Origin of the sequence: Curtobacterium sp. MMLR14_006 (genome assembly GCF_001864985.1) — a bacterium.
Taxonomy (GTDB): domain Bacteria; phylum Actinomycetota; class Actinomycetes; order Actinomycetales; family Microbacteriaceae; genus Curtobacterium.
The window spans coordinates 1-57,671 of the sequence record NZ_MJGU01000005.1; the positions used below are offsets into that span (position 1 = coordinate 1).

Genomic DNA, 57,671 nt, shown 5'->3' on the forward strand with positions numbered 1-57,671 from the left:
GGGGCGCAGTGGTCGTTGCGGGGCGCTGTGGTCACTGCGGAGCGCGTCGCGCACGGCTCAGCGGAGCTTCGTGTACCGCACCCCGGCGTCGTGGTAGCCGCGCTTCTGGTAGAACCGGTGCGCGCTGTCGGTCGCGGCCGCACTCACGGCGCTCAAGCGACGCGCGCCCTGCTCGAGCGCCCACGTCTCGAAGGTGCCGAGGAGCGCGGAACCGGTGCCGGTCCTCCTGGCCGACTCGTCGACCACCAGCAGGAGCAGCTGCGCCGTCGGCTCGTCGCTCGCGTAGGCCCAGGTGACCTGCGCACCGGCGACGGCGACGGGCCGTCCGTCGCCGTCCCGGACCACCCAGGTGTGGTGCCCGGCCTCGGGCGTGAGCCGCTCGAGGCGAGCCCGCATGGACGACTCGTCGACCTCGTGGCCGAGCAGACGGACGAGGGCGGCGACGTCGGCGACGTCCGTGTCGGACCACGTGGTGATCGACTCGACGGTGAGGGTCATGTCGGCGACCCTACCGGGGCCGACCGTCCTGTTGCGACACCTTCCCGATCAACTGATATTCATATATGCTGTTCGCATATCACCCGCTCGGGGTGGTTCCGACCGACAGGACAGCCATGCACATCACCTCCCGCCACGGCCGCACCGCAGCCTGGATCGCCGTTCCCCTCGCCGTCGTCGCGAGTGGCGCGGTCATCGCCACCGCCTCGTACGCCGCCTTCTCGAGCAGCACCGACAACGCCGGCAACGCCTGGCGGACCGGTGCCGTCTCCCTCACGGACGACGACCAGGGCGTGGCGATGTTCGACGTCGACGACCTGGTGCCCGGCTCGTCCGGCACGAACTGCATCACCGTCACCGCCGCGACCACGAACGCGTCGACCGTCAAGCTGTACGCCGACGAGCAGGCCGACGACGACGCCCTCGCCCAGTACCTCGGCATGCAGGTCGAGCGCGGTGCGCTCGGGACCGCCGGCGACTGCAGCACCTTCACGGCGTCGACGACCGTCCACGACGGCACGCTCGCCGAGCTCATGGCGCACGACGCGTTCGGCACCGGGCTCGACTCGTGGAAGCCCGCCACCGGCACGACGAGCACGACCTACCGGTTCAGCTACGACCTGTCGGAGGACGCCCCGAACACCGTGCAGTCCTCCGAGGCCGGCACGACGTTCGTCTGGGAAGCCCAGACCGACTGACGCTCCCGCGTCCCTCAGCCCGACACCCGACCGACCGACGACCACGAGGAGCAGCCCATGCCGACCACCGTCACCCGACGACCCGTCCGGTGCGTCGGCGACCTGCCCCGGCTGCTCCTCGCGGTCGCCGCACGCACCGTGCTCTGGTCCGTGCTCCTGCTCGCGGTCTGGGCGTCGCTGCCGGCGGCCCTCGGCTGGCACGTCACGACGGTGGTCTCGGACTCGATGGCGCCCGGGATCCGCACCGGGGACGTCGTCGCGGCGATGCCCGCCGACGCGGACGCCGTCGAGCCCGGGAGGGTCCTGCTGGTCGACGACCCCGACCACGACGACCGCCTCCGACTCCACCGCCTCGAGCGGGTCGAGCAGGACGGCGACCTCCGACTCCGCGGCGACGCGAACCCCGCTGCCGACCGCACGCCGGTCGCCCCCGACGCTGTGCTCGGCATCGGGGTGCTGCGGTTCCCGTGGGTCGGACTGCCGGGGGTCTGGCTCCGGACCGGCGCACCCGTGCCGCTGCTGCTCACCACAGCGGTGGCAGCACTCCTCCTCGCCGCCACACGACTCGATCGCGACGTCGCTGACGGCCTGCCGTGTCGACGCTGCGGGGCCCCGCGCCGAGACCTCCGTTCGCCCATCACCGGAGAACCGGGCTCGGCACGTCGGCCAGGCTCCGCGACCGGCGGCGCGCCTCCCGTCGTCGCGACGGTCGCCGCCCTCGCCGCGATCACGGCCGTGTCGACACTCGTCGCGGGCGCGGGTTTCAGCGGCACGACGGCGACGGCCTCGGCGCTCGGCACCGAGACGTTCCCGTGCTTCCACCGCCCGGAGGGCAACGCCGTCCTGGCGTGGGACTTCGCCGAGAAGAACGGTCCGCTTGTGACCGACTCGAGCGGGTCGGGCGCCGACGGGGCGTTCTCCTCGTCAGCCGGTTCCCGGGTGGACGGTGACTGCGTCGCCAACCCGTACGCGTCCTTCCGGACGCAGGACGGCCTGGAGGGATGGGCCGTCACCGACACCGCCGTCGACGCTCCGAACGCGTTCACCATCGAGGTGTGGTTCCGCACGACCGACACGGGCGGTGGCAGGGTGTTCGGGTTCGGGTCCGACCGTTCTGCCGCCTCGACCCACCGCGACCGCCACCTCTACGTCGACGGCGCCGGCCGCCTGCGCTTCGGCGTCGAGGAGTCGGGCTCGCAGTTCAAGTTCACCCTGCTGTCGAGCTCCGTGGTGACCGACGGCGAATGGCACCACGCCGTCGGGGCGTTCCAGCCCCGTTCGATGACCCTCTGGCTGGACGGGGTGCAACAGGGCACGAGAGCGGATGCTGTCACGCTCCGTCAGTACAGCGGGCACTGGCGTGTCGGGCGGCAGACGCTGTCCGGCTGGCCGGCGGGTGCCGGCTTCGCGTACAACGGCGACGTCGACACCGCCAGGGTGCACGACCACGCGTTCACCGCCGACGAAGTCGCCGCGCGGTTCGCCGCCGGGCGCTGAACCCGGCGGCGCCGACCAGCCGCCGCTAGTGCGTCGCCTGCTCCTGGCGGATGCGCGCGAGGACCTCGCCGCGCAGCTGCTCCGGAGCGGTCTCCTTGCAGGCGCGACGGACGGTCTCGATGAGCACCACGCCGACGCGGTGCTCGGTCGTGCAGTCCTCGCAGCCGTCCATGTGCTCACGGATGTCCGCCGCGTCCTCGCGGCAGAGCTCGCCGTGCAGGAACTCCTCGAGCTCGGCCTTCGCCTTCGAGCAGTCGCACCCGCTCATCGTGCTTCCTTCCCTTCGACGCGACCCTGGGCCGCGGCGGTCTTGCGGCCTCGTCCGCGCATCGTCGCCGTCGACGCTGCGTCCGGGACGATGCCGGTCTCACGGGCGTGGTCCGCCAGGAGCCCCCGCAGGAGCCGGCGACCACGGTGGAGGCGGCTCATGACCGTCCCCACGGGGGTCTTCATGATGTCGGCGATCTCCTGGTAGGAGAACCCCTCGACATCGGCGAAGTAGACGGCCATCCGGAAGTCCTCCGGGATGGACTGCAGGGCGTCCTTCACGGCGGACGACGGCAGGTGGTCGATCGCGTCGGCCTCGGCGGACCGTGCGGAGATCGACTGGGTGACGCTCTCGGCGCCACCGAGCTGCCAGTCCTCGAGCTCGTCGATGGTGCCCTGGTACGGGTTCCGCTGGTTCTTGCGGTACGTGTTGATGAACGTGTTCGTCAGGATCCGGTAGAGCCAGGCCTTCAGGTTCGTGCCCTGCTTGAACTGGCGGAACGCGGCGAACGCCTTGACGAAGGTCTCCTGCACCAGGTCGGACGCGTCGGCCGGGTTGCGGGTCATCCGCATCGCCGCACCGTAGAGCTGGTCCATGAAGGGCAGGGCCTGGTCCTCGAACAGGGATCGGAGCTCCGACTCGGACACGGTCTTCGCGTCGACCGGCTCAGCCGCCGCCTGTTCCTCGGCCACGGCGTCGAGCTGCACCTCGGTCTCCTCGACCAGGTGGTGCGGTGCTGCCTGCGGTTCGTCGGTCGTCATCGCGGCCAAGTCTAGGCCGAGCGTCGTCGGCACGGCGGTCAGCACGGTGGCCGTGCCGGTGCGCGCTCGCGCGAGTGTTGCTGTCGCCACTGATCCTCCCGGTGCGTTCAGTACCCTGGTGAACCGATGGCAGACACGACGCATTCCCAGCACGGGGCACGGCCCTGGATCGCCCCGCTCGCCCGCGGGCCCCTGCGCGGCGACGTGTCGCTGCCCGGGTCGAAGTCGCTGACGAACCGGGAGCTCGTGCTCGCCGCCCTCGCCGACGGCCCGTCGGTCATCCGACTCCCCCTGCACTCCCGCGACTCGGCCCTCATGATCGCCGCGCTCCGGCAGCTCGGCGTCGGCATCGACGAGGTCGACCCCGTCGACGGCGCGGCCCCGAACCCCTACGGGCCCGACCTGCGGATCACGCCGGCCCCGATGCACGGCGACGTCCGCCTGGACTGCGGCCTCGCCGGCACCGTGATGCGGTTCGTCCCGCCGCTCGCCGCCCTGGCGGTCGGCCCCGTCACGGTCGACGGCGACCCGTACGCCCGCAAGCGTCCGATGCACGCGATCATCCGGGCGCTCGCCGACCTCGGCGTCGCCGTCACGGACGACGGCGACGGGGCGATGCCGTTCACCCTGACCGGCACCGGCTCGGTCCGCGGCGGGGCGCTCGAGATCGACGCGTCGGCGTCCTCGCAGTTCGTGTCCGGCCTGCTGCTCTCGGCGCCGCGCTTCGACGAGGGCCTGCACCTCACCCACGTCGGCGAACGGCTGCCCAGCCTGCCGCACATCGAGATGACCGTCGCCGCGCTGCGTGCCCGCGGCGTCACCGTCGACGAGCCGTCGGTCGGCGAGTGGGTCGTGCACCCCGGGCCGATCGCCGCCCGCGACGTCACGATCGAACCCGACCTGTCGAACGCCGCGCCGTTCGCGGCCGCCGCGCTCGTCGCGGGCGGCACGGTCCGCATCCGCACCTGGCCCACCGAGACGACGCAGGTCGGTGCCGACCTCGAGACGCTCCTGCCCCTGTGGGGGGCGAGCGTGGGTCGTGACGGTGACGACCTGGTCGTCGACGGCGGCGTCGGGATCCGTGGTGGGGCCTCCTTGCCGGGGCTCGAACTCGACCTGAGCCGCGGCGGCGAACTCGCCCCGGCGCTCGTCGCGCTGGCCGCGCTGGCGGACGGACCGAGCGTGGTCACCGGGATCGGCCACCTGCGTGGGCACGAGACGGACCGTCTCGCCGCGCTCGCGGCGGACGTCAACCGGTCTGGAGGCACGGTGCACGAACTCGACGACGGCCTGCGGATCGAGCCGGCGCCGCTCCACGGCAGCGACTGGGGCGCGTACGACGACCACCGGATGGCGACCGCCGGGGCGATCGTGGGCCTCGTCGTCGACGGCGTCGCCGTCGACGACATCGGGTCGACCGCGAAGACGCTGCCCCAGTTCCCGGAGCTGTGGGCGGCGTTGGTGGCGTCGTCGGCTCCCGCGGCGGACGGGGACCGACCGTGAGCTGGTGGGACGACGTCGACGGCGACGACTCCGACGCGGACGAGCCGTACGGGCAGTACGACGAGTCGAGCGTCCGGGTGCGCCCGAACCCGAAGGGCAACCGGCCCCGCACGAAGACCCGGCCGACGTACGACGACGCCCCCGTCGGGTGGGTGACGAACGTCGACCGCGGGCGGTTCGGCGTCCTGGTCGACGACCGCGTCATCACCGCCACGAAGGCCCGCGAGCTCGGCAAGAAGTCCGTCGTCACCGGCGACCGCGTCTCACTGGTCGGCGACGTCTCCGGCGACCCCGGCTCGCTGGCGCGGATCGTGAAGGTCGCGGAGCGCACGACCCTGCTGCGCCGGAGCGCCGACGACTCGGACGAGGTCGAGCGCGTCATCGTGGCGAACGCCGACCAGATGCTCATCGTGGTGGCCGCCGCCGACCCCGAGCCGCGCACCCGGCTCATCGACCGGTACCTCGTCGCGGCGTTCGACGCCGGACTCGACCCGGTCCTCTGCATCACGAAGACCGACCTCGCCGACCCGACCGCGTTCCTGGCGCACTTCGCGTGCCTCTCCCTGCGCATCGTGACGAGCCGCTCCGACGACGTGCCGTTCGAGGCGCTGCACGAGGTCCTCGACGACAAGGTCACCGTCACCGTCGGGCACTCCGGCGTGGGCAAGTCGACCCTCGTCAACGCGATCACCGGGTCGACGCGGGCGACCGGCGTCGTGAACGCCGTCACCGGTCGCGGCCGGCACACCTCGTCGTCGTCGATCGCCCTGCAGGTGCGCGACGGCGGCTGGATCATCGACACCCCGGGCGTGCGGTCGTTCGGCCTCGGCCACGTCGACCCCGCCAACGTATTCCGCGCGTTCGCGTCGCACGCCGTCCCGGTGCTGCCCGCACGCGACGGCATCCCGTTGGCGCAGGCCCACGACTGGGAGATCGTCGACCGGGTGCAGGACGGCGAGCTCGGCCCGACCGGCGTCGAGCGGCTCGACTCGTTCCGCGCACTGCTGACCGGCATGGGCGCCGCCGACCCCGGGTCGGAGTAGGGCGCCGGGGCGGGGTCGCCGGGGGCGAGGTCGTCGAGGCGCGTGGTCGCGAGGTCGCGAAATGGGCGCCCCTCGGCGCCGGCAGCCGGCACTCCGTGCGACCTCGGGGCTCGACCTGCGGCGGGTCGTGCGACCTCGGGCGCTGGCCGCCAGCCGCGAACGCGGTCGTCGACGATGGACGACGGCGCCGAGATCGCACTTCGACCCGTCACGTGCGTGCGGTACCGGGCGTGAGTGCGATCTCACCGGGCGGGTGCGGGTGCTCCCGCCCCGGGTCCCAACCCCGGTCGACCATCGGCACCGGCACCGGCACCGGCACCGGCACTGAGATCGCACTTCGGCCCGCTGAGCACGAGCGGTACCGGGCGCAAGTGCGATCTCACCGCACGGGGCCGGACCCCGGACCCCGCGGTGTACAGTTGGCCCTCGTGTCTGAAGTTGCAAAGTACAACTTTGCGCCGACCCCCGCTGTCGACGCCCCGTCCTCCACCGGTCCGACGACGACGTCGCACACGCACCACACCCCCACCCACAAGTCCTCGCGCGCCCCGAGGCCGCAGCGCCCGAACGACGTGCTGCGCCCCGCGGGCCTCGGGCGGATGCTGCAAACGTTCGGTTCGCACATCCTCGTGCCGCTGTTCCTGGCGGCCGGCATGGGGCTGGCCTACCTCGGCGCGTTCCACGCCCCGACCCCGCACGAGCTCCCCGTCGGCGTCGTCGGGCAAGGTGCAGCGACGCAGGTGTTCGCGCAGACCGTGACCGACGGGTCCGACGGCGCCCTCGTCGCCCACGTCGTCGGGAGCACCGGCGAGGCGGAGCGGCTCGTGCGGGACCGCGAACTCGCGGCGGTGTACGCCCCGACGACGACCGCGGCCACGCTGTACGTCTCGACCGCCGCGTCGGAGACGACCGCGAGCGCCGCCCAGAGGGTCTTCCTGCCGATCGCGTTCGAGCAGCACGTGCCGTTCCGCGTCGTCGACGTCGTGCCGACCGGAGACCAGGACACCACCGGCCAGGGCCTGTTCTTCCTGCTCGTCGCCCTGAGCGTCGGCGGCTACGCCTCGGCGATCGCGGTGGCTGCCTTCGCCACGCGGCTGCGTCCGCTCTGGACCGTGGTCGTCGGCCTCGCCACCTCGGGCGTCGTCGCGGGCATCGGTGTCGTCGTCGCGGGACCGGTCTACGGGGTGCTCACGACGCACCAGTGGCAGGTGTTCCTGTTCGCCTGGCTCTACGACGCGGTCATCGTCGCGCTCGGGGTGGGCCTGCACCCGCTGCTCGGTCGGTGGACCACGCCGGTGCTGACGATGCTGTTCGTGATGCTCAACTTCACGTCGTCTGCCGGGATCTTCCAGCCGGCATTCCAGCCCGGGTTCTTCGCGGCCCTCAACACCTTCTGGAGCGGCGCCGCGTGGCTCCGCGCGGCGCAGGACCTGCAGTACTTCCCGGGGGCGTCGCTCGGCCGGAGCGGACTCGTGCTCGGGCTGTGGTTCGCCGCGGCCGTCCTGCTCTGCGTCCTCGTGCACGGCCTCGTGGCGCGCCGGGCCCGGATCGCCCGGGAACGCGAGGTCAGCCGGCTCGAGGAGGAAGAGGTCGTCGCCGCCTGAGCGGTCGCGCCCGCTACGCTCGACCCGTGGACCTCCGCGCCGACCTGGACTTCGCCCGTTCCCTCGCCGACACCGCCGACGGCATCGCCCTCGAGCGGTTCCGCGCGGCGGACCTGCACGTGTCGAGGAAGGCCGACAGCACCCACGTCACGGACGCCGACCAGGCGGTCGAGCGGGCGCTCCGCGAGCGCATCGCGGCCGAGCGTCCGGACGACGCGTTCCTCGGCGAGGAGACCACCGCCGACACCGGGGCCGAGGCCACCAGCGAGGGACACCGCCAGTGGGTGGTCGACCCGATCGACGGCACCGCGAACTACCTGCGCGGGGTGCCGGTGTGGGCGACGCTCATCGCGCTCGCGGTCGACGGCCGCCCGGTCCTCGGCGTCGTGAGCGCCCCGGCGCTCGGCAAGCGCTGGTGGGCCGCCGAGGGACTCGGCGCGCACTCGTTCGACGGCGTGCTGCGGGTGTCCGGCGTCGCCGACCTGGCCGACGCCAGCCTGAGCTACAACAGCATCCAGCAGTGGGACGACGACGACCGCCTCGACACCCTGGTCGCGCTGTCCCGTCGGGTGTGGCGCACCCGGGCGTACGGGGACATGTGGTCGTACATGCTCGTCGCCGAGGGCGTGCTCGACATCGCGGGCGAGCCCGACCTCAAGCCGTGGGACATGGCCGCGCTCGTGCCCATCGTCGAGGAGGCCGGCGGCCGCTTCACGTCGCTCGACGGCGACCCCGGGCCGTGGCACGGCAGTGCGCTCGCGACGAACGGCCTGGTGCACGACGCGGTCGTCGAGCTCATCCGCCGCTGACCGACGAGCGGACGACGCACACCCCGCGCCCGACGACCCACAGCGCACGCCCACCGCACACCGTGGGCGGTCCGACCGCCGGACGGCGCAGCGCCGTCAGGCGGCCGCGGTCTCCGAGCGCCGAGCCGCACGCCGCCGGACCACCAGGTCCCCCACCGCGAGCACGAGGGCGAGCCCCATCAGGGACACCGTGAAGGTCGTCCCGCTGCGGAACGCGTCGTGGTACGCGTCGAGCCGTCCGCCGGAGCCGGACGCGGCACCGCGGACGATGCCGTAGAACACGCTCGTCGCGACCGCGGTGCCGACGGCGGTGCCGACGCGCTGCCCGAGCTGTTGCATCGACCCGGCGACCCCGGACTGCTCGACCGGGATCTCGGCGAGGGTCAGGGTCTGGTTCGGTGACACGACGAAGCCGCCGCCGAGGCCGCCGACCAGGAAGGCCCCGGCCATCGCCCAGGGCGTGACCGACGGCGGGGTGAGCGTCGCCGCGAGCATGAGCAGCACGAAGCCGACGACGACCACCGACAACCCGAACACGACGAGCGCCCGGCCGACCCGGTCGACGATGCGGCCGCCGACGTACGAGCCGACGGCGCTCGTCGCGGCGAAGGGGATGCTCACCATGCCGGCGAACAGCGGCGAGAGTCCGAGCCCCTCCTGCAGGAAGAGCGTCACCATGAGGAACGACGCCGGGATCGCCGCGAAGTACACCGCGACGATCGACAGCCCGTTGCGGTACGAGGACAGACGGAACAGCTCGAAGTGGACCACCGGCGACTTCCCCCGCTGCCGGTAGCGACGCTCCCAGAGCAGGAACAGGCCGAGGAACACCGCGAAGCCGACGAGCCAGAACCAGCGCCCGCCCGAGTCGCCCGCGCCGCTGGTGAGCACGAACGGCAGCATGAGCGTGATGATCGCCGCGCCGAGCAGCAGGATGCCGACGATGTCGAGCTCGCGGTCGCGTGCCTGCCCCTGCGCGCCCTTCGGCAGCAGCCGGATCGCGAAGACGAGGGCGGCGATGCCGAGCGGCACGTTCATCCAGAAGAGCAGCCGCCAGCCGGACGCCTCGCCGCCGATGGCGATGAGGCCGCCGCCGATGGTCGGGCCGAGGGCGGTGGAGATGCCGATCATCGCCCCGAACAGCCCGAACGCCCGACCGCGCTCGGGGCCCCGGAAGAGCTGCTGCACCAGGCCGATCACCTGGGGCATCTGGGTGCCCGCCGCGAAGCCCTGCAGGATGCGCGTGACGATGAGCACCTGGATCGTCGGGGCGATCGCGCACAGCAGGCTCGATCCGGTGAACGCGACGAGTCCGACGATGAAGAGCAGGCGCCGGCTCTTCAGGTCACCGAGCCGACCGGCCGGCACGAGGGCGAGCCCGAAGGCGAGCGCGTACCCCGCGACGATGAGCTGCAGCGACGAACTCGACGCCCCGAGGGACTGCTCGATCGACGGCAGGCCGACGTTGACCTTGGACAGGTCGAGGATCGTCAGGGCGGCGACGGCGACGCAGACGGCGAAGGCGCGCCACTTCGTCCGGTCGTCGAGGCGGGCGTCGGTCTGGTCAGCGGTTGACATCACGTCCGTGGTACACCCCGGTGGTCGGGACGGGGACCGGACAGGTCTGTACCCCACATCGCGACACGCCCGGCCGGGCACCCCCGTCGCGCCGCTCCCGGGACCCCCCGGACTGGGGGCACGCCAGGGGGACGGGTGTCCTGGCGGATGACTCGGACGGGCGGGACCTGGGTTATCGTGCATCCTGACGGCGTGTTCGACGAAGCCCGGGGATTCCCTAGATCCGCGGCCGACCCGGACCCGTCGATTCGTCCGGAAGACCCTAACCCGAGGGGTGATACAGACGATGACATCATCGTTCTCACGCGGAACCGAGTGCACCCTCACTCGACGACCGCATCCGATCCACGACAGTTCCCGCCCGCGCACCGTCTCCGCGATCTCCCCGATCGCCGCGTCGCCGGGCAGCCCCCGCGTCGTCTCCGCCTCCGGACCCGGAGGCCGGTGAGTCATGGCACTCACCGGTCGACGTCTCGAGGTCGACCGGATCGCGACCCTCGCCGTACTCCCCCGGGAGTCCGCGATGGTCGTGGTCGGCGATCCTGGTTCCGGGCGCAGCAGCGTCCTCGACGCGGTCGCGAACCGCGTCTCCCTCCCGGTCGTCCGGGTCGGCGTCAACGGGAGTGAGTCCCGCTGGCCGCTGGCCGGGGTGACCTCCCTGTTCACGGCACTCGACGACCCCCGCGCCACCGCACACATCGCCCACCTGCTGCAGGTGGACGGTGTGCCGGCAGCCCCTGCCCCCGGCCTGGCGGCGGCGCACCACTTCCTCGACGCCGTGCACGCCCTCACCCTGCCCCCGACGCTCGTGCTCATCGACGACCTCGACCGCATGGACGCCGAGAGCCAGGAGCTCATCGCGTTCCTGGCCGGCCGGCTCGCGGGCACCGCCCTGCGGGTCGTGGCCACGGTCCGCTCGGTGCCGTCGGACGGTCCGCTCGCGGCCCTGCCGGTGCTCCGTGTCGAACCGCTCCCCGCAGACGAGGCCCTCGCCCTCGCCCGGACGATGGCCCCCACCGACGCGAACGACGGCGTGCTCGCCGTCCTCGCCGACGAGACCGGCGGCAACCCCGGTGCGCTCCGCGAACAGCTCGCGGCGCTCACCCACGACCAGCTCACGGGCGTCGAGCCCGTCGTGCTGCCGCTGCGCCCCACCGCGACGACGCTCGCCGTCGCGGCCCGTGCGCTCGGGGCGGTCGACGGACGTGACCTGGACGTCCTCGCGAAGCTGTCCCTCGTGCCGGTCGCGAAGACCTCGGCGTGGGACCGCGACGAGCTCGACGACCTGGTCGGCGCCGGACTCGTGACGGTCCGTGGCCAGAGCGTCACGGTGCGGAACCCGCTCGTGCGGTCCGCGCTGTACTGGCGCATGCCGGCGCGCGACCGCCGGGCCGCGCACACCGAGCTCGCCGCGGCGAGCACCGACGTGGACCCGCGCGCCGCCGCGTGGCACCGGAGCTTCGTCGACGGCGTCCCCGACGTCGTCGCCCTGCTCCGTGCCGCACGCTCGTACGTGGTCGACGGCAACCTGCACGCCGCCGTCACCCTCACCGAGCGCGCCCTGCACGTCGGCGACGGCGTCGAGGACGAACAGGTGGCACTGCTCGGCGTCGCCGAGGTCCTGCTCGGCAACCGGCTGCTCGGCTCCGCCGCGCGGTACCTCGCGGCGATCCGGCCGTTCCGCACGACGGCGCACGAGACCCGACGGCTCCGTCTGCAGTACTCCGTGCAGTACCTCAGCGGCGACGCCGTGCACGCCGACGAGCTCCTGTTCCCGGTGAGCGGCGGTGACCGCGACGAGGTGGGCGGGGTCGCCGGGCTGCTGGCGATGGTCGCCTCCTTCCGCGCCGAGGCGTGGGAGCTCGACCAGGCGAAGGACCTGCTGGCCCGGGCCGACGCGCTCGCCCCGGCGGCGTCGGCGCACACGCTCGAGGTCGCCACCTCCGTGCGCGAGTTCATCGCCGCGGTGGACGGGGTCCTGCCGCCGGACGTCGAGCTGCACGACGGGCTCGCGACGTCCGAGCTGCTGGCCATGTCCGAACCGGCCCTGCTGCTGCTCGCCCACGCGCTGAGCATCGGCGAGCGGTACCGCAGCGCCCGACGGGTGTTCGCGCTCGTGCTGTCGCGCGGGCAGGAGGTGGCCCCGGTCTGGACCGAGGCCGCGCGGTCCCTGTCGGCCGAGAACGAGGTCCGCTCCGGGAACTTCCGCCAGGCACTCCGCGCGATCGACGTGTGGGAAGCCGGGTCGCCGGTGGTCGAGCGACTGCGCGAGCCGTCGCGGGCGATCGCGATCGCGTGGCGGCACTTCGCCGAGGGCCGGTCGTCCGACGCCCTCGACGTCCTGGCGCGCTGCCTCGGACACCGCACCACGAGCCGGCTGTGGGGTGCGACGGCGAAGCTGCACGCGCTCCGCGGGCGGATCCTGCTGCTCGACGGCCGGCTCGACGAGGCGGTGACCGCCCTCGAGGCGGCCGACGCCATCGGACGTCCGCTGCGGAACCCGGCGCTGCTGCGCCACCTCGGGGACCTCGTCGAGGCCTACGCGCGGCTCGGACGCCTCGACGACGCCCGGGCGGTCACCGCGCGACTCGCGGCGGACCACCACGCCCGCCCGGGCCGGTGGGGCGCCCTGGTGCTCGCACGGAGCCTGGCGCTCGTCGCCGACGACGCCACGCGGGAGACCGCCAGGCGGCGCGCGCTCGAGCTGTTCCAGCCGCACGACTCGCAGTTCGAGCGTGCCCGGACGTTCGCGGCGCTCGCCGCGGTCGGCAGCCCCGCCGAGCGTCCGCGGCTCGGCGCGGCAGCGGCGGCGGCGTACGAGGCCGCCGGGTTGCGTCGTCCGCTCGTGACGCCCTCACCGATGGTGCTCCCCCAGTCCGGTCCGGTGTCGTCGCTGCGGTCCGGCTTCGCGTCCGCGCCGTCGTCCCCGGGCACGCCGCGGAGCGCTCCGGACGCGTCGGCCGTGCTGACGTCGCTCACCGCCGAGGAGCGCGCCGTCGTGCAGAAGGTCACCGAGGGCTACCGCAACCGCGAGATCGCGTCGTCGCTGTTCATGTCGCAGCGGACGGTGGAGCTGCGGCTCACGCAGATCTACCGCAAGGTCGGCGCGCGCTCGCGGTCGCACCTGGTCGCGCTGCTGGGGTGACCACGGGTCGCCCCGGGCGATCGACGGACGGACGGGAGGCCCGGTNNCGGGCCTCCCGTCCGTCACGCCCCGTCTCCACGGCCCCCGCCCGTCCCGCGGCACCGGCCGCGTTGCGGGACCCCGCACGGGCCCGCGGCCCGTCGCACGCCGGGCGCGGTGAACCGCAAGAGCCACGCGCGGCCGTTGCCGCCGTCGCGGCGCGCGGCGATGCTGCTCCTGCACCGACCGCCGTGCCCCTCGTGGGGCCCGACCGCGTACCCGAGTCCGGTACCCGAACCGCTCGACCCGACGACCCCGGCCCGTCCCACGCCTGATCCGTGGACGGGTACCGCCGGACGGGCGGTCCCGGACCCGCGGCAGACCCGACGGCGGTCGGTGCCGTCCCGCTCCTGGTCCACCACCCCACGCTCCCCACCGAAGGGACAGCCGATGTGCGGCATCATCGCGGTCCGCGTCGCCGACGACGCCACCCCGTACCTGCTCGACGGGCTCGCCCGGCTCGGGCACCCCGCCCGCGTCTCCGCCGACACCGCCGTCCGGACCGTCCGTGGCGGCGCGGGGACGACCCGCTCGGTCGCCGGGGTCGGTTCGGCGCACCCGCACGGCGGCTGCTCGGACCGGATCAGCGTGGCGCACGACGGCGTGGTCACGAACGCCGGGCGGCTGCGGCGGACGCTCACCGCCCAGGGGCACCGGTTCCGGACCGCGGACGACGGCGAGGTCGTCGCGCACCTGGTGGGGCGGGCACTCGCGGTGGACCCCGACCTGATGCTCGCCGTGCAGGTCGCGACCGCACAGCTCGAGGGGTCGTGGGCGGTCGCCGTGCTCGACGCGCGGGACGGTCGGATGGTCGTCGCCGCCCACGGTTCCCCGCTCGTGGCGGCGCGGTCGCTGCTCGGCGACTTCGTGGCGAGCGACGTCACGGCGATCGCCCCGTGGTGCGAGACGTTCGTGGCGCTCCGTGACGGCGACGTCGTCGAGCTGGGCGACGCCTGGGACTGGTCGTCCGGCGGGGTCGCCGTCCCGGTACCGTTCCCGACCCCCACACCCTTCGCGGCGACGACGCCCGGCCGTGGCGACCACCCGGACCACATGGCGAAGGAGATCGCGGAGCAGCCCGCCGTCGTGGCGTCGATCCTGCGGCGTGTCGCACCGCACACCGCCGACGGCAGCGCGTGGGTGCGGCTCGGTCTGCCCGGCTTCCACCGCCTGGCCGTCGTCGCGTGCGGCAGCTCCCTGCACGCCGGCGAGGCGATCGCCGCGGCGGTGCGCGGCATCGGCGGCGTCCCCACGGACGTCGTCGTCGCCAGCGAGGCCGACCAGGCCGTGCTCGGGCCGAGCACGCTCGTCCTCGCGGTGAGCCGCTCCGGGGAGACCGCGGGCGTGCTCCGCGCCCTCGACGTCCTCGACGACCGGTACCCGGTGCTCGCCCTGACGAGCACCCTCGACTCGTCCCTGGCACGCCGGGCGGACGCCGTGCTCGACACCCGCGCCGGAGCCGAGGTCGGGGTCGCACCGACGAAGACGTTCACCGCGCAGGTCGTGGTCGGCATCGCGGCGATGGTCGCGGCGATGGTCACCTCCGGCCGCATCGAGCCGTCACGTGCCCGGCTCCTGGTCGACGAGCTCGCCGACCTGCCCGCCCGGCTCGTCCACGCGGAACAGGTGTCCGCCGATCGGATGCCGCTGCTCGTCGCGAGCGTGGCGCGGGCGGGCGGGTTCCTCGTCACCGCGCGCGGCGCGGCACTGCCGTACGCCGCCGAGGGCGCGCTCAAGCTCACCGAGCTGAGCTCCCGGTGGGCCGAGGCCCACCCCGTCGGCGAACTCCAGCACGGGGCGCTCGCCCTGGTCGACGAGGGCACCCCGGTGGTCGTCATCGACCAGGGCGAGCCCGACACCCTGGCCGCGGTGGCCGCGGTCCGTGCGCGCGGGGGCTTCGTGGTGACCATCGGCGGGGCGGGTTCGGACGTGCCCGCCCTCGGCCCCCGGGGCATCGGCGCCGCGGCGTGGGGACCGGTGGAGGCCGTCGTGCCCCTGCAGATGCTCGCCAGGGGCCTGGCCCTGCGACTCGGCTGCGCCGTCGACAAGCAGCTCCGCTCGACCGCCGCGGTCAGCGCGGAGTAGCCGCAGCCGCTTCCGTCGCCAGCGGTCGAGCCCCGGGCGACCGGTCAGGTCGGCGCTCGGTCAGGTCGGCGCTCGGTCAGGTCGGTGCGCGTTCAGGTCAGCGCGCGGACGCCGGTGACGACGGTGTCCCACACCGCGAGCAACGGCCCGCGCGCCAGCCACACCGCACCGGCGTTCACGAGCACGAACAGCACGAACCACAGCCCGGCCGGCACCCGCATCTCGGCGGCGGCGATGTGGAAGTCCGTCTGCACCCGGGCGCCCGTCAGCAGCCACCCGGCGACCCGCACGACCGACCGCAGCCCGTCGACCACGAAGAACGCGCCCACGGCGGCCACCACGAGCACCGTGGTCTCCGACGGCCGGAGCGCCACCCACAGCGCCAGTGCGTCGAAGCCGACGACGACGAGGACCCCGAACCAGTTCCGGACGAAGACGAGCGCGACGAGCCCGATCACCCCGAGCACCACGACCGGCAGCCACCGCGACCCGTGCAGCACCCCGGTGACGAGCAGCACCCCCGCCCAGAGCGGCGCACTGTAGCCGGCGTACAGGTTGAGCACGCGGACGAGCCACCGCACCCCGGACGGCACCCGACCGAGCTGCACCCAGGCCTCGCCGGAGCCGTCCGGGTGCAGGTCGATGCGCTGGATGCGCCCGCCGAAGGGCACGACGACGACGCAGTGGCCGACCTCGTGCGCGATGGTCGCGGCGATCCGGGCGACGCGACCCACCAGCGGCACGAACGGCAGGACGGCGCCGACGACGAGCGCGACGAAGACGAGGGGCGGGGCTGCGGTGGTCAAGGCACCAGCATCGCAGCCCCGGCCACCACCACGCCTGGGAAGACCGTCGGAGGCCGCCGACGTAACCGGACGTCGTGTTCACCACGACCCGGTCCGGGACTGCGAGGCTGACCGCGTCCCCGACCCAGGAGGTGTCCCGTGCCGAACGACCACCGCGGCTTCACGACCGAGCAGGTGCACGGCGGCGTCGTGCCCGACGTCGCCCACGGCGCCCGCGTGCCGGCGATCCACATGTCCTCCGGGTTCCTCTTCGACGACGCCGCCCAGGCCCGCGACCGCTTCGCCGGTACCGACGACGGCTACACGTACACGCGCCTCGGCAACCCGACGAACGCCGACGTCGAACGGCGCATCGCGCTGCTCGAGGGCGGCGTCGAGGCGATCCTCGTCGGCAGCGGCCAGGCGGCCGCGGCGATCACGTTCCTCGGACTCCTGCAGGCCGGCGACCACGTCGTCAGCGCCCGGAGCATCTACGAGGGCACCAGGGGGCTGCTCGTGCAGAACCTCGGCCGACTCGGCATCGAGGTCGACTTCGTCGCCGACCAGCGCGACCTCGACGCGTGGGCCCGGCTCGTCCGTCCGACCACGAAGGCGTTCTTCGCCGAGACGATCCCGAACCCGAAGAACGACGTCCTCGACATCACCGGCGTCGCCGAGACCGCGCACCGCGCCGGCGTGCCCCTCGTCGTCGACAACACCCTGGCCACGCCGTACCTGGTCCGGCCGATCGAGCACGGCGCCGACATCGTCGTCCACTCGGCGTCGAAGTTCCTGTCCGGCCACGGGTCGGGCCTCGGCGGGGTCGTCGTCGACGGCGGCACGTTCGACTGGTCCGCCACCCCCGGTCGCTTCGACCACCTGACCCGCCCGGAACGCTCGCTCGGCGGCGCGAGCTACGTCGAGCGGCACGGCACCCGCGCGTGGATCACCGCCACGCGCGACGACGTCGCCTCGCGCATGGGGCCGACCGCGTCCCCGTTCAACGCGTTCCTGCTCCGCCAGGGTCTCGAGACCCTGTCCCTGCGCGTCGAACGGCACAGCGCGAACGCGCTCGCCGTCGCGACCTTCCTGGACCAGCAGCCGGACGTGACGAGCGTCGACCACGCGGGCCTGGCCTCCAGTCCGTTCCACGACCTCGCCCAGCGGTACCTGCCCCGGGGAGCCGGGTCCGTCTTCTCCTTCACGCTCGCCGGCGGCGAGCCCGCCGCACACGCATTCATCGACGCGGTGCAGCTGTTCAGCCGGATGACCCACCTCGGCGACGTCCGCTCGCTCATCCTGCACCCGGCGACCACGACGCACGCCGGCCGCACGCCGCAGGAACGTGCCGCCCTGGGCATCCACGACGGCCTCCTCCGGCTGTCCGTCGGCATCGAGGACGTCGAGGACCTCATCGAGGACCTGGAGCGCGGCTTCGCGGCGGTCCGAGGACCGTCGGGGCGCACCGCCACGCCGCACGTCGTCGCCGGGGCGGCCTGACCGTGGCGGCGCTGCAGCACTTCGGGTACTTCTTCTCGCGCGGCTTCGGACCGCAGGCGTGGGGCCGGTCGGACTGGGACTGGGGCCACGACTGGACCAAGCCGGAGCTCTACCAGCAGTCGGTCCGGGCGCTCGAACAGGCCGGCATGGACCTCGTCATCGCCGAGGACGCCGTCTCGCTCGGCGACCCCGCGACGCTCGACCTGCGCATCCGGCAGGCCTACGGCGGCCCGAAGCACGACCCGCTGCTGCTCGCGCCGTACCTGTTCGCCGCTACGTCGCACATCGGCATCGCCCCGACCGTGAACGCCGGCATCACCCCGCCGTACCTGGCGGCACGGCAGTTCGCCACGCTCGCGCACCTGTCCGGTGACCGCCTCGGCATCAACGTCGTCACCGACACCGGCAGCGCTCGGCACGTCGGCCTGGCACCGATCCCGCACGACCAGGCCTACGACCGGGCCGAGGAGTGGCTCACGCTCGTCCGCCGCCTCTGGCACTCCTGGGGCTCCGGGTACGTCGGCGACGCGTCGGACTGGACCTTCGCGGACGGCGACGCCCTCGACGCCTTCCACCACGAGGGCGCCCACTTCACGGTCGACGGGCCGCTCAACGCCCTGCCGCTGGACACCGACCCCGTCGTGGTCTCCCCCGGCGGCTCCGGCCGCGGCCTCGGGTTCGCCGGCACCCACTCGGACGTCCAGCTCGCGCTCGCACCACTGTCGGCGTCGGCCGTCCGCGAGTACCGGAGCCGGGTCACGGACGCCGCAGCGCTGGCCGGGCGCTCCCCGTCCGACCTGCGCGTGCTGTTCGTGCTCAAGCCCGTGATCGTGCCGTCGTCCGCCGAGGCCGACCGGCTCGTCGAGGCGTCCGCGCACCCGTCGGACGAGGACCTGCGGACCGCTGCGGTCGCCTGGTCGAGCGACTCCGAGACCGACCTGCTCTCGCTCGACCTCGACGCTCCGATCCCGGCGAGCACCTTCGGCGACCACGTCTCCGCCGGCACCGTCCGCGGCCTGGTCGGCGACACCCCGGACGCCCCGCTGCGGGAGCTGCTCACGCGGAAGGCGCGGCTCGGGCGGGTGTCCGAGCGCGACGGCTTCGTCGGCACCGCCGAGGAGTTCGCGGACTTCATCGAGGAGCTCGGCAGCGACGCCGACAACGACGGCATCATCTTCTCCGGGGACCTGCACCCGGCGCAGGTCCATCGGATGTTCGGGGACCTGGTGCCGGCGCTCCGACGCCGTGGACTCCTGCGACGGGAGTACGGCGCCGGAGGGATCCGGGCGAACCTGTTCGACTTCTAGGGCGGCGGGGCGGCTAGCGCTGCTTCGACTTCTTACCGCCCGACTTCTTCTTGTCGTCGGACTTCTTCTTGTCGTGCTTCTTCTCCTTGCCCGACTTCTTCTTGTCGGACTTCTTCCCGCCCGACTTTTTCTTGTCGTGCTTGTCCGACTTCTTCTCGTCGGGCTTCTTCTCCTTGCCCGACTTCTTCTGCTCGGACTGCTCCTGCGCTCCGGTCGGCTGCTGCTCGTCGGTCGTCGGGACCACGGCCTGCTCGGCTGTGGTCGGCTCCACCACGACCACCGAGCCGGTGCCCTCGAGCACGTCGACGGGTTCCTCGGTGAGCTCGGTCGCGAGGGCGTCCTCCACCCGCTCGACCGTCACCTCGGCACCGTCCTCGGCGAGCCGGAGCAGGGCCGACGCCGCACGCAGGCGCGTCGTGCTCTTCCGGGCGAGCACGTCCGCGCGCGCTCCCTCGAGGAAGGCGCGGAGCGTCCGCTCCGGCACCGAGCGGCCCCGGGGTGCGGCACGGTCCAGGCGGTCGAGCTCCCCCGCGACACCGGCGGCGTCGTCGGCGACCGGTTCGTCGCGCACCGCAGCGACGAGCGAGGCGACCGCTGCGGCGGCACGCTCCACCGCGGCACTGCGCTGGTCGAGCACGACGAGCATCTCGAACGTCGATCCGTACGACACGGTCTCGAGCCGGACCGGCTCGGCACCGCGCCCGCGGATGACCAGGCGCGCGTCAGGCGTCGGCAGCCAGGCGGTCAGGGCGGCCACGGTCGCGACCGACCCGACGATCCGCTCGTACTCGGCGAGTCCCACCCGCTCCTGTTCCTGCAGTCGGACTCGGATCGCGATCTCCTGCACCACGTGCTGACCTCTCGTTCGGGTTCGACGCGAGCGGGGTCCCGCGTCCGACCCCGGAGCGTAGTCCGGCCGGGTGGCAGGACGACGAACGCCCCGCCACCGNNCGGTGGCGGGGCGTTCGTCGTGGCGACTCGGCGTGACAGCGGCTCGACGGCCGACGAATGGTGGAGATGGGGGGAATCGAACCCCCGTCCATCGCTGCAATTCGACGTCTTCTACGGGCGTATCCGGATGATTCGTTCTGCTCGGCCCCGTCCTTTGCTACCGGCTTCTAGGACGACGGGCCCAGTCTCAGTGCAAGTCCCGCACGGCCCTGAGGCGCAACCGTGCAGCAAGTCCTCTGGATGACGCCGGGATCAGGTTAGGGGACGGTCACCTGGCCGACGGACTTCATGTGCTGGGCTGCTTACGCAGCGAGAGCGAAGTCAGTGCGCTTGGAATTGGCACTTGTTGTTTTCCACGGATCGTTCACGAGATGACCGTGGGTCCTCGGCCCGCTTCCCGTCGGCACACAGGCAATGTCGAAACCGATCATCCCCATACGGGCCGGACGTGCGAGCCGCTGTCACGCTGTTGAGTTACCGATGCCCCCGGAGGAGCAGTCCCTCAGTCTAGCCGACCGAGGTGGTCCGACGCTACTCGCCGACGCGGTTCCGCGTGCGCATCGCCCGCTCGGCTTCGCGCTTGTCGGTCTTCTCGCGCAGGGCCTGCCGCTTGTCGAACTCGCGCTTGCCCTTGGCGACCGCGATCTCGACCTTGACCCGGCCGTCGTGGAAGTAGATCTGCAGGGGCACGAGCGTGTAGCCGCCCTGCGCCGTCTTGTGCGAGATCTTCACGATCTGCTGCTTGTGGAGCAGGAGCTTGCGCTTCCGTCGCGGCGAGTGGTTGTTCCACGTGCCCTCGGTGTACTCCGGGATGTGCACGGCGTCGATCCACGCTTCGCCACCGTCGATGTAGGCATACCCGTCGACCAACGACGCCCGTCCCATGCGCAGGGACTTCACCTCGGTGCCGGACAGGACCATGCCCGCTTCGTACGTGTCCTCGATGAGGTAGTCGTGTCGGGCGCGACGGTTCGTCGCGACGATCTTCTCCCCGCGTTCCTTCGCCATGACGGACTCCTCTCGATTCGGCCGCTGCACTGCGCAGCCCTACAGACTACCGAACACCGTCGGCCCCGTGCACCTTCCCGGCGCGCCGATGTCGGCAAGACGCCGCCGGTGTCGGCGAGGCATTGCCGCCGGCGGCGCAGACCTCAGACCTTCAGGTAGCGCCGGATCGCGATCGACGCCGACACCGCCGCGAGCAGCACCCCGATCACGATGACCGCAGGCACGACGATCGCCGCGTCCCCCATGCCGATGAAGGCCGTCCCGGTGAAGCGCTCCGCCAGGAAGTTCCGGACGAAGAACCAGACCACCGCGGTGATCGCACCGCCGGCCAGGACCGCACCGATGGCGGCCGCGATGACCCCCTCGAGCACGAAGGGTGTCTGGATGAACCGGTTCGACGCGCCGACCAATCGCATGATGCCGAGCTCTCGCCGTCGACTGAACGCCGACAACCGGATCGTCGTCGCGATGAGCAGCACGGCGGCGACGAGCATGAGTGCCGCGACGCCGATCGCCGTGTAGGACGCGGCGTTGAGCAGGTTGAAGATCGGCTGCAGGTAGCCGCGTTGGTCGACGACGCTCTGCACACCGGCGACCTTCGACAGGCTCTCGACGAGGACGTCCGCCTGCGACGGGTTCTTCAGGTTCACCCAGAAGGTCTCGTTGAGGTACTCGGGCTTGACGAACTCCGTCGCCGCGGAGTCCTTGAACTGCTGCTTGAACCGGGTGAACGCCTGGTCCTGGTCCTCGTAGTACGTCTTCTCGATGTACGGCTGCAGCGTCGACGACTCGAGCTGCGACTGGATCTGCTTCCGCTGGTCCTCGGTGGCCTTGGCCCCCGTGCAGTTGCCGGTCGTGTCGGTGTCGGTGCACAGGTACACCGCGACCTGCGCCCGGTCGTACCAGTAGCCCTTCATCTGGTTGATCTGCATCTGCAGCAGGATCGCGGTGCCCACGAACGTGAGCGAGATGAAGGTCACCAGGACGACGGAGACCACCATCGAGGCGTTGCGGCGCAGGCCCGAGCCGACCTCGGACATGACGAGTCCGAGCCTCATCGGATGAGCCCCGGGATCGTCTGGATGCCGGTGGTGTTCGAGACACCGGCACCACGCTGGATCGGCACGGCCTGGGTCTGGTAGCCGCCGGACTGCTCGTCGCGCAGGACGGTGCCGTTCGAGAGCTCGATGACCCGGCGCTGCATCTGGTTGACGATGCTGGCGTCGTGCGTCGCCATGAGCACGGTGGTGCCTCCCTGGTTGATGCGTTCGAGGAGCGCCATGATGCCCGCCGACGTGGTCGGGTCGAGGTTGCCGGTGGGCTCGTCGGCGAGGAGCACCGACGGCTTGTTCACGACGGCCCGCGCGATGGCGACGCGCTGCTGCTCACCACCGGAGAGCTCGTGCGGCATGCGCGTGGCCTTGCCGGCGAGCCCGACGAGCTTGAGGACGTCGGTGACGGCCTCGCTGATGAAGCCCTTGCTCTTGCCGATCACCTGCAGCGAGAACGCGACGTTGTCGAAGACGTTCTTGTTCGGCAGCAGGCGGAAGTCCTGGAAGACGACGCCGAGGTTCCGCCGGAAGTACGGCACCTTGCGGGACGCGAGTGCGCCGAGCCGCTGCCCGAGCACGTGGATCTGCCCGCTCGTCGGCTTCTCCTCCTTGAGCACGAGGCGCAGGAAGCTGGACTTGCCGGACCCGGAGGCGCCGACGAGGAACACGAACTCGCCCTTGAGGATCTCGAGGGTGAGGTTGTCGAGTGCCGGACTCGGGTTGCCCGAGTAGACCTTGGTGACCTGGTCGAATTTGATCATGACCGGATCAGGGTAGGTCGCCCTGCCTGGAACACGAGCGAGGCGCGCGGCTCAGGAGCCGTCGGATTGCTTCCGCCACCGGATGCCGGCGTTGATGAACCCGTCCAGGTCGCCGTCGAACACGGCTGAGGGGTTGTTCACCTCGTGCTCGCTCCGCAGGTCCTTCACCATCTGGTACGGCGCGAGGACGTAGGAGCGGATCTGGTCGCCCCAGCTCGCCGTGATGTTGCCGGCGAGCTCCTTCTTCTTCGCGTTCTCCTCTTCCTTCTTCAGCAGGAGCAGGCGCGACTGCAGCACGCGCATGGCGGCCGCACGGTTCTGGATCTGCGACTTCTCGTTCTGCATCGAGACGACGGTGCCGGTCGGGATGTGCGTCAGGCGCACCGCGGAGTCGGTCGTGTTGACGGACTGCCCACCGGGGCCCGACGAGCGGAACACGTCGACGCGGATGTCGTTCTCGGGGATGTCGATGACGGCGGTCTCCGGCATGAGCGGGATGACCTCGACCGCGGCGAACGAGGTCTGGCGCTTGCCCGCGGCGCCGAACGGCGACATGCGGACGAGTCGGTGCGTGCCGGCCTCGATCGACAGGGTGCCGAAGGCGTGCGGAGCGTCCACCTCGAAGGTGGCCGACTTGATGCCGGCCTCTTCCGCGTAGGAGGTCTCCATCACGGTCGTCTTGTAGCCGTGCTGTTCGGCGTAGCGCAGGTACATGCGCATGAGCATGTCCGCGAAGTCCGCGGCGTCGACGCCGCCGGCGCCGGCGCGGATCGTGATGACGGCCGGGCGATCGTCGTACTCGCCGTCGAGCAGGGTCTGCACCTCGAGGTCGCCCATGGTCTTCTGGATCGCCTTGAGCTCGGCGGCCGCCTCGTCCGCGGCCTCCTGGTCCTCGGCCTCGTTCGCCATCTCGACGAGCACCTCGAGGTCGTCGATGCGTGCCTCGGTGTCGGTGATCTTCTTCAGCTCGGCCTGCCGGTGCGAGAGCGCGCTCGTCACCTGCTGCGCGTGCTCGACGTCGTCCCAGAGGTCCTGGGCCCCGGCCTGCTCGCTGAGTTCGGCGATCTCGCGCTGCAGGCGGTCGACGTCGACCACCGAGCGGATGTTGCCGAACGTCACGCGGAGGGCGGAGAGCTGCTCGGAGAAGTCCAGTTCGACCATGGTCATCGATCCTACCGGCGCTACCGGCGGGTTCGCGTCGCGCCAGCGACGCGCCGGTCGCGCCGAGCGACGGCCGAGCCGGCGGACCGGTCGGGAGGCCCGGTGCGGCTCCGGCACGCCGGTCGCGGTCCGCGCCGTGGTGCGTCCGCCCCACGCCCGCACCGAGCGGTGCGGGTCACGACTGCGGTCCGGTCGGCCGACGTCGGTGGCGGGCCCGGGCGACCAGCACGAGCGCGGCGCCCGCGGCCGCACTCGCGAGCAGGAGGCCGGCACCGAGTGCCGCCGTCCCGGACCACCCGCCGAAGATCGCGTGGACGAGCAGGCCGGCCCCGACCGCGAACGCCGTCAGCAGCGCGGTGTACAGCGGCTCACGCCACGGCGGACCGACGAGGGACCGTCGGTCCAGTGAGAGCCCCCGGTCGGCTCGGTCCCGCGCGGCTCGCTGTCGGTCCTGGATCGCGAGCCCGGTCGCGGGACCCCAGAAGGCCACGAACGCCGTGCTGCCCTCCTGCTCCAGCACCACCAGCGCGGCGAACGTCGCCACCGCCCCGCCGAGGTACCACCACGGGAACACCCGTCGGAGCGGGACCGCCCACCGGCCGTCCCGCCCGGCACCGCTGTCCGAGGTCGCCATCACGCTCTCGACCATACGCACCGGTCCGTGCCGGGGTCGTCGACGGCGACTCGCGTCACCCACCGATGCCGTCGAGCTCGGCGAGGACCTCGGCGGACAGGGACAGACCGGCACCGGCGATGTTCTCGCGGAGGTGCGCCACCGACGACGTCCCCGGGATGAGCAGGATGTTCGGTGCCCGGTGCAGCAGCCAGGCCAGCGCGACCGACATCGGTGACGCACCGAGTCGGCGGGCGACCGCGGCGAGCGCGTCGGACTGCAACGGGGTGAACCCGCCGAGGGGGAAGAACGGGATGTACGCGACGCCGTCGTCGGCCAGCTGGTCGATGAGCTCGTCGTCCGTCCGGTGCGCGAGGTTGTACATGTTCTGCACCGACACGACGGGAGCGATGGACCGCGCCTGGGCCACCTGGTCGGCGGTCGCGTTGCTGACGCCGAGGTGCCGGACGACCCCCTGCTGCTGCAGGTCGACCAGGGTCTCGAACGCCGCATCGATGCGACCGGGCACCGGTCCGTCGGCGTCGCCGAGGCGCAGGTGCACGAGGTCGAGGACGTCGACGCCGAGCGTCTCGAGGTTGTCGTCGACCTGAGCCCGGAGCTCGTCGGGTTCGCGGGCGGCCGGCCACCCGCCCTGTGCGTCCCGGCGCCCACCCGCCTTCGTGGCGATGAACAGGTCCGAGGCGGAGGGTGCCAGGGCCTCCCGGATGAGCTCGTTCACCACGCGCGGCCCGTACGTCTCGGCGGTGTCGATGTGCGTGATCCCGCTCGCGACGGCCTCACGCAGGACGGCCACCGCCGCGTCGTGGTCTGCGGGCGGACCCACGACCCACGGTCCGGCGAGTTGCATGGCGCCGTAGCCGAACCGTGGGACGGTGCGGTACCCGATCGTCCAGGTGCCGCCGGGCAGTGCGTGGTCGGTGCTGGTCATCGTCGGGTCTCCTGGTGCTTGTCGGAAGGTGTCCACGTGCTCCACCCTGGTGGAGCTGCTTCCCGACGGGAAGGAGTTACCCAGAAGTGCGTAGATGACGAGAAGGTGACCGTGGCGACGACGACGGCAGCGGAGAAGAAGGCCGCGGCGAAGACGCAGTACAACGCGTTCCTGGCCGCGTGCCCGAGCCAGCAGCTCCTCGCGCGGGTGTCCGGCAAGTGGGTGACCCTGGTCCTGTCCGCCCTGGGCAGCGGGCCGGACTGCGACGGCGACCCTCGACCGATGCGGTACTCAGAACTGGCGCGGGTGCTCGCCGGCGTGAGTCCGAAGATGCTGTCACAGACGCTGCGGTCGCTCGAGCGGGACGGACTGGTCGACCGGACCGCGACCGCGACGGTCCCGGTGACGGTCACCTACGAGCTGACCGCCCTCGGGCTCTCGCTGCACCGGACGGTCCGGCAGCTGAAGCTGTGGTCCGAGGCGAACCGTGACGACGTCGCGGCCGCTCAGGAGCGGTTCGACGCCGCCCGGTAGCCGGTCCCCGCACGGCCGGAACCTACGACCAGCGCCCGAGCAACGGCTCCCGCGACGCCATGCCCGCGGCACCAGCCCGCGCGACGGCGTCCGGCAGGGCGGCCAGGAACGCGTCCACGTCGGCCTCCGTCGACGTGTGTCCGAGGGTGATCCGGAGCGCCCCACGGGCGTCCTGCTCGGTCAGCCCCATGGCGAGCAGCACGTGCGACGCCTCGGGCACGCCCGCCTGGCAGGCCGACCCCGTGGAGACCGCGATGCCGGCGGCGTCGAGCAGGAACAGGAGCGAGTCCCCCTCGCAGCCGGGGAACGTGAAGTGCGCGTTGCCCGGCAACCGGTCGACCGGGTCGCCCATGAGCACGGCCGAGGGCACCGCCGCGAGCACGCCGGCGACCAGGCGGTCGCGCAGCGCCTGCACCGAGGCGTGTGGCGTCGACGCCGCCACGCCGAACGCCGCGGCCGCGGGGGCGTCCTGCGTGCCGCTCCGGACCTGGCGCTGCTGCCCGCCGCCGTGGATGAGCGGTTCGACCGTGGCCTTCCGTCCGAGCACGAGTGCGCCGATGCCCACCGGGCCGCCGATCTTGTGCGCGGACACGCTGAGCGCGTCGAGGCCGGAGGCAGCGAACGACACCGGCACCTGCCCGTAGGCGGCCACCGCGTCGCTGTGCACGGGCACGCCAGCGGCGTGCGCGAGTTCGACGATCCGCGACACCGGCTGGATGGTGCCCACCTCGTTGTTCGCCCACAGGAACGTGACCAGGGCGACGTCCGAGGCATCGGTGAGTCGTGCCTCCAGTCCGGCCAGGTCGACGCGACCCTGCGCGTCCAGCGGGACCACGTCGACGACCGCGCCCTCGTGCGTCTCCAGCCAGGTCAGGGTGTCGACGGTGGCGTGGTGCTCGCCGCCCGGCACGACGATGCGGGGTCGCCGGCGGTCGCGCTGGCGTGCCCAGAACAGGCCCTTCACGGCGAGGTTGATGCTCTCGGTCCCGCCGGAGGTGAAGACGACCTCGACGGGGTCGGCGTCGAGCGAGCGCGCGACGGCGGCGCGGCCGTCCTCGAGCAGCATCTTGGCGCGCTGGCCGGCGCTGTGGATCGAGGACGGGTTGCCGACGGTGCCGAGCGCGTCGGTGAACGCGGCGAGCGCCGCGGGCAGCATCGGCGTCGTCGCGGCGTGGTCGAGGTAGACGGACACGAGCACTCCTTGGGATGAGCGATGTCCAGGATACGCGCCGGTCCTCGTACCCTGGTCGCGTGCACCAGACAGCGACCGACCACACGCCGGGGTTCTCCCTCCGGGGTTCCGTGCCGCGGTTCTCCCTGCGCTCCGCGACCGCGACGAGCGTCGTGCTCGTCGTGGCGGCAGCGTCCGACGGCAGCGTGACCCGCCACCCGCTCGACCGCGCGGCTGGGACCGACGTGTGGGCCGGCGAGGTCCCCGGCGTCGCTCCGGGCGACCGCTACCACCTGCTCGTCGACGGACCGGTCGGGCCGCGGCACGGGTTCGACCCGACGCGTCCCCTGCTCGACCCGTACGCCCGAGGGATCCTGCCGACGGGGAACGACGAGGCGGACGGTCCCCGGTGGACGAGCGTCGTCGTCGACGACGCCTTCGACTGGGGCGGCGTCGTGAAGCCGCGGGTCCCGCTCGACCGCGCCGTCGTCTACGAGGCGAACGTCCGCACGCTGACGGCCGCGAACCCGCACCTGCCGGACCACCTGCGCGGCACGTACGCGGGGGTCGCCCACGAGAGCACCATCGCGCACCTGCACCGCATCGGGGTCACGACGCTCGAGCTGCTGCCGGTGCAGGCGTTCGACACCGAGCGGTGGCTCCGCGACGGCGGCCGCGAGAACGCCTGGGGCTACAACACGCTCGGGTTCTTCGCCCCGCACGCCGCGCACGCCTCGGCGCCCGCGCAGCAGGAGGGCGCCGACGCCGTCCTGCGCGAGTTCAAGGGCATGGTCCGGCTGCTGCACGAGGCCGGCATCCAGGTGGTGCTCGACGTCGTCTACAACCACACGGCAGAAGAGGGCCTCGGCGGTCCGACGACCAGCCTGCGCGGCATCGACGGCGCGAACCGCTACCGCTGGGCTGCTTCCGCGCCGCCCTACCGGGACGGGTACTACGACACCACCGGGTGCGGGAACACGCTCGACACCTCGGTCGAGGCGACGGCAGACCTCATCCTCGACAGCCTGGTCTACTGGGCGCGCGAGGTGCAGGTCGACGGGTTCCGCTTCGACCTGATGGCCGCACTGGCCCGCGACGGCGAGCACCGGTTCGACCCGTCGCACCCGCTGCTCGAGCGGATCCGGAACCACGCCGACCTGCAGGACACCCTGGTGATCGCCGAGCCGTGGGACGTCGGTCCGGACGGCTGGAAGACCGGGGCCTTCGGCGCGGCCGGCGACCACACGAGCGAGTGGAACGACGGGTTCCGCAACACGGTCCGGCAGTTCTGGCTCACCGACATCGCGGAGGAGCGCCGCACCGGTCTGCCGCAGACCGGCATCGGTGGGCTGGCCGAGGCGCTGACCGGGTCGCGCAGCACCTTCGGTGCCGACCGCGGCCCCCTGGCGAGCGTGAACTTCGTCACCGCCCACGACGGCTTCACCCTGCTCGACCTGGTGTCGTACGACGGCAAGCACAACGAGGCCAACGGCGAGGACAACCGCGACGGTTCGAACGACAACCGCTCGTTCAACCACGGCATCGAGGGCGACACCGCCGACCGCGGGGTCCGGGCCGCGCGGGGCCGGTCGATGCGCAACCTCGCGGCGACGCTCATGCTCTCGGCCGGGGTGCCGATGCTCACCGCGGGCGACGAGCGGAGCCGGACCCAACACGGGAACAACAACGCCTACGTGGTGTCGGACGACCTCACCCCGGTCGACTGGTCGGACGACGAGGACGCCGAGACCATGACCGAGGCCGTCGCCGCCCTGGCCCGACTGCGGCAGGCGCACCCGGCGCTCCGCCCCACCCGCTTCGGCGTCGAGGGGCAGGAGACGCCCGGTGCCTCGCGGATGTCCTGGTACGGGCCGGACGGGCACCCGATGACCGTGGAGGGCTGGGACCAGCCGGTGCACCGCGCCCTGCAGTACTTCGTCGAGTCGACGCCCGAGCACGAGCCCTCCGACCAGGTGCTCGTCGTCGTGCACGGCAGCGGCCGGACCCGCGACATGACCCTGCCGGTGCGCGAGGACGTCCTCGGGTACCGCCTGGCGTGGTCGAGCGAGAAGCACCGCGACCACGAGCGGCTCCGTCCCGCCGGCCAGGTCTTCACGGCGTACGGCCCGGGCATCCACCTGTTCGAGGTGGCGTAGGCGCGAGGGCCGCGGCCCCGGGAGTGGCGCCAGTCGGCGGGGCGGCGCGCTCCTCCTGCGCGTCGCGCGCCGGAGAGCCGGCGTGCGACGACCACAGCGGGGCGCGGTCCGGGGCCCGGCCGACGGACGGACGGGAGGCCCGTGGCGGCCCCGACCCGCGCCTCCCGTCCGTCCCTCCACAAGCACCGACGGTCGGCGCGCCGTCCACACGACGCGCGTCTCCGGGGAACACACGCCCCCTTCCGGGTAGCGTCGCCTCCGTGGCCATCGCAGACCGACCCCGACGCCCGAAGATCGGGCGCATCCCGATCACCGAGCTCGCCCCACGGACCCCGAACGGGTTCCCCGCCAAGGCCTTCGACGGCGAGGTGATCACGTTCGGTGCGACCGTCTTCCGAGAAGGACACGGCATCATCGGCGCCGACCTCGTCCTCGAACGCCCGGACGGCGGCACCCGCACCGTTCCGCTGACACTCGTCTCCGCAGGTACCGACCGCTACGAGGCGACCGTGCAGGTCGACCACGTCGGCGTGTGGACCTGGCACGTCGAGTCGTACTCCGACGACTGGGCCACGTGGCTGCACGCCGCGCGGCTGAAGATCGCCGCCGGCGTCGACACCGAGGCGACCCTGCTCGACGGCGCCGTGCTGCTCGACCGCCTCGCCGAGGAGACCGGCTCCCCCGCGGCCACCCGCGCCGCGGAGCGCGTCCGCGACACCGACCTCGAGCCGGCCGAGCGCCTCGCCGCGGTCGACGACCCGCGCATCGTCGCCGAGGTCGAGGACGCCCCGCTCACCTCGCTCCGCACGTCCTCGCCGACACAGCTGCTCGACGTCGAGCGCACCCGCGCCGGCGTCGGCGCCTGGTACGAGTTCTTCCCCCGCAGCGAGGGCGCGAAGAAGAACGCCGACGGCTCCTGGAAGAGCGGCGACTTCCGCACCGCGGCCCGCCGTCTGCCGGCCGTCGCCCGGATGGGCTTCGACGTCGTCTACCTGCCGCCGATCCACCCGATCGGCACCACCGCGCGCAAGGGCCCGAACAACACGCTCACCCCGGGCCCGAACGACCCGGGCAGCCCCTGGGCCATCGGCTCCGCCGAGGGCGGGCACGACGCCATCCATCCGGACCTCGGCACCGAGGACGACTTCCGCGACTTCGTCGAGACCGCGAAGAACACCGGCATGGAGGTCGCGCTCGACTTCGCCCTGCAGTGCTCCCCCGACCACCCCTGGGTCACCGAGCACCCGGACTGGTTCACGCAGCGCGCCGACGGCTCCATCGCGACCGCCGAGAACCCGCCGAAGCGCTACCAGGACATCTACCCGATCCAGTTCGACTCCGACCCGGAGGGCCTCGTCACCGAGGTGCTCCGCGTGCTGCGCCACTGGATGGCGTTCGGCATCAGGATCTTCCGCGTCGACAACCCGCACACGAAGCCGCTGTGGTTCTGGGAGCGTGTCATCCGCGAGGTCCGCGACGAGCACCCCGACACGGTGTTCCTCGCCGAGGCGTTCACCCGCCCGGCGATGATGCGCGCCCTCGCCGAGACCGGGTTCCAGCAGTCTTACTCGTACTTCACGTGGCGGAACACGAAGGAGGAGATCGAGGAGTACTTCCAGGAGCTCTCGCACGAGACGAGCGACTACCTGCGCCCGAACCTCTTCGTGAACACCCCCGACATCCTCACCGAGTACCTGCAGTACGGCGGCCGTGCCGGCTACAAGGTGCGTGCGGCGCTCGCCGCGACCGGTGCGCCGACGTGGGGCATGTACTCCGGCTACGAGCTCTTCGAGGACGTCGCCCGTCCCGGCTCCGAGGAGAACATCGACAACGAGAAGTACGAGTACAAGCCCCGCGACTTCGCGCTCGCCGAGGCCGAGGGCGCGTCCCTCGCCCCGTACGTGACGATGCTCAACCGGCTGCGTGCCGCGCACCCCGCACTGCGCCAGCTGCGGAACCTGCACGTGCACACCGCCGAGGACCCGGCGACCGTCGTGTACTCGAAGCACCTGCCCGGCGAGTTCAACCGCTCGGGCCGCGACGACACGGTGATCGTCGTCGCGAACGTCGACCCCCACTCGGCCCGCGAGACGACGGTCCACCTGGACCTCGCCGCGCTCGGCCTGCCGGCCGACGGCCTGTTCGACGTCCGCGACGTCGTGACCGGGCAGCGCTGGGTCTGGGGATCGTCGAACTACGTCCGCCTGGACGCGTTCCAGGAACCCGTGCACCTGCTCGTCGTGGAAGGACCCCACCGATGACGAACGACCCGACCGCCTCCTCCGCCCCGACCCCGGACCGGGGGCCGGCCGTGCCGCCGGTCCAGCCGCCGCCCCCGCCCGTGCCGCCGCGCGCCGCACCGGCGCCCCGGTACGAGCCGAAGGTGTCCGCCCCGGACGAGGACCTGCCCGGTGCCCCGGCCGCACCGCGCGAGTCCCCGGACCGCGACGTGCACGAGTCCGCCACGCTCGCCGGGCACCCCGGCGACGCGTCGCACCCGCGCAGCCCCGTCGTCGCCGCGGCTCCCGCGCGCCCCGGGATCCAGCCGGGAGGCCCGACACCCGTCGTGCCGCCGACCTCCGTGCCCGGTGGGTCGGCCGCCACCCCCGCTGCCGGCTCCGAGGCCGTGTCCGGCCCACGTCCGGCCCCGATCGAGGACTGGCTGCGCCAGCAGGTCGCCGAGGGCCGCTGGTCGCAGCCGCACGACGTCCTGGGGCCGCACCCCGTCGACGGCGGCACGAGCGTCCGCGTGGTCCGCCACCTGGCCCGCGCCGTCCGGATCGTCCGCCCCGACGGCGACGACGTCGAGCTGACCCACGAGGGCGACGGCCTCTGGGCTGGCGCCACCGCCGGCGACCTCGGCCGGTACCGCGTCGAGGCCGACTACGACCACGACGAGTCGACCGACGAGGACGACGCGACCTGGACCACCGACGACGCGTACCGGTTCGCGCCGACGCTCGGCGAGCTCGACCTGCACCTGTTCGGCGAGGGCCGCGACGAGCAGCTCTGGCACCACCTCGGCGCGCACGCCCGCACGGTCGACGGCGTCGACGGCGTCTCCTTCGCGGTCTGGGCGCCCCGCGCCACGGCCGTCCGGGTGATCGGCGACTTCGAGGGCTGGGAGGGCCGCACCACCGCGATGCGTCGCCTCAACGACCTCGGTGTCTGGGAGCTCTTCTGGCCCGGCGCCGTCGTCGGACAGCGCTACAAGTTCCAGATCCTCACCGACTCCGGCTGGGTGGAGCGGGCCGACCCGTTCGCCCGCCAGGCGGAGATCGCCCCGGCGACGGCCTCGGTCGTCACCGAGTCCACGTACACGTGGTCCGAGGGCGACGCCGCGTGGATGGAGCGCCGGGCGCAGGCCACCACCCACGACGCCCCGATGAGCGTCTACGAGGTGCACCTCGGCTCGTGGCGCCCGGGCCTGTCGTACCGCGAGGTCGCCGACCAGCTCATCGGCCACGTGCAGTACACCGGCTTCACCCACGTGGAGTTCCTGCCGCTCGCCGAGCACCCGTTCGGCGGCTCGTGGGGCTACCAGGTCACCGGGTACTACGCGCCGACCGCGCGCTACGGTTCGCCGGACGACCTGCGCTACCTGATCGACCGCCTGCACTCCGCCGGCATCGGCGTGATCATGGACTGGGTCCCCGGGCACTTCCCGAAGGACGAGTGGGCCCTCGGTCGATTCGACGGCTACGCGCTGTTCGAGCACCCGGACCCCCGCCGCGGCGAGCAGCTCGACTGGGGCACCTACGTGTTCGACTTCGGGCAGCCGCAGGTGCGCAACTTCCTGGTCGCGAACGCGCTGTACTGGCTCGAGGAGTTCCACATCGACGGCCTCCGGGTCGACGCGGTGGCCTCGATGCTGTACCTCGACTACTCCCGCACCGACTGGCTGCCGAACGTGCACGGCGGCCGCGAGAACCTCGACGCGATCGCGTTCCTGCAGGAGACGAACGCGACCGCGTACAAGCGCTACCCGGGCATCGTGATGATCGCCGAGGAGAGCACCTCGTGGCCGGGCGTCACCCAGCCGACGAGCGCCGGCGGCCTCGGGTTCGGGCAGAAGTGGAACATGGGGTGGATGCACGACTCGCTCGAGTACGTGCAGCGCGACCCCGCGTACCGCAGCTACCACCACGACGAGATCACGTTCTCGTTCGTCTACGCCTTCAGCGAGCAGTTCACCCTGCCGATCAGCCACGACGAGGTCGTGCACGGCAAGGGCTCGCTCGTCGGCAAGATGCCGGGTGACGAGTGGCAGAAGCTCGCGAACGTCCGCGCGTACCTCGCCTTCATGTGGTCGCACCCCGGCAAGCAGCTGCTCTTCATGGGCCAGGAGTTCGCCCAGCCCGCCGAGTGGTCCGAGGCGAAGGGCCTCGACTGGTGGCTCCTCGACCAGCCGGGCCACCGCGGCGTGCAGGACCTCGTCGCCGAGCTGAACCGTGTGTACAAGGACTCCCCCGCGCTGTGGACGCACGACAGCACGGCCGAGGGCTTCGAGTGGATCGAAGGCGGTGACGCACCGCACTCGACGATCGGGTTCCTGCGGAAGGCCGGCGACGAGCGCATCGCGGTCTTCGTGAACTTCTCCGGCGTGCCGGTGGAGCGCCGCTTCGGCCTGCCGACCGCCGGCGAGTGGCACGAGGTCCTCAACACCGACGCGGCCGAGTACGGCGGCTCCGGCGTGGGCAACCTCGGGGTCGTCACCGCCGAGGACACCCCGTGGGCGGGCCGACCGGCCTCCGCGCACCTGGTGGTCCCCCCGCTCGGCGCCGTCTGGCTGCGCCTCGCTCCCTGACCCGGAGCACTTCCGCGCGTCGGAAGCAGTTCCGTGCACAGGAAGACGTATCGCGCGTGGGAGGCCGGTTCTTCCGGCCCCCCACGCGCGATCCTGCTTCCTCCCGCACATGTGATGGGACGGGACGTCGCGGCCCGCACGCCGAGACGGACGGGAGGCCCGNNGGGCCTCCCGTCCGTCTCGTGGGGCGTCTAGTACAGGGCGCTCGCCAGACGACGGCGGGCTGCGACGACGCGCGGGTCCTCGGTCCCGACGAGCTCGAAGTACTCGACGAGCCGCACACGGAGCGCCTCACGGTCCTCGCCGAACACCGTCGGCACGAGGTCGAGCAGCCGACCGAGGGCGTCCTCGACGTGACCACCGGCGACGTCGAGGTCCGCCACCGCGAGCTGCGCGGGGACGTCCGACGGCCCGGCGGCGGCAGCCGCACGGATGTCGTCGGCGGTCCGGCCGTCGAGCCGGTCGAGGAGCGACACCTGCGCGAGGCCGGCGACGGCCATCTGGTCGTGCGGGTCCTGCGCGATCGCGGTCTTGTACTCGGCGATCGCCGTCGCGTAGTCGCCCTGCTCGATGGCGTCGTAGGCCGCCTGGTGGTGCGGCGGCAGGGGCTCCGGCTCCGGCTCGCCCTGCTCGGTCGCGTCCGCAGGGGCCGCCCCGTCGACGGCGACCCGCCCGGACACGCCGTTCTGCTCGGCGGCTTGCAGGACCTGCTCGAAGACGTCACGCACCTGTGCCTCGGGCAGTGCCCCGACGAACAGCCCGAGGGGCCGTCCGCCGATCACCGCGGCGACGGTCGGGATCGACTGCGCCTGGAACGCCTGCACGAGCTGCGGGTTCGTGTCGGCGTCCACCTTCGCGAGCACCACACGCCCGGCGTACTCGGCGGTCAGCTGTTCGAGGATCGGCGAGAGCTGCTTGCACGGCCCGCACCACTCCGCCCAGATGTCGACGATCACCGGGACGACCGAGGACAGCTGGAGCACGTCCTGGAAGCTCTGGTCGGTGACGTCGAGGACGAGCGACGGGACGGTCAGGTCGCCGCCGGTCTCGGATCCGTCGGCCGTCACACCCTGCGGCGCCGGGGCACCCGCGGACTGCGGGGGCTGCGGCGGCCGCTGGGCGCGGTCGACGAGGGACGACAGGTCGACGGCTCCACGGAGCCCGGCCGGGGTCGGGGGGATGTTGCTCATTGCACCTCACTCGCTGCGGTCAGGCCCTGCGTGAACCCGAGCAGGACCACTTTGCCACCCGAGGCGACCGGCGGGACGGAGAAGAGCAGCTGGACGCTGTACGTCGCGCTGATCCCCTTCTTGCTGCTGTCCACACCGGACAACGCCTTGACGGCGCCCTCGGTGTTGACCTCGGCGCCGGAGGCCGTCGGGGTCACCTTCTCGATCTCGTCCAGGTCGGCCGAGACGAGCGCCCCCGCGTCGTCGGTCGCGATGGCGACCGCGCTGTCCGCGGGGACCTCGGACGAGTAGTCGATCTCCGCCGTGTCCGGCAGCGACTTCGCCTTCTTGTCCTTGTAGGCCTTGCCGATCGTGGTGCGCAGCGCGTCGCCCTCGCTCGAGAACAGGTCGGCGTACTCGCTCTTCGCGTCCTTCGACAGGATGTCCGCGTAGGCCGTCGCCACCTGGTCGGGAGCGATCGTCAGGAGCTTCGACTCGGGCGTCAGGAGCGCCGCACCGATCGAGGTCGGGGCGAGGCTCGGGATCTGCGCGTCGGCCTCGAGCGAGACGTCGTAGGCGACCTTGTACGGGTCGCGCGCGGAGTCCTGCACGAGCGTCAGCGCCTGCGGGGCGGCCTTCGCGTCGCAGTCCTCGGCGACGATCGTGAACACCGTGCGGGGCCAGGTGTCGGTCTGCTGCGGGAGCGCCACGCAGACCTGCCCGGAGGAGATCGTCGGCGGCGCCTTGACCTCGGAGTCCTTGCTGCGGATCGAGTAGTTCGCCAGCCGGAGCTCGAGCGCCGCCCCGCTGAACCGGGTCCGGACGAGGTCGCGGTCCCGTCGGCCGTCCGCTTGCTTCGCCACCTCGGCGATGCGGTCGACGACGCGGCTGATCTGCTGCTTCGTCGCCGCGGTCGGCTCCGTGGTGGTGGCGGCGCCGGTCGCCGTCGCGGTCGGCGTCGGGGTCGCGAGCGAGGCGTCGACGCCCTGGGGCCAGTAGTCGGACGAGCAGCCGGCCAGGGTGAGCGCGCCGACCAGGACGACCGGCACGCCGATGAAGGCGCGGGAGCTGCGACGACCCCGCGAGGGGACCTGTGCCCCGGCCGCGGCGGCCCGCCGGGATGCACGGACGCGCGGCGGACGCGTGCCACCGCTGCGGCGGCGGGGTCCGCGGCCGCGACGCTGGTGCAGGAACGCGAGGACGAGGAGCACGATGCCTCCGAGGACGAAGACACCGCCGGCGACCAGGAGCGGCCCGACGGTCGGTGTCGCGGTGTCGCGGGGCCAGGTGACGGACACGTTGCTCGGCGCCGCGGCCTTCCCGTCGCTGACGATGAGCACGGAGACGTCCTGCGGCAGCCGCACGGTGAACTGCCCGGCGCCGTCCCACTCCTGGTACCAGAGGTCGCTGCCCTCCGGCGAGGGGACGCTCGACTCGGAACCGGTGGTCCGACCGACGAGCGCGGCCTTCTCGGCGTCGAACCGGAGCGTGGTGTGCTCGGCGTCGCCCACCCAGGCGTCCACGTCGGCGGTCTTGCCGTAGGCGGCGAACACCTTGCCGGACCCGGAGACGTTGATGCGCTGGTAGCCGGGGTTCGCGTTGAGCGTCGACCCCGGGATGACGGTCACCGGCGCGGAGCTGGTGGTCGAGCTCTGCGCGACGAGGGACGACGGCGGGGCGAACACCGTCCGCTGTCCGACCGCGAGCGCGACGAGCAGCAGGCCGATGACGAAACTGACGATCGCCAGGACGAATCGCACGAACTCTCTCCCTACCGCGCCGGGGTGGGGAGTCGGCGCGCGAATCAGCGACTCAGGATAGCGAGCAACACTGGACGGCGCATCCATCCGCGCTGACGTCGGTCACAGAAGCGGCCCGCCGGGCACCATTACAATCGGTGCGCGGCCCGGACCGGGCCCTCCGCCGAGCACCAGGAGCGACACGTGGCGAACGACGAGGCCGAGTTCGGGACCGAGCTGCGCGGGTACCGCCGCGACGAGGTCGACCGTTCCCTGAACGACCTGCGTCGCGAGCTCATCAAGTCGAACACCGACCGGGCCGACGCCGCGAAGGAGATCCGGCTGCTGCAGTCGCGCGTCTCCGAGCTCCAGGGCGAGCTCGACGAGGCCGGCACCCCGACCTACAGCGGACTCGGCACCCGCCTCGAGTCGACGCTGCGCGTGGCCGAGGAGCAGTCCACCCGCCTCATCAGCCAGGCCGACATCGACGCCCAGCGTCTCCGCGCCTCGAGCCGCGCCGACGCCGAGCGCACCCTGCGCGAGGCCCGCGACGAGGCGTCCGACACCCTCGAGGACGCCCGCACCCGCGCGACCAACGAACTGACCCGCGCCCGCGCCGAGGCCGCCGACACCGTCGAGCGTGCCCGCGCCGAGTCCGGGCTGCTCACCCAGGACGCCCGCAACGAGGCCGCCGCCATCCGCGGCGCCGCCCTGACCGAGGCAGCCGAGGTCCGCTCGGTCGCGATCCGCGAGACGAACGCCCTCCGCGCCCAGGTCGAGCACGAGGTCGCCGAGCTGCGCGAGGCCGCACAGCGCGCCTCCGCCGACGCCCGCACCGCGGCGGCGGACCTCGACCGCGAGACCGAGCACCGCCGCTCGGTGTTCGAGGCCGACCACACGCGCCGCACCGAGGACCTCGACCGCGAGGAGACCACACGTCGACAGGCCCTCGAGCGCGAGGTCGCCGAGGGGCGCGCAGCGTGGCACCGTGAGCGCGACGAGGAGCAGCAGGCGCACGCGCTGGCGCTCGAGTCCGGCCGCGCCGAGCTCGACGCCGAGGTCGCCCGTCGCCGTGACGAGCTCGACAGCGAGTTCGCGGACCGCCGCCGGGTGCTCGACGAGGACCTCGCCGCCGCCCGCGCCGAGTGGGACCGCGAACTCGCCGCCGCCCGCACGGCCCTCGAGCAGGAGGTCGGCGCGGCCCACGCGCAGCTCCGCGTCGACGAGGAGCAGACCCGCGTCGAGAACGCACGGCTCGTGCAGGAGACCGCCGAGCGCATCGCCCGCGAACTCGAGGAGCACCAGGACCGCGTCGCCCGGGAGCGCGCCGAGGCCGACGCCGCCGCCGAGCGCGCCGTCCGCGAGCACGAGGACACCCTCGCCGCGCGCCGCGAGCGCGAGCACGCCGAGGTCGACACCGAGATCGCGGACCGTCGGACGAACGAGCTCGGCACCCTGGAGGCCGAGCGCACCGCACTGCGCCAGGAGATCGACACGGCCCGCGCCGACCTCGCGAAGGAGCGCGACGAGGCACGTGCCGAGATCGCCCGCGAACGTGACGAGGCCCGGACGACGCTCGAGTCCGAGCTCGCGTCACGTCGGGACGACGCCGAGCAGGACTACCTGCAGAAGCACCACGAGACGGTCACCGAGACGCAGAAGTACCTCGACGAGGCGAACCTGCAGCTCGCCGAGGCCACCCGCCGCGCGACCGAGGCCCGCGAGCGTGCCGAGCGTCTGCAGCAGGAGGCCGACGACCTCGAGCGCACCAGCACCGCCGAGGCGCAGGAGCACGCGCGCACGATCGTCGCCGACGCGCAGGACCGCGTGCACCGCATGGTCGCGGACGCCGAGGAGCGCACGGCAGGCGTCGTCGCCGAGGCCGAGGACCGCCTGGCGGCCATCCGGACGGAGCGCGACGCGGTGGCCGGCTACCTCGAGAACCTGCGCGGCGTCCTCACGCACGCCACCGGGCTGCTCGGCGCGGCGCCCGCCGTGGACACCACGGACGCGGACGACGCGACGGACGCCACCGACCACTGACGCAGGCCTGCCCAGAGGCCCGCCCCGCGCCTCCGGGTCGGCCTGCGCCGTGCAGGGGGCGGGTCGCAGGGTCCGCCGGCCGCGTCCGTCAGACCGGCCAGTGCGTCGACAGCGGTGCGCTGCCCGGCACGACGAGGTCGGCGATCGCGTCGAGGACGATCCGGACGTACCGCTCCCCCACCCACAGGTGCTTCGCACCCTCGACGGGCACCACCCGGACGTTCGGCGCGAGCGCGAACCGCTCGACCGCCTCGGCCGGCCGCAGGAAGTCGTCGTGCTCCGGGACGAGCGCGACCACGGGCACCCGGACGGCCGCCCACCGGGCGAGCTCCTCGTCGGTGGTGCGGTGCAGCGGCGGTGACAGGAGCACCAGCCCGGCGACCCGGCCGGCCTCGACGTGTTCGAGCGCGTGCTTCAGCGCGACCTCGGTCCCGAAGGACCAGCCGACCAGCCACGGCGTCGGCAGGCCCCGGTCGGTGACCTCGGCGACGGCGGCGCGCAGGTCGAAGCCCTCGGACACGCCGTCGCCGAAGGTGCCCTCGGACGTGCCGCGCGGTGACGTGACGGAGCGGAAGTTGAAGCGCAGCACGGCGATGTCCGCCAGGGCGGGCAGCCGGGCCGCCGCCTTCTTCAGGACGTGGGAGTCCATGAAACCGTGCGCGGTCGGCAACGGGTGCAGGGTGACGATCGTGCCCCGAGCCGGGTGCTCCGCCGGTTCGGCGAGCTCACCGACCAGGACGAGGTGGTCGTCGGTGACGAGCTCGACGTCGGTGCGCCGCGCGGGCAGTTCCGTCGCGGACCGGATCTCGGTGTCGGGCGTCGGCTCCGGGGTCACGCGATGCTCCAACAGTGGTTGTGCCAGTGCCGGCGCGACGCGAGGTCGGCCGCGTCCCCGAGCACGCCGTCCGTGCGCCAGACCACCACGTGCGCGGTCCCGGGCAGGACCGCGCCGCCGCAGCCCGGGCAGACGTACTCCTTCTGCGCCGAGGCGACCGAGATCGGCTGCACCTGGTACTCCCGCCCACGGCGGACCTCGGTGCGCTTCCACCCCGCCATCAGCCGGTCGAGGCCCGGCGTCTCGTCAGGCTCGACGTCGCGACCGCGGGGACGCCGCGGCCGGTTGCTGCGCGGCACCCGAACTGCCGATCAGTACCAGTTGACGGCCTGGCTGTGACCCCAGGCAGCACACGGGGTGCCGTAGACACCCGCGATGTAGTTGAGGCCCCACGTGATCTGCGTCGCGGGGTTCGTCTGCCAGTCGGCACCAGCCGTGGCCATCTTGCTGCCGGGCAGTGCCTGCGGGATGCCGTACGCGCCGCTCGGGTTGTAGGCGTTGACCCGCCAGCCCGACTCCTTGTTCCACAGGGAGACGAGGCAGTTGTACTGGTCGGTGCCCCAGCCGCGGGCGGTGACCTGCGCGAGGGCGATCTCCTGCGCGCTGCCCGGGTCTGGCGCGGCGGCCACGGCGGCCAGCGTGTTGCTGGCGGACACCGGCTCGTCGGTGGCGGTCGCGTCGTCGGCACCGTCGGTGGCGACGTCGTCGGCGTCCGCGGTCTCGTCGACCTTCGGCGCCTTCTTGACCTTCGGCGCGGGCACGGTGACCTCGTAGCCGTCGCGGTCGGCGACCGTCAGGTCGGCACCGCCGGCGGTGAACTGCTGGGGCTTCGTCGGGGTCTTCACGAGCACCGGGGTGTCGACCGCGGCCTGGGCCACGTCGGCCTGCAGCGGGTTGAAGAGCGAGCCGCCGACGAACAGGAACACACCGAAGAACGAGATGGCGGGCACGCGAGCGCGCTTCCGGGCGAAGGTGTTGACCGAGGCGGTCGCCGTGGGCCTGACACCGGCCGTCGACCGTGCGGTCGGACGCTGCCGCACGGGCGCGGTCGCCACGACGCGGGGGGTCTCGTGCGCGAAGGCCGAGACGTTCTCGTCGGAGACCCGGTTCGCCGCGACGGACTTCGGGGTGGCGACGGGCGCGGTCACGGCCGGCAGCACCGGTGGGTCCGCTCGGAGCACCGAGGCGTCCGCGTTGCGGGTTCGGTTCAGTGCCGCGCGGCGCTCACCCGAGGCCTGGAGGCCGAGGTGCTCGCGGGGATCGCGGTCGGAGCTGTGGTCTGCCGTGTGCCTGCCCATGAGTAGGTCCAGGGTAACGGAACGATCACGGAAAACGAAGCACCGATCCCCAGCGCGTCGCGAGCGGGATCAGCGGACCGCGAGCATGACCTCGACGACGGCGTCGAGGACCGCGTCGACCTGGGCTTCGCGGTAGCCGCCGTGCTTCGGTCGGAACACGACGGAGCGGACCTCGGTGAGGCTGAGGGCCTTGCCCTCGCGGAAGTACCCGGCGAGGCGTTCGGCGAACGCGTCGACGTCCTTCGGGTGGTACCCGGTGCCGAGGAAGCTCACCCGGTGGAACCGCTGCCCGTCCGGCCGTTCGAGTCGCGCCACGACGTCGGACGCCTTGGTCCGGGCCTCGGCGTACCAGGCCTTCTGTCCGACCTCGGTGATCTCGCGCTCGCGCTCACGTGCGGCGAAGGCGTCCTCGAGGCGCTCGAGCGCGGCGTCGACGTGCGACGTCGAGTAGCCGCCCTTCCGCATCGAGAAGGCCGTCGCGCGGATCTTCGCGGCCTCGATCCCGGGGGCGCTGTCGTCGGCGGAGTACGCACGACGGGCGTCCTCGAGGAACCGCTCGACCTCGTCGACGTCGTAACCGAGTGCGGACCGGGCTGCGGTCGGGAAGGTGGTTGCCACGGCGACATTCTGCCAGTCCGTCACCGTGGCACAACCTGGACGCGCTGAGGACGACGCCGTGACGGTGCCGCCGGCGACGATCAGCGGCCGACGACGATCAGTGGTTGACGATGAGGTACAGCACGTACCCGACGGCTGCGGACGGCAGGATGCTGTCGATCCGGTCGAGCAGTCCCCCGTGCCCGGGCAGGAACGACGAGATGTCCTTGATGCCGAGGTCGCGCTTGATCATCGACTCGGTCAGGTCGCCGAGCGTGGCCGACCCGGAGATGAGCACACCGAGCACCACACCGGTCCACCAGGGCAGGCCGAGCATGAGCCAGCTCACGAGGATGCCGACGACGATGCTCGCCGCGACGGAGCCGGCGAAGCCCTCCCAGGTCTTCTTCGGGCTGATCCGCGGCGCCATCGGGTGCTTGCCGAGGTTGAGCCCGGTCGCGTACGCCCCGGTGTCCACGGCGACGACGACCAGGATGAACCCGATCACCCAGAGGTTGCCCTGCGGCTGCGCGGAGAGCAGCACCACGCAGGCGCCGAGCAGCGAGATGTACGCCTGCACGAACAAGCCGTTCGTGAGGTCGCGGAAGACGTTGCCGGCGGAGGGCTTCTGCCGCGCCACCGCGACCTCGACCAGCCGCCAGAGGCTGATGAGGACGATGCCGCCGAGCAACGTGAACAGCGCGGCGACCTGTCCGTACAGGAACGACGCCGGCACGATCGCGATCGCGACCGCGACGCTCGGGATCCGCGGCACGTCGCGACCGGCGAACCGCATCGCGCTCGTCAGCTCGTAGACGCCCACGCCGAGCAGGAACGCCGCCACGACCATGAACGACGGCGTCCAGAGGAGCAGCGAGCCGAGCATGACCACGGCGAACGCGAGCGCGATGCCGATCGCCGCCGGCAGGTTGCGCCCGGTCCGCGCCGTCAGTGCTTCGTTGCGCGCGCCGAGGTCGGCCCGGCGTTGCCGGAGCTGCGCCTCGAAGTCGGTGCGCGCCGCTCGGGCACGCGCATCGAAGTCCTGGCGCAGCCCCTTCTTCGCGGACCCGGTGTCGACGGGTCCGTGCGGTTCTGTGGGGCGGTCACCGCCCGGTTGCGGGCGGCGCATCAGACCTCGAGGAGTTCGGCTTCCTTCTTCTTCAGCGAGTCGTCGATCTGGTCGACGTGCTTCTTCGTCAGGGCCTCGAGGTCCTTGTCGCCGCGGGCGATCTCGTCGTCCGAGATCTCGCCCTTCAGCGCGTCGAGGTCGTCCTTGGCGCGGCGGCGGATGTTGCGGATGACGACCTTGTGGTCCTCACCCTTGCCGCGCACGAGCTTGACGAACTCCTTGCGGCGGTCCTGCGTGAGCTCCGGGATCGTCACGCGGACGATCTCGCCGTCGTTCGACGGGCTCGCGCCGAGGTTCGGGAACGTCGCGATGGCACGCTCGATCTCCTTGAGCGCCGACTTGTCGTACGGCGTCACGATGAGCGTGCGGGCCTCGGGGGTCTGCAGCGAGGCGAGCTGCGCGAGCGGCGTCGGGGTGCCGTAGTACTCGACGGGGATCTTCTGGAAGAGCGCGGCGTTGATCCGGCCGGTTCGGACGGTGGAGAAGTCGTCCTTGGCGACCTCGACCGCCTTCGCCATCTTCTCGGTGGCTTCGGTCAGGACATCACTGATCACGGTGTTACTCCTTCGGTACTGGCGTCGAGTCTAGTCAGCGCGGCAGGTCAGTTGCTGACCACGGTGCCGATGCGCTCGCCCCGGATGGCGGCCTGGACGTTGCCCTCGCCCTCCATGCCGAAGACGTGCATCGGCATGCCGTTGTCCATGCAGAGCGAGAACGCGGTCGCGTCGACCACCTTGAGGCCCTTGAGCAGGGCGTCCTGGTACGTCACGTGGTGCAGCTTCTCGGCCGTGGCGTCCTTCTTCGGGTCGGCGGTGTAGACCCCGTCGACGCCGTTCTTCGCGACGAGGACCTCGTCCGCCTTGATCTCGAGCGCACGCTGCGCCGCGACCGTGTCGGTGGAGAAGTAGGGCAGCCCGGCGCCGGCGCCGAAGATGACGACGCGGCCCTTCTCGAGGTGCCGCTCGGCGCGTCGCGGGATGTACGACTCGGCGACCTGGGTCATCGAGATGGCGGACTGCACGCGGGTCGCGGCACCGGCCTGCTCGAGGAAGTCCTGCAGCGCGAGCGCGTTCATCACCGTGCCGAGCATGCCCATGTAGTCGGCGCGGCCGCGGTCCATGCCGCGCTGCGAGAGCTCCGCGCCGCGGAAGAAGTTGCCCCCGCCGACGACGATCGCGATCTCGACGTCCTGTGCCGCCACGGCGATCTCCCGGGCGATCGAGCCGATCACGTCGGGGTTCACGCCGAGGGACCCGGCACCGAAGGCCTCTCCCGAGAGCTTCAGCAGGACCCGGCGTCGTCCGGTCTTCTCGTCGGTCATCTGGTCGCACCCTTCGTCGATGTCTCGTGGGAATCTACCCGGCCGCAGCCGGTCCGGCGGACGCACGTCGTGCCTCCAGGCCGGGTCCGCGCGCACGAGCGCGCGAAAACGGGGTCAGGAACCAACCTGGTTCCTGACCCCGTCACGGGTTCGTTACGCGCCGACCTTGACGCGGGCGAAGCCCTGGATCGTGATGCCGGCGTTCTCGGCGGCCTTCGCGACGGAGATCTTGTTGTCCTTCGCGTAGTCCTGGTCGAGGAGCGCGACCTGCTTGATGAAGGCGTTGACACGACCCTCGACGATCTTCGGCAGGGCGGCCTCCGGCTTGCCCTCCTCGCGCGTGATCGCCTCGACGGTCGCGCGCTCCTTCTCGATCGCGTCGGCCGGGACGTCCTCGCGCGTCAGGTACGACGGGTTCGCGAACGCGACGTGCTGGGCGATCGAGCGCGCCTCGGCGGCGTTGTCGCCCTCGTAGGCGATGACGACGGCGATCTGCGGCGGCAGGTCCTGGCTGGTCTTGTGCAGGTAGATCTCGAAGGCCGAGCCCTCGACACGGCGGACCGTGCGGACCTCGAGCTTCTCGCCCAGCGCGGCGGCGGCCTCGTTGACGACCTCGAGGACGGTCTTGCCGTCCAGCGGGGCGGCGTTCGCGGCGGCGACGTCGGCGGCACCGGCGGCCGAGACGGCCCCGAGCACCTTGTCGGCCAGCGTCGTGAACTTCTCGTTCTTCGCGACGAAGTCGGTCTCGCTCGCGAGCTCGACGACCGTGGCGGCGCCGTTCTCGCTCGAGGCGACGACGACACCCTCGGAGGTGGCGCGGTCGTCGCGCTTGGCGACGGCCTTCGCACCCTTGATGCGGAGCAGCTCGACGGCCTTGTCGTAGTCGCCGTCAGCCTCGACGAGGGCGTTCTTGGCGTCCATCATGCCGGCGCCGAGGTCCTCGCGGAGCTTCTTCACGTCAGCAGCGGTGAAGTTTGCCATTGACTGGAGTCCTTTCTGGACTGTGAGTGTGTGGAGAGTGGAGACGGGGCGCCGGACCCGGTCGGGTCCGGCGCCCCGGCAGCTCACTCGGCGGGGGTGGTCTCCGCAGCAGCCTCGGCCTCGGCCGTCGGCTCCGCGTTCTTCGCGTCGTCGGCGATCGGCTCGCCGATCTCCTTCGCTGCGACCTGCGCGTCGGCGTCGTTCTCTTCGACGGGGGCGGCGGGCGCCTCGGTCGTGGCGGCGGCCTCGCCACCGAGGAGCTCCTGCTCCCACTCGGCGAGGGGCTCGGAGGCCTCGTCCTCGTCGCCACCGTTGTGGCGGGTCTTCAGGCCCTCGGCCGCGGCGTCGGCGACGATGCGGGTCAGCAGACCGACGGAGCGGATCGCGTCGTCGTTGCCCGGGATCGGGTAGGTGATCTCGTCGGGGTCGCAGTTGGTGTCGAGGATGCCGATGATCGGGATACCGAGCTTCTGCGCCTCGTCGACGGCGAGGTGCTCCTTCTTGGTGTCGACGATCCAGAGCGCGCTCGGGGTCCGCGTGAGGTTGCGGATACCACCGAGGGTCTTGTGGAGCTTGTCCAGCTCGCGCTTCTTGATGAGGAGCTCCTTCTTGGTGAAGCCCTTCGTCGTGTCGTCGAAGTCGATCTCCTCGAGCTCCTTCATGCGCGCGAGGCGCTTGGAGACCGTCTGGAAGTTCGTGAGCAGACCGCCGAGCCAACGCTGGTTGACGTACGGCTGGCCGACGCGGGTCGCCTGCTCGGCGATGGAGCCCTGGGCCTGCTTCTTGGTGCCCACGAAGAGGATCGTGCCACCGTGCGCGACCGTCTCCTTGACGAAGTCGTACGCGCGGTCGATGAAGGCCAGCGACTGCTGCAGGTCGATGATGTGGATGCCCGAGCGCTCGGCGAGGATGAAGCGCTTCACCTTCGGGTTCCACCGACGGGTCTGGTGTCCGAAGTGCACGCCGCTGTCGAGCAGCTGGCGGATGGTGACGACGGCCATGTGCCGTCCTCCTTCTGTCTTCTCGGCGCGCAGCCGTGCTCTCGCACGTCGCTGCGGACCTGTTGCGGTTGTGTCGACCACGACCCTCGGTCGTGGTCCCTGGTGCCCTGGCACGCGACCGCCCGCTCGTGAGAGCGGGACCGATGGTCGGGTGCCGCGCCGGTGACGGCGCTGTGGACACGCGAAGTCAGCGCGCCGGAGCGCACTGCTGAGGAGATGCTAGCAGACGGTGGGCGCACAGGAGGCGCGGTGCAGGTCCGACCTGCACCGCGCCTCCTGAGCGTGGTGACGCTGGTGCGTCAGGGCGTGGCGCCCGCGCTGTGACGCTGGTGCGTCAGGCCTTCGCGGACACGGTGTCGCCCTCGGCGGAGATGCCCATCTCCTCGAGCGAGCGGCCCTTCGTCTCCGGGATCTTCGCGATGACGAAGAACAGCGAGATGAGCGCGAACAGCGCGTAGATGCCGTACGTGACCGTCAGGTTGAAGCTCGAGAGCACCGGGAAGGTGATCGTGACGAGGAAGTTCGCCACCCAGTTCGCGGCCGAGCCGACGCCGAGCGCGGTGGCACGGATGCGGTTCGGGAACATCTCGCCGAGCAGCACCCACATGAGCGGACCCCACGTCGCTCCGAACGACACGACGAACAGGTTCGCGAAGATGAGCGCGATGACGCCCCAGGCACCGGGCAGGTTCGGCTCGCCGTCGACGATCGTCGCCTGCGAGAACGCGATCGCGACCATGAGCAGCGACACGAACATGCCCGAGGACCCGGCGACCAACAGCGGCTTCCGGCCGAGCTTGTCGACCGTGAAGATCGCGATGAAGGTGACCGCGACGTTCACCACCGAGGTGATGGTGGAGATGAGGAAGGACTGGTCCTCCTTGAACCCGACGGCCTGCCAGAGCGTCGTCGAGTAGTAGAAGATCACGTTGATGCCGACGAACTGCTGGAGCACGGCGAGGATGATGCCGACCCAGACGATGGGCTGCAGACCGAAGCGGTTGCCGCGGATCGAGCCCTTCTTCTGCTTCGCTTCCTTCTCGATGCCGTCCTGGATCTCCTCCAGGCTCGTGTTCACCGTGTCGCGCGGCACGATCTTCGTCATGACCTCGCGGGCGTCGTCCGTTCGGCCCTTCGCCAGCAGGTAGCGCGGCGACTCCGGCAACGTGATGGCCAGGATCCCGTAGACCACCGAGGGGACGATGCCGACCAGGAACATCCAGCGCCAGGCCGGCAGCCCGGCGACGACCTCGGACGCGCCGCCAGCCGTGACCGCGAAGAACTGGTCGGAGAGCAGGGCGGCGAAGATGCCGAGCGTGATGGCGAGCTGCTGGAACGAGGCCAGCCGCCCACGGATGGCCTTCGGGGAGACCTCGGAGATGTAGGCCGGCGCGATGACCGACGCGGTCCCGATGCCGAGACCGCCGACGAGACGCCAGATCACGAAGTCCCACGTGGCGAAGGCGAAGCCCGAGCCGATCGACGAGACCAGGAACAGCACGGCGGCCCAGAACATGATGCGCGTGCGGCCGAACCGGTCCGCGAGGCGCCCGGCGAAGAACGCACCGAACGCGCAGCCGATCAGCGCCGAGGCGACCGCGAAGCCGCTGGCGGCCTCGGACAGCCCGAACTCGCCCTTGATCGCGTCGACCGCGCCGTTGATGACGGACGAGTCGAAGCCGAAGAGGAAACCGCCCACCGCTGCTGCGATGGCGAACGCGGTGACCTTCCCCTTGAACGCACGGTCTTCGCCGTGCCCGGTCGCTGTGTTGGACACGATGCTCCTGGGTTCTGCCGCCGTGCGGGGGTTGCTGCACGGTGCCCCGGTGGTCGGCTGGTTCGCCGTCCGAGCGGCGTTGCGTGTTCCGGAGCGGCCCCGACTGTACTCCTCGAGGGGACTCGGGTCACAAACGGGGGGGCTGCGGCGGGCAGGGGCGGGCGGGCGGCGCGGGCGCGGGAGCGGGCGCGGGCTCTGCGACGATGCGCGCGTCGATCGTCGCGTGGTCCGTCGCAGAGTGCGTGGTTGCTGTGCGACATCGTCGACGTCGTGCGACTGCGACCTTGTCGCGTCCGCCGCGTGCGACGGCGCGGCCGGCCACCGCGCGACATGGTCGACGTCGTGCGACCGCGATCGTGTCGCGTGCGCCGGGGCGCTCGGCCTGCACAGGCCGGGAGGCCCGCCCCTCCCTCCACAGGTCGACCAGCCCCACCCGCACAGCCGGTCCGACAGCGCCAGGGTGGCGGCATGGCTTCGTTCCCCGGCTCCGGCACGCCGCTCCCCACACTCCTGACGACCGTGGTGCTCGCCGGGGCGCTCGGCGTCGTCGTGTCGCCGGCGGCTCCCCGCGACGAGCCGACTGCCGTGAGGCCGCGAGTAGCCGCATCACCCGCAGCCGCAGCCGAGCCCGCGCCGTGGGTCTGGCCCACCGGCACCCGCGTCGTCGAACGTGGATGGGAACCGCCGCTGAGCGACTACACCGCGGGTCACCGCGGCATCGACGTCCCGGCAGCGGTCGGCACGACGGCGGTCGCGGTCGACGACGGCACGGTGGCGTTCGCCGGCGCGGTCGGAGGACGGACGGTGGTGACGATCGACCACGGCGACGGGCTGGTGAGCACCCTCGACTCCGTGCAGCCGCTCGTCACCGCCGGGGCCGAGGTCCGCCGGGGGGACGCCGTCGGCCGGGTGTCGGTCGGCCACTGCCCTGCCGCCGCGCCGTGCCTGCACCTCGGCGCGAGGATCGACGGCCGCTACGTCGACCCGACGCCGTACCTGCCGCCGGCTGCGTGGCCGGTGCTCCTGCCGGAGTCGTCGTGGCGAGGGTGACGCTCGACAGCGACGGTGCACTTCGGCGCGCTGCGACGACGCTCGTGCCGTCGTCTCGAAGCCGAGGAGACGAGGAGACGAGGAGACGAGGAGACGAGAGGCCGCGCGGATGCCCGCCTGCGCGCTCACGCCCGGGGATGCGCCGTCCGGTAGACCTCGCGCAACCGCGCCGACGACACATGCGTGTAGATCTGCGTCGTGCCGAGGCTCGCGTGGCCGAGGAGCTCCTGCACCGCCCGCAGGTCCGCTCCCCCGTCGAGCAGGTGCGTGGCGGCGGTGTGCCGGAAGGTGTGCGGGCCGCTCGGCCCCTCGCCGGGCAGGTCCCCGAGCAGCCGCGCCACGACCCGGTAGGCGCTCCGCACCCCGAGTCGTCCGCCGCGGTCACCGAGGAACAGCGCCGTGCTCGGCTGCTCCGCCCGCGACGCCAGCTCCGGGCGGCCACGGGTCGTCCACGCCTCGAGGGCGTCCCGAGCCGGCGTGCCGAACGGGACGACGCGATCCTTGCCGCCCTTGCCGAGCACCCGGACGGTGAGCCGACCACGATCGACGTCCGGCAGGTCGATGCCGACGAGTTCGCTGACGCGGATCGCCGCCGCGTAGAGCAGTTCGACGAGCGCCAGGTCGCGCAGCGCGCCGGGGTCGTCCGTCGACGCCCGGGCACCGAGGCCGTCGAGCAGGCTCCGCACCTGGTCGGCCGACACCACCCGCGGCAGGTGCGCACCACCCTTCGGCGCACGGAGTCGGACGCCGGCGTCCGCCGCGGTCACCCCGGTCTCGCTCGACCACCGGGTGAAGGCCCGGACCGAGGACGATCGCCTGGCGATGGTGGACCGGGCGAGCCCGCGTTGGTCCGCCTCCCACAGCCAGTCGCGGAGCAGTTCGAGGCCCAGGCCGTCGACCCCGTCGACACCCCTGCGCTCGGCGAACGTCGTGAGCTGCTCCAGGTCGTTCGCGTAGGCACGCAGCGTCTGCTCGCTGAGCCCGCGGGCGTGCCGCGCGTGTGCGAGGAACGCGTCGACCGCGTCGACGAGCCGACGCCCTGCATGGTCGGCCCGCTCCGGACGTCCTGTGCCGCGCGATCCCGACTGCTCTGCCACGTCGCCAGGGTACGACCACCGGCCGTCACGCCCGACACCACCCGCCGCTGCGCTGCACCACCAGGCCCTGCAGCTGCGCGAGCGCGAGGGCGTCGGCGGTCTCGCCCATCGACAACCCCGACCGACGCGCGAGCTCGGCCTCGGACAGTGCTCGGCGTCCGAGGGCGTCGAGCACCCGGACCACCTCGGGGTCGCGGTGCACCGACACGAGCGGCTCGTCGGGCACCGCACTCGACACGTGCTCCGCGCCGCCGCGGAGCGCGCTCGTCGGGTCGCCGGGGTGCACGACCAACTGCGCCCGCCCCTGGGCCACGAGCCGGTGGCAACCGACCGACGCCGAGGACGCGAAGGCCCCGGGCACCGCGAACACCGGCCGGCCGAGCTGCCCCGCGTGGTTGGCGGTGTTCAACGCGCCCGATCGTGCGCCCGCTTCGACCACCACCGTCGCGTCGGCCAGTGCGGCGATGAGCCGGTTCCGTGCCAGGAACCGCCACCGCGTCGGCCGGGTCCCCGGTGCCGACTCGGCGAGCAGCGCGCCGTGCCGCACGACCTCCTGCAGGAGCTGGACGTTGCCTGCCGGGTAGAGCTGGTCGATGCCCCCGGCGAGCACCGCGACGGTCGGGGCCCCGGCGGCGATCGCCACACGGTGCGCCACCGCATCGATGCCGTAGGCACCGCCACTCACGATCGTGCACCCGTCGTCGGCTGCCGCCGAGGTGATCTCGGCTGCCGCTTCTGCCCCCGAGACCGTGTTCGCCCGCGACCCGACCACCGCGACGGACGGCTGCGCGTCGAGGGCTTCGACGGCGCTCCGGGTCCAGAGCACGACGGGCGCGTGCGGTCCGAGGTCGTCGAGCGCCGTCGGCCACCCGACACCGTCCGGCACGAGGAGCCGCGCCCCGACCGCCTCGGCCGCCGACAGCACGCTGCCCGGGTCCACGGTGCCGAGTCGTGGTCGCCAGCGCTCGACGGCAGCCCCGAGGACGTCGGCGAACGCGACGGGATCCTCGGCACCGGGAACACCGGCACCGACGCAGGCGTCCACCAGCTCGGAGGGAGCCCCCTCGGCAGCGAGCAGCACCGCTCCGAGCGCCTGCTCCGGCCCGAGCGCGGCCAGCAGTTCCCCGGCGATCGCGTCCCCGGGTTCGACGACGACCGACCACACCAGGCGCGCCGCGGTGGCGACGGTGTCCACGTCCGACACCGCCGGGCCGAGCAGCCGCCCGATGCGCTCGAGCAGTGCGTCGCCGTGACCGACGGCGGCGATCACAGCGCACTCCGCAGTGCGAGTGCGCCCTTGACGTGGTCGGCGGTGGGGCGGTCCGCTTCGTCGATGTCGGCCAGCGTCCACGCCAACCGGACCACGCGGTCCCAGCCGCGCATCGTCAGGGTGCCGAGCTCGAGCGCCCGGTCCAGCTCCTTCGTCGACCCCGGTTCGATCCGACCCGGTGCCCGCAGCCACGCTCCGGTGACCTGCGCGTTGCGGGTCCACCCGGTCCCCCGCAACCGGTGCGCCATCCGGTCGCGCGCCGCCGCGACGACCGCCCGGGCGGCCGCGGTCGTGGGCGTCGGTTCAGCGCCGCGGATCCGGCTCGTCGTCACGCGCGGGACGAGCACGCGGATGTCCATCCGGTCGAGCAACGGCCCGGACATGCGGCCGAGGTAGCGGCGGACGGTCGCCGGGGCGCACTCGCACGGCTGCCCGTGCGCCCCGCCGGCGTTGCCGCACGGGCACGGGTTCGCCGCGAGCACCACCTGGCACCGCGCGGGGAACTCGGCTGCGCCGGCGGCCCGGTGGATCGTGATCCGACCCGACTCGAGCGGCTGCCGCAACGCGTCGAGGACGGCACGTGGGAACTCCGGCGCCTCGTCGAGGAACAGGACGCCCCCGGTGGCCCGCGAGACCGCGCCCGGGCGCAGCACGCCGGAGCCGCCGCCGATCAACGATGCCGTCGACGCGGAGTGGTGCGGTGCCTCCCACGGCGGCTCGGTGCTCCACGAGGCGGCGCCGAGGCCGGCGACCGACCGCACGGCGGCGACCTCGAGGGCGGTCTCGTCGTCCAGGTCGGGCAGCAGACCGGGGAGCCGCTCGGCGAGCATCGTCTTGCCCGCACCGGGTGGACCGAGCAGCAGCGCGTGGTGACCGCCTGCCGCCGCTGCGATGACGGCGCGCACGCCGACGGGGTTGCCGATGACGTCGGCGAGTTCGGCCGTCGGACGCTGCGTCGCGGGGACCGGCACGGGCAGCACGGCCTCGACTTCGACCGGCGGCAGGAGCGCGCCGGCGTCGATGGCGGCGGCTCGGAGCGAGTCGACGCCGTCGGTGCGGACCCCGGCGACCACGCGGGCCTCGGCCAGGTTGCCGACCGGGACCACCACGCGCTCGGCACCGGCGTCGCGGGCGGCGACGAGCATCGGGATCACCCCGGCGATGGGACGGACCCGTCCGTCGAGTCCGAGCTCGCCGATGTAGACGATGCGTTCCGACACCGCCGGAGCCACCCCGGCCCCGGCGAGCACCGCCATCGCGATGGCCAGGTCGAAGCCGGACCCGCGCTTCGGGATGGCCGCCGGCGTGAGGTTGACCGTGATGCGGCGCGCCGGCAGCGGGCACCCCGCGTTGGCAGCGGCCGCACGGACACGCTCGCGTGCCTCGCCGAGCGAGGTGTCCGGCAACCCGATGATGCTGAACGCCGGCAGTTGGCTCGTCAGGTGCGCCTCGACCTCGATGCGTCGTCCGGTGACCCCGAGGAGCGCGACGGCGGCGGCACGGCCGATGCCGGTCACAGCACACCGGCCAGGTGCTCGACGACGGTGCGCGGGCCGTCGACGTGCACGGCGACGGCGTCGATGCGCACCGACCGTGCCGACACCTCGGGGTGCGCGTCGAACCAGGCCGGCACGAGGCCGCGCATCCGGCGCATCTTCGACGCGGTGATGGACTCGAACGGATGCCCGGTCGCGGTCCCCGAGCGGGTCTTCACCTCGATGAACGCGAGCGTGCAGGAATCCCACGCGACGATGTCGATCTCACCGCGTGCGCACCGCCAGTTCCGATCGACGACCCGGAATCCGTGCTCCTGCAACCACGACGTCGCGCGGTCTTCACCGAACCGACCGAGTGGTGCATTCCGCAGCACGCCCGTCGAGTGTGGGTGGGTTCTCTGTTCCATGTCGTTGCCTCCGCGGCAACGATCGCGGGAACACCGCTCGGACGGTCACGACGGATGAATGTCTGTGGACAGCGCAGCGTCGAACCCGGGTTGTGGAGGAATGACGAAGGACCCGGGCGATCGTGATCACCCGGGTCCTTCGAACACACGACGGTCAGTGTGCGGCTGCGTACGCTTCCTGCACCTGCGTCGAGATGCGGCCGCGGCTCGAGACCTCGTAGCCGTTCTCCTTCGCCCAGTCACGGATCTTGCCGAGTTCCTCGGAGTTCCCGCGCTTCGGCGCAGCCTTCGGAGCAGTACCGCCGGTGCGGCGGCCGGAGACCTTGCGGGCAGCCGCGATGTAGTCGGAGATCGCCTCACGGAACTTGTCGACGTTGTCGTTCGACAGGTCGATCTCGTAGGACGATCCGTCGAATGCGAATTCGACGGTGCGACCCTCACCAGAGGTGATGGGGGAATCGTCGAGGTCGTCGACGAGCTGGACGGTGACCTTCTGTGCCATGCGCGGCTCCTGTTCGTGGGGAGGGAAATCCCCTCAACAATAGCGCGCGGAATGCACATTCGTTCTGTGCCGGCGGCGATTCATCGAATGCGCCGGAATTGACGATCACTCGTCGAGTGCGAGTTCCTTCGGCAGTTCGAGTTCACGAGAGGTGAGTTCCTCGACATTCACGTCCTTGAACGTGAGCACACGAACGCCCTTGACGAACCGGTCGGAACGGTAGACGTCCCACACCCACACGTCGTTCATCGTGAGTTCGAAGTAGAAGTCGTGTTCGGTGTCCCGGCGCACGAGTTCGACCTCGTTCGCCAGGTAGAAGCGGCGCTCGGTCTCGACCACGTAGCGGAACTGCGACACGACGTCGCGGTACTCGCGGTACAGGGCAAGCTCGACCTCGCGGTCGTAGTCGTCGAATTCTTCCTCATCCATCGCCTGCACAGTCTACGGCGACTGCGGACCAACGGGAGGACCGCGCAGACCGACCGGTCCCCGTCGAGCCGACCCGCGCCTCCCGTCGAGCCGGCGACCGCGCAGACCGACCGGTCCCCGTCAAGCCGACCCGCGCCTCCCGTCGAGCCGGCGACCGCGTCAGCCGACCAGGGCGTCGAACCCGTCGAGCGCGACGCTCGACGCCTGGTGCAGCCAGGTCTTCCGGTGCAGGGCGTGCGCGCCGACCGTGCGGATCGCCTCGTAGTGCGCTGTCGACCCGTACCCCTTGTTCGACGACCACGCGTAGTGCGGGGCGTCGTCGTGGGCGGCGATCATCACGGCGTCACGGGCGACCTTCGCCACGACGGAGGCGGCAGCGACGGACGCGCAGTCGCGGTCGGCCTTGACCCGCACCACGACCTCGAGCGGGCCCGTGGACGGTCGCAGCGCGGGCGGGACGGCACGGCTCAGCCAATCGAACGACCCGTCGAGCACGACCACGGCGCCGTCCAGCGACAGGCCGTCGGCGACGAGCGACTCGAGCGCCTGCGCGCCCGCGGCCCCGAGCGCCGGCACGATCCCCTGCCGGTCCACGTACTCGGCCGAGGCCATCCCCACCGCGGTCCGGGCCCAGCGCGTGACGACGGGCACGAGTTCGGTGCGGCGGCTCGCGGACAACAGCTTGGAGTCGGCGAGGCCCTGCGGCACCCGGCCGACGTCGATCGTCACCGCAGCCACCCCCACGCCGACAGGGCCGGCGATCGCGCCGCGCCCCACCTCGTCCATGCCGATCACCGTGACGCGCCCCTCACCGAGCAAGCGCTTCTCGACGCGGAGCGAGGGGCGGACGGCGGTCACCGCTTCCGCTCCTCCACCCCGGCGAAGACCTCCGGGTGGTCGTCGAGCCAGGTCCAGCGGCTGGTCGGCCACGAGATGACGAACGCGCGACCGGTGACGTCGGAGAGGGGCACGAAGCCCTTCGACGGTGTGTCGCCGTTGTACCGGGAGTCCCGCGAGTTGTTGCGGTTGTCGCCCATCACCCAGATGGTGCCCTTCGGCACGGTGACGGAGAAGTCCTTCGCCGACGCCGGCGCCCCTGCCGGCAGCTTCAGGTACGGCTCCTTGATGGGAACGCCGTTCACCGACATCTGTCCGAGGTCGTTGCAGCAGGAGACCGTGTCCCCCGGCAGGCCGATGACCCGCTTGATGAGGTGGTCGTCGCTGTCACCGGTGCCGAGCCCGACCTGGGTCAGGGCCCAGTCGATGGCCTTGGCGGGCTGCGTGTCGGGGCGGACACTCGGGACGTCGGCGCCGGTCAGCCATCCACCCGGGTCCTTGAACACGACGACGTCACCGTGCTTGAGCGCCACGGCTCCTGGCACGAGTTCGTTCACGATCACCCGGTCGTTGATCTGCAGGGTGTTCTCCATCGAACCCGACGGGATGTAGAACGACCGGATCAGGAACGTCTTGACGAGGAACGACACGAGCAATGCCGCGATGAAGATGATGACGAGGTCCCGGAGGAATGTGAGTGCGCCGTTCCGCTTCTTCTCGGTGCGAGGGCGACGCCCGGTCTCGTCAGTGGTGTCCGTCATTTCCGCTCTCGTTCACGCAGCGCCGTCGGAGAGGACGGACGCAAAGGGAAAGCCCCCCGTCGGTGCACAACCGTACATGGACGAGGGGCCGTCAGCACCGTCCGGCTCGCGGACGTCACTGTGAAGGCGATCAGGCGTCGCGCTTCTCCTTGATCTTGCGGCGGGCCGCCTTGCCGCGGAGCTCGCGCAGGTAGTAGAGCTTCGCACGACGGACGTCACCCTTGGTGACGATCTCGATGTGGTCGATGATCGGCGAGTGCACCGGGAACCAGCGCTCGACGCCGACCTGGAAGCTCACCTTGCGGACCTTGAAGGTCTCGCCGATGCCGTGGCCCTGACGGCCGATGACGACACCCTGGAAGACCTGGATACGCGAGCGCGTGCCTTCGACGATGTTGACGTGCACCTTCACGGTGTCGCCGGGGCGGAAGTCCGGGACGTCGGTACGCAGCGACGCTGCGTCGACGTTGTCGAGGAGCTGGCTCATGGTGGGTTTCACTCTCTGCGGACGCGCACGGGTCGCCGCGGATCGATGTTCGGAAAGTAGTGGTTCGTGCCCGGTGTCGGCGACTCCCCCGTGGCAGAGTCCAGCCAGGGCACAGCGATCAATACTGCCACAGAGAGCGCCCGGGACAAAACGACGAGGATGGAGCCATGATCGAACTCCGCACCCCCGCCGAGCTGGACGGCCTGCGCACCGCCGGCCGGTTCGTGGCCGACGTCCTCGACGAGCTGCTCGTGACGGTCGACGTCGGCGTCAACCTGCTCGACCTCGACCGCGTGGCGGCCCGGATGATCGCGGACCGCGGCGCGGTGAGCTGCTACGTCGACTACCACCCCTCGTTCGGCATGTCGCCGTTCGGGAAGAACCTCTGCACCTCGGTCAACGACGCCGCGCTGCACGGCCTGCCCCACGACCGGGTGCTGCAGGACGGTGACCTGGTGAGCCTCGACTTCGCCGCGAGCGTCGACGGCTGGGTCGCGGACTCCGCGGTGACCGTGCAGGTCGGCACGCCCCGTGACGAGGACCAGGCCCTGGTCGACACGGTCGAGCGTGCCCTCGCGGCCGGCATCGCCCAGTTCGCACCCGGCAACAAGCTCGGCGACGTCTCGTACGCCATCGGACGCGTCGCGAAGGACGCCGGCTACGACGTCAACCTGCAGTTCGGCGGCCACGGTGTCGGCCACACGATGCACGGCGACCCCCACGTCCCGAACGACGGCCGCCCGGGCCGCGGCCTGAAGCTCCGCCCGGGGCTCGTCGTCGCGATCGAGCCGTGGCTCATGCGGGGCACCGACGAGCTCTACCAGGACGAGGACGGCTGGACCCTGCGGAGCGTCGACGGCTCGCGTGCCGCGCACGTCGAGCACACGGTCGCGGTGACCGAGCAGGGTCCCGAGGTCCTGACCCTGCGCCGCGCCCAGCGCGCCGACGCGACCGCCTGACGGACGGGAGGCCCGGTGCAGCCCCGCCCCGCGCCTCCCGTCCGGCGCGCGTTCCGTCCCATCGCGCATGACATGGAAAGCGGAATCGCGCGTAGGAGACAGGAAGAACCTGCCTCCTACGCGCGGAACGACTCACCACGCGCGAAAGCGCTCACCACGCGCGGAACAGCACCAGGGCGCGCCAGCGGCCGCGCGACAGCGGC

Annotated in this window: 51 protein-coding genes and 1 other RNA gene; 17 read left to right on the forward strand and 35 right to left on the reverse strand. The window is 72.2% G+C overall.

What is annotated here, in order from left to right:
* Window positions 1-57 precede the first annotated feature (57 nt).
* Window positions 58-498, reverse strand: coding sequence for a GNAT family N-acetyltransferase (locus BIU94_RS02045; protein WP_071253734.1), 441 nt, complete (start codon window positions 496-498; stop codon window positions 58-60).
* A gap of 116 nt (window positions 499-614) precedes the next feature.
* Between BIU94_RS02045 and BIU94_RS02050 the strand changes: the two genes are divergently transcribed.
* Together BIU94_RS02050 and BIU94_RS02055 are read left to right on the forward strand one after the other, a co-directional pair.
* Window positions 615-1,196, forward strand: a complete 582-nt coding sequence (locus tag BIU94_RS02050; protein ID WP_071253736.1) for a hypothetical protein — start codon at window positions 615-617, stop codon at window positions 1,194-1,196.
* A 57-nt stretch (window positions 1,197-1,253) separates the two neighbouring features.
* Window positions 1,254-2,693, forward strand: a complete 1,440-nt coding sequence (locus tag BIU94_RS02055) for a LamG-like jellyroll fold domain-containing protein (protein ID WP_071253738.1) — start codon at window positions 1,254-1,256, stop codon at window positions 2,691-2,693.
* A gap of 25 nt (window positions 2,694-2,718) precedes the next feature.
* Here BIU94_RS02055 and BIU94_RS02060 read toward each other — a convergent pair whose 3' ends face one another.
* Together BIU94_RS02060 and BIU94_RS02065 are read right to left on the reverse strand one after the other, a co-directional pair.
* On the reverse strand, window positions 2,719-2,961 hold the full coding sequence (locus tag BIU94_RS02060; RefSeq protein ID WP_071253739.1) for a zf-HC2 domain-containing protein: 243 nt from the start codon (window positions 2,959-2,961) through the stop codon (window positions 2,719-2,721).
* A complete protein-coding gene (locus tag BIU94_RS02065; protein WP_139196245.1) occupies window positions 2,958-3,722 on the reverse strand; it encodes a sigma-70 family RNA polymerase sigma factor in 765 nt (254 codons plus the stop codon). The genes BIU94_RS02060 and BIU94_RS02065 overlap by 4 nt, the downstream gene beginning before the upstream one ends.
* 126 nt (window positions 3,723-3,848) lie before the next feature.
* On the opposite strand from BIU94_RS02065, the gene aroA reads away from it, so the two are divergent.
* The 4 genes from aroA to BIU94_RS02085 all read left to right on the forward strand — a co-directional run bounded on the left by aroA (window position 3,849) and on the right by BIU94_RS02085 (window position 8,681).
* Window positions 3,849-5,225, forward strand: coding sequence for a 3-phosphoshikimate 1-carboxyvinyltransferase (gene aroA, locus BIU94_RS02070; protein WP_071253741.1), 1,377 nt, complete (start codon window positions 3,849-3,851; stop codon window positions 5,223-5,225).
* A complete protein-coding gene (rsgA, locus tag BIU94_RS02075; RefSeq protein ID WP_071253903.1) occupies window positions 5,222-6,268 on the forward strand; it encodes a ribosome small subunit-dependent GTPase A in 1,047 nt (348 codons plus the stop codon). The genes aroA and rsgA overlap by 4 nt, the downstream gene beginning before the upstream one ends.
* A 428-nt stretch (window positions 6,269-6,696) precedes the next feature.
* Complete coding sequence (locus tag BIU94_RS02080) at window positions 6,697-7,872, forward strand: hypothetical protein (protein ID WP_139196247.1); 1,176 nt, start codon at window positions 6,697-6,699, stop codon at window positions 7,870-7,872.
* Window positions 7,873-7,898: 26 nt separating this feature from the next.
* Window positions 7,899-8,681 carry an inositol monophosphatase family protein gene (locus BIU94_RS02085; RefSeq protein ID WP_083404529.1) on the forward strand — a complete coding sequence of 261 codons (783 nt, stop codon included), beginning with the start codon at window positions 7,899-7,901 and terminating at the stop codon, window positions 8,679-8,681.
* A 96-nt stretch (window positions 8,682-8,777) separates the two neighbouring features.
* Here BIU94_RS02085 and BIU94_RS02090 read toward each other — a convergent pair whose 3' ends face one another.
* Window positions 8,778-10,259: an MFS transporter gene (locus BIU94_RS02090; RefSeq protein ID WP_071253745.1), complete on the reverse strand. Its 1,482-nt coding sequence runs from the start codon at window positions 10,257-10,259 to the stop codon at window positions 8,778-8,780.
* A gap of 451 nt (window positions 10,260-10,710) precedes the next feature.
* On the opposite strand from BIU94_RS02090, the gene BIU94_RS02095 reads away from it, so the two are divergent.
* Together BIU94_RS02095 and BIU94_RS02100 are read left to right on the forward strand one after the other, a co-directional pair.
* Window positions 10,711-13,404, forward strand: coding sequence for a LuxR family transcriptional regulator (locus BIU94_RS02095; RefSeq protein ID WP_071253747.1), 2,694 nt, complete (start codon window positions 10,711-10,713; stop codon window positions 13,402-13,404).
* A gap of 429 nt (window positions 13,405-13,833) precedes the next feature.
* On the forward strand, window positions 13,834-15,528 hold the full coding sequence (locus BIU94_RS02100) for an SIS domain-containing protein (RefSeq protein WP_071253749.1): 1,695 nt from the start codon (window positions 13,834-13,836) through the stop codon (window positions 15,526-15,528).
* Window positions 15,529-15,620: 92 nt separating this feature from the next.
* On the opposite strand, the gene BIU94_RS02105 is transcribed toward BIU94_RS02100, so the two are convergent.
* Entirely contained in the window at window positions 15,621-16,334 is a 714-nt protein-coding gene (locus BIU94_RS02105) for a M50 family metallopeptidase (RefSeq protein ID WP_071253751.1), read from the reverse strand.
* Between the two features lie 138 nt (window positions 16,335-16,472).
* Here BIU94_RS02105 and BIU94_RS02110 point away from each other — a divergent pair, with 138 nt between their 5' ends.
* Together BIU94_RS02110 and BIU94_RS02115 are read left to right on the forward strand one after the other, a co-directional pair.
* Window positions 16,473-17,813, forward strand: a complete 1,341-nt coding sequence (locus tag BIU94_RS02110; RefSeq protein ID WP_254782901.1) for an O-acetylhomoserine aminocarboxypropyltransferase/cysteine synthase family protein — start codon at window positions 16,473-16,475, stop codon at window positions 17,811-17,813.
* A 2-nt stretch (window positions 17,814-17,815) separates the two neighbouring features.
* Complete coding sequence (locus BIU94_RS02115; protein WP_071253753.1) at window positions 17,816-19,120, forward strand: LLM class flavin-dependent oxidoreductase; 1,305 nt, start codon at window positions 17,816-17,818, stop codon at window positions 19,118-19,120.
* Window positions 19,121-19,133: 13 nt separating this feature from the next.
* Here the strand turns inward: BIU94_RS02115 and BIU94_RS02120 are convergent, their stop codons facing one another.
* The 8 genes from BIU94_RS02120 to BIU94_RS02155 form a co-directional block, all read right to left on the reverse strand.
* Window positions 19,134-19,970: a hypothetical protein gene (locus BIU94_RS02120; RefSeq protein ID WP_071253755.1), complete on the reverse strand. Its 837-nt coding sequence runs from the start codon at window positions 19,968-19,970 to the stop codon at window positions 19,134-19,136.
* A gap of 159 nt (window positions 19,971-20,129) precedes the next feature.
* Window positions 20,130-20,506: a transfer-messenger RNA gene (gene ssrA, locus BIU94_RS02125) on the reverse strand.
* Window positions 20,507-20,602: 96 nt separating this feature from the next.
* Window positions 20,603-21,079 carry an SsrA-binding protein SmpB gene (gene smpB / locus BIU94_RS02130; protein WP_071253756.1) on the reverse strand — a complete coding sequence of 159 codons (477 nt, stop codon included), beginning with the start codon at window positions 21,077-21,079 and terminating at the stop codon, window positions 20,603-20,605.
* 143 nt (window positions 21,080-21,222) lie between these two features.
* Window positions 21,223-22,137 (reverse strand): permease-like cell division protein FtsX, encoded by a 915-nt coding sequence (gene ftsX, locus BIU94_RS02135; protein WP_071253758.1) that lies wholly within the window; start codon window positions 22,135-22,137, stop codon window positions 21,223-21,225.
* Window positions 22,134-22,892 carry a cell division ATP-binding protein FtsE gene (ftsE, locus tag BIU94_RS02140; protein ID WP_071253760.1) on the reverse strand — a complete coding sequence of 253 codons (759 nt, stop codon included), beginning with the start codon at window positions 22,890-22,892 and terminating at the stop codon, window positions 22,134-22,136. The genes ftsX and ftsE overlap by 4 nt, the downstream gene beginning before the upstream one ends.
* A gap of 51 nt (window positions 22,893-22,943) precedes the next feature.
* A complete protein-coding gene (gene prfB, locus BIU94_RS02145; protein WP_071253906.1) occupies window positions 22,944-24,053 on the reverse strand; it encodes a peptide chain release factor 2 in 1,110 nt (369 codons plus the stop codon).
* 175 nt (window positions 24,054-24,228) lie between these two features.
* On the reverse strand, window positions 24,229-24,690 hold the full coding sequence (locus BIU94_RS02150; protein ID WP_139195901.1) for a hypothetical protein: 462 nt from the start codon (window positions 24,688-24,690) through the stop codon (window positions 24,229-24,231).
* A 52-nt stretch (window positions 24,691-24,742) separates the two neighbouring features.
* Window positions 24,743-25,615 carry an oxidoreductase gene (locus BIU94_RS02155; RefSeq protein WP_071253764.1) on the reverse strand — a complete coding sequence of 291 codons (873 nt, stop codon included), beginning with the start codon at window positions 25,613-25,615 and terminating at the stop codon, window positions 24,743-24,745.
* Between the two features lie 111 nt (window positions 25,616-25,726).
* Between BIU94_RS02155 and BIU94_RS02160 the strand changes: the two genes are divergently transcribed.
* Window positions 25,727-26,149 (forward strand): helix-turn-helix domain-containing protein, encoded by a 423-nt coding sequence (locus BIU94_RS02160; protein WP_071253908.1) that lies wholly within the window; start codon window positions 25,727-25,729, stop codon window positions 26,147-26,149.
* Between the two features lie 22 nt (window positions 26,150-26,171).
* On the opposite strand, the gene BIU94_RS02165 is transcribed toward BIU94_RS02160, so the two are convergent.
* Window positions 26,172-27,341, reverse strand: a complete 1,170-nt coding sequence (locus tag BIU94_RS02165) for a cysteine desulfurase family protein (RefSeq protein WP_071253907.1) — start codon at window positions 27,339-27,341, stop codon at window positions 26,172-26,174.
* A gap of 59 nt (window positions 27,342-27,400) precedes the next feature.
* On the opposite strand from BIU94_RS02165, the gene BIU94_RS02170 reads away from it, so the two are divergent.
* From BIU94_RS02170 to glgB, 3 genes are all read left to right on the forward strand, one after another.
* Window positions 27,401-29,476 (forward strand): glycogen-debranching protein, encoded by a 2,076-nt coding sequence (locus tag BIU94_RS02170; protein WP_071253765.1) that lies wholly within the window; start codon window positions 27,401-27,403, stop codon window positions 29,474-29,476.
* Window positions 29,477-29,736: 260 nt separating this feature from the next.
* Window positions 29,737-31,737 (forward strand): alpha-1,4-glucan--maltose-1-phosphate maltosyltransferase, encoded by a 2,001-nt coding sequence (locus BIU94_RS02175; protein WP_254782903.1) that lies wholly within the window; start codon window positions 29,737-29,739, stop codon window positions 31,735-31,737.
* Window positions 31,734-34,283: a 1,4-alpha-glucan branching protein GlgB gene (glgB, locus tag BIU94_RS02180; protein ID WP_139196249.1), complete on the forward strand. Its 2,550-nt coding sequence runs from the start codon at window positions 31,734-31,736 to the stop codon at window positions 34,281-34,283. Before BIU94_RS02175 ends, glgB begins: the two co-directional genes overlap by 4 nt.
* Window positions 34,284-34,474: 191 nt before the next feature.
* On the opposite strand, the gene BIU94_RS02185 is transcribed toward glgB, so the two are convergent.
* Together BIU94_RS02185 and BIU94_RS02190 are read right to left on the reverse strand one after the other, a co-directional pair.
* Window positions 34,475-35,473, reverse strand: coding sequence for a tetratricopeptide repeat protein (locus tag BIU94_RS02185; RefSeq protein ID WP_071253767.1), 999 nt, complete (start codon window positions 35,471-35,473; stop codon window positions 34,475-34,477).
* Entirely contained in the window at window positions 35,470-37,212 is a 1,743-nt protein-coding gene (locus tag BIU94_RS02190; protein ID WP_071253769.1) for a hypothetical protein, read from the reverse strand. The genes BIU94_RS02185 and BIU94_RS02190 overlap by 4 nt, the downstream gene beginning before the upstream one ends.
* 183 nt (window positions 37,213-37,395) lie before the next feature.
* Between BIU94_RS02190 and BIU94_RS02195 the strand changes: the two genes are divergently transcribed.
* A complete protein-coding gene (locus tag BIU94_RS02195; protein ID WP_071253771.1) occupies window positions 37,396-39,234 on the forward strand; it encodes a hypothetical protein in 1,839 nt (612 codons plus the stop codon).
* An 88-nt stretch (window positions 39,235-39,322) separates the two neighbouring features.
* On the opposite strand, the gene BIU94_RS02200 is transcribed toward BIU94_RS02195, so the two are convergent.
* The 10 genes from BIU94_RS02200 to BIU94_RS02245 form a co-directional block, all read right to left on the reverse strand.
* Window positions 39,323-40,069: an alpha/beta hydrolase gene (locus BIU94_RS02200; RefSeq protein ID WP_139195903.1), complete on the reverse strand. Its 747-nt coding sequence runs from the start codon at window positions 40,067-40,069 to the stop codon at window positions 39,323-39,325.
* Complete coding sequence (locus tag BIU94_RS02205; RefSeq protein WP_071253773.1) at window positions 40,066-40,368, reverse strand: hypothetical protein; 303 nt, start codon at window positions 40,366-40,368, stop codon at window positions 40,066-40,068. The genes BIU94_RS02200 and BIU94_RS02205 overlap by 4 nt, the downstream gene beginning before the upstream one ends.
* A gap of 12 nt (window positions 40,369-40,380) precedes the next feature.
* Complete coding sequence (locus tag BIU94_RS02210) at window positions 40,381-41,367, reverse strand: hypothetical protein (protein ID WP_254782905.1); 987 nt, start codon at window positions 41,365-41,367, stop codon at window positions 40,381-40,383.
* Between the two features lie 69 nt (window positions 41,368-41,436).
* Complete coding sequence (locus tag BIU94_RS02215; protein WP_071253916.1) at window positions 41,437-41,985, reverse strand: DivIVA domain-containing protein; 549 nt, start codon at window positions 41,983-41,985, stop codon at window positions 41,437-41,439.
* A 97-nt stretch (window positions 41,986-42,082) separates the two neighbouring features.
* Entirely contained in the window at window positions 42,083-43,093 is a 1,011-nt protein-coding gene (locus tag BIU94_RS02220) for a phosphatidate cytidylyltransferase (RefSeq protein WP_254782907.1), read from the reverse strand.
* A complete protein-coding gene (gene frr / locus BIU94_RS02225; protein WP_071253775.1) occupies window positions 43,093-43,647 on the reverse strand; it encodes a ribosome recycling factor in 555 nt (184 codons plus the stop codon). Before frr ends, BIU94_RS02220 begins: the two co-directional genes overlap by 1 nt.
* Before the next feature lie 47 nt (window positions 43,648-43,694).
* Window positions 43,695-44,414 (reverse strand): UMP kinase, encoded by a 720-nt coding sequence (gene pyrH / locus BIU94_RS02230; RefSeq protein ID WP_071253777.1) that lies wholly within the window; start codon window positions 44,412-44,414, stop codon window positions 43,695-43,697.
* Window positions 44,415-44,567: 153 nt separating this feature from the next.
* On the reverse strand, window positions 44,568-45,395 hold the full coding sequence (tsf, locus tag BIU94_RS02235; RefSeq protein ID WP_071253780.1) for a translation elongation factor Ts: 828 nt from the start codon (window positions 45,393-45,395) through the stop codon (window positions 44,568-44,570).
* An 83-nt stretch (window positions 45,396-45,478) separates the two neighbouring features.
* Window positions 45,479-46,396, reverse strand: coding sequence for a 30S ribosomal protein S2 (rpsB, locus tag BIU94_RS02240; protein WP_071253783.1), 918 nt, complete (start codon window positions 46,394-46,396; stop codon window positions 45,479-45,481).
* Between the two features lie 334 nt (window positions 46,397-46,730).
* Window positions 46,731-48,173, reverse strand: a complete 1,443-nt coding sequence (locus BIU94_RS02245) for a sugar porter family MFS transporter (RefSeq protein ID WP_071253785.1) — start codon at window positions 48,171-48,173, stop codon at window positions 46,731-46,733.
* Between the two features lie 468 nt (window positions 48,174-48,641).
* On the opposite strand from BIU94_RS02245, the gene BIU94_RS16940 reads away from it, so the two are divergent.
* Window positions 48,642-49,223: a M23 family metallopeptidase gene (locus BIU94_RS16940; RefSeq protein ID WP_175472138.1), complete on the forward strand. Its 582-nt coding sequence runs from the start codon at window positions 48,642-48,644 to the stop codon at window positions 49,221-49,223.
* A 125-nt stretch (window positions 49,224-49,348) separates the two neighbouring features.
* On the opposite strand, the gene BIU94_RS02255 is transcribed toward BIU94_RS16940, so the two are convergent.
* From BIU94_RS02255 to rplS, 9 genes are all read right to left on the reverse strand, one after another.
* On the reverse strand, window positions 49,349-50,320 hold the full coding sequence (locus tag BIU94_RS02255) for a tyrosine recombinase XerC (protein ID WP_071253787.1): 972 nt from the start codon (window positions 50,318-50,320) through the stop codon (window positions 49,349-49,351).
* A 25-nt stretch (window positions 50,321-50,345) separates the two neighbouring features.
* Complete coding sequence (gene dprA / locus BIU94_RS02260) at window positions 50,346-51,590, reverse strand: DNA-processing protein DprA (RefSeq protein WP_175472139.1); 1,245 nt, start codon at window positions 51,588-51,590, stop codon at window positions 50,346-50,348.
* Entirely contained in the window at window positions 51,587-53,107 is a 1,521-nt protein-coding gene (locus BIU94_RS02265; protein ID WP_083404532.1) for a YifB family Mg chelatase-like AAA ATPase, read from the reverse strand. Before BIU94_RS02265 ends, dprA begins: the two co-directional genes overlap by 4 nt.
* On the reverse strand, window positions 53,104-53,493 hold the full coding sequence (locus BIU94_RS02270) for a YraN family protein (RefSeq protein ID WP_071253789.1): 390 nt from the start codon (window positions 53,491-53,493) through the stop codon (window positions 53,104-53,106). The genes BIU94_RS02265 and BIU94_RS02270 overlap by 4 nt, the downstream gene beginning before the upstream one ends.
* Before the next feature lie 154 nt (window positions 53,494-53,647).
* Window positions 53,648-53,995, reverse strand: coding sequence for an Lsr2 family protein (locus BIU94_RS02275; RefSeq protein WP_071253791.1), 348 nt, complete (start codon window positions 53,993-53,995; stop codon window positions 53,648-53,650).
* Window positions 53,996-54,100: 105 nt separating this feature from the next.
* On the reverse strand, window positions 54,101-54,424 hold the full coding sequence (locus BIU94_RS02280; RefSeq protein WP_071253792.1) for a DUF2469 family protein: 324 nt from the start codon (window positions 54,422-54,424) through the stop codon (window positions 54,101-54,103).
* A 159-nt stretch (window positions 54,425-54,583) separates the two neighbouring features.
* Window positions 54,584-55,282, reverse strand: a complete 699-nt coding sequence (locus BIU94_RS02285) for a ribonuclease HII (protein WP_071253795.1) — start codon at window positions 55,280-55,282, stop codon at window positions 54,584-54,586.
* Window positions 55,279-56,022 (reverse strand): signal peptidase I, encoded by a 744-nt coding sequence (gene lepB, locus BIU94_RS02290; RefSeq protein WP_071253797.1) that lies wholly within the window; start codon window positions 56,020-56,022, stop codon window positions 55,279-55,281. Before lepB ends, BIU94_RS02285 begins: the two co-directional genes overlap by 4 nt.
* A 130-nt stretch (window positions 56,023-56,152) precedes the next feature.
* Window positions 56,153-56,509: a 50S ribosomal protein L19 gene (gene rplS / locus BIU94_RS02295; protein WP_071253799.1), complete on the reverse strand. Its 357-nt coding sequence runs from the start codon at window positions 56,507-56,509 to the stop codon at window positions 56,153-56,155.
* A 167-nt stretch (window positions 56,510-56,676) separates the two neighbouring features.
* On the opposite strand from rplS, the gene map reads away from it, so the two are divergent.
* Window positions 56,677-57,468 (forward strand): type I methionyl aminopeptidase, encoded by a 792-nt coding sequence (gene map, locus BIU94_RS02300; RefSeq protein ID WP_071253801.1) that lies wholly within the window; start codon window positions 56,677-56,679, stop codon window positions 57,466-57,468.
* Window positions 57,469-57,671 lie beyond the last annotated feature (203 nt).

Bases quoted from the DNA above. Each gene is read 5' to 3' on its own strand.
- BIU94_RS02050 (WP_071253736.1), top strand. From the start codon at position 615: ATGCACATCACCTCCCGCCACGGCCGCACCGCAGCCTGGATCGCCGTT.
- rpsB (WP_071253783.1), bottom strand. From the start codon at position 46,396: ATGGCCGTCGTCACCATCCGCCAGCTGCTCGACAGCGGCGTGCACTTC.
- rplS (WP_071253799.1), bottom strand. From the start codon at position 56,509: ATGAGCCAGCTCCTCGACAACGTCGACGCAGCGTCGCTGCGTACCGAC.
- BIU94_RS02100 (WP_071253749.1), top strand. From the start codon at position 13,834: ATGTGCGGCATCATCGCGGTCCGCGTCGCCGACGACGCCACCCCGTAC.
- BIU94_RS02060 (WP_071253739.1), bottom strand. From the start codon at position 2,961: ATGAGCGGGTGCGACTGCTCGAAGGCGAAGGCCGAGCTCGAGGAGTTC.
- BIU94_RS16940 (WP_175472138.1), top strand. From the start codon at position 48,642: ATGGCTTCGTTCCCCGGCTCCGGCACGCCGCTCCCCACACTCCTGACG.
- BIU94_RS02210 (WP_254782905.1), bottom strand. From the start codon at position 41,367: ATGGGCAGGCACACGGCAGACCACAGCTCCGACCGCGATCCCCGCGAG.
- ftsX (WP_071253758.1), bottom strand. From the start codon at position 22,137: ATGAGGCTCGGACTCGTCATGTCCGAGGTCGGCTCGGGCCTGCGCCGC.
- BIU94_RS02275 (WP_071253791.1), bottom strand. From the start codon at position 53,995: ATGGCACAGAAGGTCACCGTCCAGCTCGTCGACGACCTCGACGATTCC.
- BIU94_RS02280 (WP_071253792.1), bottom strand. From the start codon at position 54,424: ATGGATGAGGAAGAATTCGACGACTACGACCGCGAGGTCGAGCTTGCC.
- BIU94_RS02185 (WP_071253767.1), bottom strand. From the start codon at position 35,473: ATGAGCAACATCCCCCCGACCCCGGCCGGGCTCCGTGGAGCCGTCGAC.
- map (WP_071253801.1), top strand. From the start codon at position 56,677: ATGATCGAACTCCGCACCCCCGCCGAGCTGGACGGCCTGCGCACCGCC.
- BIU94_RS02055 (WP_071253738.1), top strand. From the start codon at position 1,254: ATGCCGACCACCGTCACCCGACGACCCGTCCGGTGCGTCGGCGACCTG.
- pyrH (WP_071253777.1), bottom strand. From the start codon at position 44,414: ATGACCGACGAGAAGACCGGACGACGCCGGGTCCTGCTGAAGCTCTCG.
- BIU94_RS02065 (WP_139196245.1), bottom strand. From the start codon at position 3,722: ATGACGACCGACGAACCGCAGGCAGCACCGCACCACCTGGTCGAGGAG.
- BIU94_RS02090 (WP_071253745.1), bottom strand. From the start codon at position 10,259: ATGTCAACCGCTGACCAGACCGACGCCCGCCTCGACGACCGGACGAAG.
- prfB (WP_071253906.1), bottom strand. From the start codon at position 24,053: ATGGTCGAACTGGACTTCTCCGAGCAGCTCTCCGCCCTCCGCGTGACG.
- BIU94_RS02095 (WP_071253747.1), top strand. From the start codon at position 10,711: ATGGCACTCACCGGTCGACGTCTCGAGGTCGACCGGATCGCGACCCTC.
- BIU94_RS02220 (WP_254782907.1), bottom strand. From the start codon at position 43,093: ATGCGCCGCCCGCAACCGGGCGGTGACCGCCCCACAGAACCGCACGGA.
- BIU94_RS02045 (WP_071253734.1), bottom strand. From the start codon at position 498: ATGACCCTCACCGTCGAGTCGATCACCACGTGGTCCGACACGGACGTC.
- glgB (WP_139196249.1), top strand. From the start codon at position 31,734: ATGACGAACGACCCGACCGCCTCCTCCGCCCCGACCCCGGACCGGGGG.
- tsf (WP_071253780.1), bottom strand. From the start codon at position 45,395: ATGGCAAACTTCACCGCTGCTGACGTGAAGAAGCTCCGCGAGGACCTC.
- smpB (WP_071253756.1), bottom strand. From the start codon at position 21,079: ATGGCGAAGGAACGCGGGGAGAAGATCGTCGCGACGAACCGTCGCGCC.
- aroA (WP_071253741.1), top strand. From the start codon at position 3,849: ATGGCAGACACGACGCATTCCCAGCACGGGGCACGGCCCTGGATCGCC.
- BIU94_RS02270 (WP_071253789.1), bottom strand. From the start codon at position 53,493: ATGGAACAGAGAACCCACCCACACTCGACGGGCGTGCTGCGGAATGCA.
- BIU94_RS02155 (WP_071253764.1), bottom strand. From the start codon at position 25,615: ATGACCAGCACCGACCACGCACTGCCCGGCGGCACCTGGACGATCGGG.
- ftsE (WP_071253760.1), bottom strand. From the start codon at position 22,892: ATGATCAAATTCGACCAGGTCACCAAGGTCTACTCGGGCAACCCGAGT.
- lepB (WP_071253797.1), bottom strand. From the start codon at position 56,022: ATGACGGACACCACTGACGAGACCGGGCGTCGCCCTCGCACCGAGAAG.